Origin of the sequence: Polaribacter sp. Z014 (assembly GCF_023555435.1) — a bacterium.
Classification (GTDB): Bacteria; Bacteroidota; Bacteroidia; order Flavobacteriales; family Flavobacteriaceae; genus Polaribacter.
The window spans coordinates 57,672-115,342 of the sequence record NZ_JALCZP010000004.1 but is presented as its reverse complement, the minus strand read 5'-3'; the positions used below and the strand labels follow the sequence as shown (position 1 = coordinate 115,342).

Below are 57,671 nucleotides of genomic sequence, written 5' to 3'. Positions count from 1 at the left end.
ACACGTTATCCTAAAGACACGTTAGATATTATTGTTTTTGGTAATGATGCGTGGGCTATCAAAATTAAAGATTTACCGTATTTACAAGTAGGTCCTTATCATACCAATACGGTGGCAGGTTTACAATTAGCAATGGATTTACTCCGAAGAAAAAGAAATACCAATAAACAAATTTTTATGATTACCGACGGGAAACCAAGTTGTTTGCGTTTACCAGACGGTCAATATTATAAGAACAGTAATGGTTTAGACAAATACATTGTAAATAAATGCTATGCAATGGCACAACAAGCTAGAAAATTACACATTCCTATTACCACTTTTATGATTGCACAAGATCCGTATTTGATGCAGTTTGTAAGAGCATTTACACAAGCAAACCAAGGAAAAGCATTTTATACTGGTTTAAAAGGTTTGGGAGAAATGATTTTTGAAGATTACGAAACAAATAGGAAAAAGAGAATTAGAGGGTAACAATTTAGCTATTAGCCTTTGGCTTTTAGCTGTTAGAAAACACAAGAGTAAGCGCTAAAGGCAAAAAGCTAATAGCAAAAATCGAATTACATGAATTTAGAAAATATAAAAACATTAGGAGATTTAGAAAAGTTAGGATACAAATCAAAATCAATTAAAGATGAGTTAAGAGAAAACCTGATAACTAAAATAAAAAATAAAGAATCTGCTTTTAAAGGGATTTATGGGTATGAAAATACCGTAATTCCAGAATTGGAACGAGCTATTTTAAGCAGGCATAATATTAATTTATTAGGTTTAAGAGGGCAAGCAAAAACACGTTTGGCTAGATTGATGTTAAATTTGTTGGATGAATATATACCTGTTGTAGAAGGATCTGAAATTAACGATGATCCATTAAACCCTATTTCTAGGTTTGCCATTGAGTTGATTAAAGAAAAAGGAGATAAGACACCAATTTATTGGTTGCATAGAAGTGAGCGTTATGCAGAGAAGTTAGCAACACCAGATGTTACTGTTGCTGATATTATTGGAGATGTAGATCCTATAAAAGCAGCAAACTTAAAATTGTCTTATGCAGATGATAGGGTAATTCATTACGGAATGATACCGAGAGCTAACAGATGTATTTTTGTAATTAATGAATTGCCAGATTTACAAGCTAGAATTCAGGTTGCGTTGTTTAATATTTTACAAGAAGGCGATATTCAAATTAGAGGATTTAAGTTACGGTTACCTTTAGATATGCAGTTTGTGTTTACAGCAAACCCAGAAGATTATACCAATAGAGGGAGTATTGTTACACCTTTAAAAGATAGAATTGGTTCACAGATTTTAACGCATTATCCAGAAGATATTGAAACAGCTAAAACCATTACACAACAAGAAGCAAACAAGGTAGGTTCTCAAAAAGAATTTATAACAGTACCAGAACTAGCAAAAGACTTGTTAGAACAAATTGTTTTTGAAGCGAGAGAAAGTGAGTATATAGATGCTAAAAGTGGTGTAAGTGCACGTTTAAGTATTTCTGCGTTTGAAAACTTATTAAGTACGGCAGAAAGAAGAGCATTGCTTTCTGGTGATGAAAAAACAATGATTCGCCTAAATGATTTCGACGGAATTATTCCTGCAATTACAGGAAAAGTAGAGTTGGTATATGAAGGCGAACAAGAAGGAGCGCAAGTAGTGGCAGAAACATTAATTAAAAATGCTATTAAAACGATGTTTCCAAGCTATTTTCCGGAGATTAAAAAATTAGAAAAACAAGAAGCAGAAACTCCTTATGACGATATTATTTCTTGGTTCTTTAATGCTGATGAAGATTTTGAATTGTTAGATGAATATACAGAAGCGCAATACAAAGCTGAATTAGATAAGGTAAAACCTTTAGATATTTTTATTAAAGAATACCAACCAAACTTAAATGAAACAGATACTTATTTTATGAAAGAATTTGTACTGTGGGCTTTGGTCGAATTTAAAAAACTAAGTAAGTATCGTTTTGCAGAAGGTACTCAGTTTAAAGATCCTTATGGCAATTTTATGAGTGGACTGTAATTTAATGACAGAGTTCCATGAGTTTTAATAGTATGATAACACAACCGAATTATTTCTATAATTCGGTTTTTTCTTGTCTTTTTTATACTTGCTTGATGAATCCAGTACAAGTATAGTTTTCTATAACTTAGTGTAAATTTTAAAAATTTTTAGATTTTCTAGAACAGAAATATAGTCTACGTTTTCCATCACCTAAATTTTTTACAGTAGCATCTATTTTACCTTAAGATAAAGCTACTTTTACAGCTTCTTTTCAACGTATTGCTCCATCTTCATTTTCTACTTTATAAAAAATAAGTTAAATACCGGTCAGTAAAGCAAGGTTTTTAGACCTTCAAATACCTCATTCTGCATCATTTTTTTGAAGTGAAATTATATAATTTCTTTCCTAATTTAGGAAACGAATAGCAACTTCTTAATTTTTTTTCATGTAATTGTTGATACTTATAATTTATAATTAAGAAGGTTTATTTTTATAGGAGGTAAATTAAGAAAATAATTTTTATCATTCTCTATTTACTATTTTTTGATAGCCATAATTATCACAATCATAAAAATGAGGCTACAAATAACGATAGGTCGCTTAAGTTTTGGTTGCTCTTTAATTTTTAATTAAATTCAGTGTTATTGATGATTCTCTCTTAAAAACACAATGAAATGACTGTAAAAAGCGTAAAAATTGAAAATAAAATAAAATTATTATCATTTGATATTGATAATACCTTAATAGATTTTCATACTTATAAAAGTAACTTTAAAAAAATATGGGAAAAATATGAAGGACAAAACGATGTACTTCTAACCTACAATACGGGTCGTTTAATAGATGATGTTTTAGATTTAATAGAAAAAAAGGTACTTCCAAAACCAGATTATATTATTTCTGGGGTAGGTACACATATCTATAATTATAAAAAAGGAGCAGTAGAAAAAGAATTTAATGATGTTTTAGATGATGGTTGGAATTTAGAATCTGTAGAAAGTATTATTCATAAAATAGAACATCCTATTAGTGACCAACCAAGTAAATTTCAACACTCCTATAAAAGAAGTTATTTTTTTCATGATGCAAGTAATGAACTTATAGAAAGTATAGAGCAAGATTTTGCAGATGCAGATATGGATGTTAATATTGTGTATTCTGGCAATAAATTTTTAGACGTATTACCAAAATGGGCTAATAAAGGAAATGCTTTACGTTGGCTATTAAGACGCTTGAAACTTAAATCTAATCAGGTTTTAGTTGCAGGAGATAGTGGTAATGATTCTGCCATGTTCGATTTAAAAGATGTATTCGGAATTGTGGTTGCAAATGCTCATGAAGAGTTGTACTTATACACAAAGCATAAAAAGGTATATCATACAGAAAAAGAAAAAGGAGATGGAGTTGTAGAGGGATTAATTTTCTACGGAATTTTACCAGAAAAGGCAATTAATGATGTTGTAATAGATCACTCAGAAGATTTTTTTATTAAAAAAGAGAAAGAGAATTTTACACAAGAAGATACCGATGAAAAAATAGCCTTGATTAAAGAAGGTTATGTAAAAGCAATCGAGGCATTAAAGAAAAATATTACTCCGCTTGGTTTTTCTGCATGTTCTATAAAGGATAATATTCCTAATGGTACCGATGAGAATTATCATAGTGTTTGGGCTAGAGATGGCGCAATTACTGTAATTGGTTCGCTGTCTTTAATTGATGATGAAGAAATTCACAAATGCCAAAGACAAACATTAGTCACCTTAATAGATAATATTTCTAGGAATGGACAAATACCTGCAAATGTTAGATTAAAAGATGGTGAGCCAGATTATTCTGGAGTTGGTGGAATTTGTTCTATAGATAGTGGTATTTGGGTTGTAATAGCTTTCTATGAATATGTAAATGTTACCAAAGATATTGAATTCTTAAGAAAATATATTGGAGATATTAAAGAAACCATGCGATGGTTAGGAGCACATGATAGTAATAATGATGCCCTTTTAGAAATTCCGGAAGCAGGAGACTGGACAGATTTATTTGGTAGAAGTTATAATATTTTATACGATGAAATTCTTTGGTATAGATCTAATGTGTGTTTCGGACGTATGTTAGAAATGTTAGGAAATCATGAGGATGCAGGGGAACATATTAGATGGTCTCAGGTAATTAAAAAAGAGATAGTACAAAATTTTTGGCCTTCAACTCAACAAAAATTATTTCAATCGGTTTCTTTTGCAGAGAAGCAATTTACATTAGGAGATACTTCTTATTTAATTGCACAAACTACTCCTTTCGATTTTAGTTGGCGTTGTGATGTTCTAGGAAACGTATTAGCCTTTTTACACGGAACTATAGATGCAGAAAAAGCGCATCAAACCTTTAAATTTATGTTGGGTGTTGGGGTAAATGATCCATTTCCGGTGGCAAATGTATACCCGGTGGTAAGTCCTGGAGATCCAGACTGGAAACCTTATTACACTGTAAATCTTCTGAATTTACCCAACCATTATCATAATGGAGGTATTTGGCCATTTGTAGGTGGTTTTTGGGTAAAGTTTGTAAATAAATTAGGGTTTAAAGACATCGCAATAGAAGAGTTACACAAACTGGCTTTAATCAATAAAGAAGGAATTACTGAAGAATGGGAGTTTACAGAATGGGCACATGGAACTACCGGAAAACCGATGGGAAAAGCATATCAAGCTTGGTCTGCTGCTCAATATATATCAGCTTGCAATGATTTAAAAATAATTAAAACTAAAACTAAAAAATAGAAATATGAAATCAATATTAATGATTTCTTTACATGGATATGTAGGGGCGCATGCAGAATTAGGAAAACCAGATACAGGAGGTCAAGTAGTATATGTATTAGAATTAGCAGATAGATTTAGTAGATTAGGCAAGCGTGTAGATTTGTTAACACGGCAGTTTGAAGAGCAACCAGAGTATGATGTTGTAGATGATAATTTTAGTGTTTGGAGAATTCCTTTTGGTGGAAAAAAATTCATCAGAAAAGAAGACATGCACGACCATTTAAAAAAGTTTGTGACCAATACATTGGCTGCTATAAAAAAAGAAAATAAAAAATACGATGTGGTGTATTCTCATTATTGGGATGCAGGTTGGGCAGGACAAAAAATTGCAGAAGAATTAGGAATTTGTCATGTACATACACCACATTCTTTAGGTTGGTGGAAACAACATTCTATGGGAAGTGATATGGACGAAAAAGAGATGGAAAAAACCTATCGATTTAAAGAACGTATTAGGAAAGAATATTTTGTGTATCAGATGTGTAATTTTGTAATTGCAACGACGCTTCCTCAAGTAGATTTATTGGTGCAGCAATATGATGTTTTGTCTAGAAATTGTAGCATGATTCCTCCCGGAATTGATGAAAATAGATTCTATCCCGTTCCATCTAAAGAGAATGATAAAATCCGATTAAAATATGATATCAAACCAACCGATATTTTAGCACTCGGTAGAATGGCACATAATAAAGGTTATGATTTGTTATTACATGCCTTACCAACTGTTTTTGAGTTGTGTCCGGAAGCTAGATTGGTAGCGGCAATTGGTGGAGATTCGCAACAGGATAGAGACGGAATAGAAACGTTAAAAGTACTAGCGAAGGAGCTTGGAGTGATGGACAAGATAAAGTGGAAAAACTATATTGCAGATGAAGATTTAGCAAACGTATATAGATCTGCAAGTATTTTTGTAATGCCTTCTAGATATGAGCCTTTTGGTATGGTTGCTATTGAAGCAATGGCTTGTGGAACACCAAGTGTAATAACTGTGCATGGTGGTTTATGCGATTTAATTGATTTTGGAAATCAAGCTTTATTTGCAGATCCACACAGACCAAAAGAGTTTGGTGCAATGATGGCAATGCCACTGTTGTATCCTAAATTAAGAAACGAAATGTCTGTTGAAGGAGCACGTTTTGCACGTAGAAATTTTGGTTGGACGGGAATCGCAAAAAGGATGTTAACCATTTTTAACAGTTCTATAAATCAAAACACTATGGAATCTAATATTTATTAGTTACCCTAAAAATGTAAGTGTATTATTAACAGATTAAGTTCTTTATAGTTGAATTAATTCCGGTTTTTATCGGAATCTAAACCCTTAATTAAATGATGTCTAAAATTGTATGTTTTGGTGAAGTTTTATGGGATGTTTTTCCTACACATAAAAAAATAGGAGGAGCACCATTAAATGTTGCTATTCGTTTAAAATCCTTTCATAATGACGTTGCCATGATAAGTGCTATTGGTAATGATGAATTAGGTAAAATAATTTTGAATTATATTAACGAATTAAATATAAATTCTAAGGCTGTAACAGTTTTAGAAGATTTTACAACGGGAGAAGTTGCAGTAACATTAAACGAAAAAGGAGCTGCTACATATGAGATTGTTTATCCTAGAGCTTGGGATAAAATTCCATTTACAAAAGAATCATCTGATTTGGTAAAACAAGCTGATGCTTTTGTTTTTGGGAGTTTAATAACCAGAGATGCTGTGTCTAAAAACACGTTGTATCAACTTTTAGAATTTGCTAAATATGCTATTTTTGATGTGAATTTAAGAGCGCCTTTTTATGCAAAAGAAGTTTTAGTTGAGTTGATGCATAAAGCAGATTTTATTAAGTTTAATGATGAAGAATTGTATGAAATTAGTGCTTTTTTAGGTTCTCCTTTTCATAATTTAGAACAGAACATACATTTTATAGCTCAGAAAACAAAAACAGCACATATTTGCGTTACTAAAGGTGAGCATGGTGCTGTTTTATTATATGACAATACATTGTTTTACAATAGTGGTTATCAAATTAAAGTTGCTGATACAGTAGGATCTGGAGACTCTTTTTTAGCCTCATTAATAAGTAAATTAATTAATGGTTCAGCTCCACAAAAAGCAATTGATTTTGCTTGTGCTGTTGGTGCTTTAGTTGCTCAAAATGAAGGAGCAAACCCTATTATTTCTGAAAGTGAAGTTGAGGAGTTTAGTTGTATCTAGTAATAGAAATGGATTTTTATAACGGCTGCTTTTTATAATTTTCTTACTAAGCTAATTTTATTTGAAGTTGTATTTAATTCTAGCACTTCTATTTTTTTAGAAATCTTGAAGGGGATGTTTTTTTGAGTTGAATTCAAAAAAAAAGAACTGAGTTTAAAAATACTCAGTTCTTTTTTAATTTTCTAAATCTTTTAGAACCTAGAGATTATTCATCAATACTTATATGAAAAAGCGCATCTCCTTTATTAACAATAGGTGTTTTGTTAATGCAAAAAACATGACCATTAAAAGGTGCGTAAACTTTCTTTTTAAATTCGCCAAAAGGATCTTGTATAATACCCAAAACCTCTTTCTTTTTTACAAAACTTCCGTTGATAGCGGTAATTTTAAACATTCCAGAATGCGCTGCACGTAACCATTTTGCTTTGTTTACAAAAATTGGAGTTGCTCTTACAGTAATTTCTCCTTCAATTAAACCTAAACGAATTAAAACATTTTTAGTTCCGTTTACGCCTTCATTTATAATCGTTGGATTTAGTTCATTTGATTTTCCACCTTCAAAAAGTAAAACAGTTTTACCCATTTTATGTAAAGTGTCTCGTAATGATTTTCTAATATTTTCAGAAAAAACAATCATTGGTGGGTTAAATACCTTTGCCAATTCTAGCGCTTTTTCATCATCTTTATTACATCTAATTTGCGCTATATTATCACGTTTACCACCTCCAGTATGAAAATCAATTACATAATCTACAAACGGCGCAATTTTTTCTGTAAACTGATAGGCAAATTGGCTGGCTAAAGATCCATTTAAAGTACCTGGAAACATTCTATTTAAATCTCTACCGTCAGGAAATTCTCGGGTATGTATTAAATACCCAAAAATATTAAAAACAGGAATGCAAATAATAGTCCCTTTTTGAGGTTTGTTAATGCCTAAATCTATAATTTCTCTAACAATACCAACACCGTTAGTTTCGTCTCCATGAATACCGGCTAATAGTAAAACTACAGGTCCAGGATTATGAGAACGCTCTATAATTACCGGAACTTTTACCGTTGTTCTTGTATGTAATTTAGCTACTTCTAAATCTAAAATTGTACGTTTTCCTTCAGGAATTACTTTTCCTAGAAGGACAAAAGGTTTACTCGACATGTAATTCTAAATAACGGATAATTTCTTTCGCAATATTTTTTCCAGTTGCTTTTTCAATTCCTTCTAAACCTGGAGAAGAGTTTACTTCTAAAACCAATGGCCCTTTAGAGGATTGTAGCATATCTACACCAGCAATACCTAAGCCCATAGCTTTGGTTGCTTTTAAAGCTGTTCTTTCTTCTTCGTCTGTTAATTCAATAATATTTGCATTTCCTCCTCTATGTAAATTAGAACGGAATTCGCCTTCTTTTCCTTGACGTTTCATGGCTCCAATTACTTTACCATCTACCACAAAAGCTCTAATATCTGCACCACCAGCTTCCTTAATAAATTCTTGTGCAATTACTCTAGCACCTAATCCATTAAAGGCTTCTAAAACAGAAGTTGCAGCATTTGGTGTTTCAGCTAAAACAACACCTAAACCTTGTGTTCCTTCTAAAAGTTTTAAAACTAAAGGAGTTCCTCCAACAGAATTTATTACATGTTCTACATCTTTTGTGTAGTTTGTAAATACCGTTTTAGGTAAACCAACACCAGCTCTTGCTAAAATTTGTAAACTGCTTAATTTATCTCTAGATCTAGTTAATGCAATAGAAGAGACTGCAGAAAATACTTTCATCATTTCAAATTGACGGATAACTGCGGTTCCATAAAAAGTTACGGAAGCTCCAATTCTAGGAATAATAGCATCGATGTCTTCTAAATATTCTCCTTTATAAAATATTTTAGGAGCTTTTCTTTCGATCTCAATGTTACATTTTAAGTGATCTACAACAAATACTTCGTGCTTTCTTTTTGTGGCAGCTTCAACCAATCTTCTTGTAGAGTATAGGTTGGGGTTCCTAGACAGAATTACAATTCTCATTATATTTTGTTTTTTAATTTGTGTGATAAATTTTTCTTTATGGTGTCTATCACAAATATTTTATTTAAAAATTTTCTTCCCAATAATACAGGGTAGGTCATGTCTTTACGTTCACTTAATGTTAAATGAATCGGAAAAGTTTGGTTAAAAATTACAATTTCAGTTTCTACTAAATACCTTTTTTCAGAAATTCCATTAGAACTTTTTACCAATTTAGAAGCATAATTTTTAGTAGTAAACTCCTTATTGTTGTATAATGAATGTTCTGGATCTAATAATTTAAATCGGATAAAGTGTTCATTATTTAGAATAATTTCTTCAATATTAGAACAATGAATTGACGAGGTGTAAGCACCAGAATCAACTTTTACATCAATGTCTTCTAAATGTAGTTCCGGAAAATCTGCTTTATCAACACGACCAATAGTAATTTTCATTTATAAAATTTAAGATGTAAAATTACAGATACTTATCCATTAAAAAAGAAAAAGTTTTACAATTTTGCAATTGCAGCTTCCGCACAACGTTCTCCGTCCATGGCAGCAGAAACTATTCCGCCGGCATAACCACCACCTTCTCCACAAGGATATAAGCCTTCTATTTCTGTATGCTCTAAATTTTCTTTTCTAGGGATGTTTACTGGTGATGAAGTTCTAGATTCTACACCAATAATATTGGCTTCGTTGGTATAATAACCGTGCATTTTTTGTCCGAATGCAGCAAAACCTTTTCGCAATCTACTACCAATAATTTTAGGTAATAAAGAATGTAAAGGAGCCGATTTTAATCCAGGTTGATAAGAACAATCATTTAAATCGTTAGAAAGTCTACCATCCACAAAATCTACCAGCCTTTGTGCGGGTGCAGTTTGTGTTCTTCCACCAGCTAAAAAAGCTATTTTTTCTAAATCTTTTTGAAATTCTAAGCCTTTTAAAGGACCTAAATGTTCGTATTTCTTAAAATCTTTATCAATATCTAATTCAACTACAATACCCGAATTAGCAAAACGGTTATTTCTACGAGAGGGCGACATTCCGTTTACAACAACTTCTCCGTTCGCAGTAGCTGCAGGCACAATAAATCCACCGGGACACATGCAAAAAGAATATACGCCTCTGTTATTTACTTGATGCACTAAACTATAGGCAGCAGCAGGTAATAATTCATCTCTTTCTCCTTTGCAGTGATATTGAATTTGATCAATAATTTCTTGCGGATGTTCTACACGAACGCCCATAGCAAAAGACTTTGCTTTTAAAGCAATTTCTTTTTTATGTAACAATTCGTAAATATCTCTTGCCGAATGTCCGGTTGCTAAAATAACTGAATTCACAGCCATTTCTGTTCCGTTTTTCAGCTGAATAGCTTGTAATTTATTGTTTTTTACAGTGAAATCTGTAACACGAGTTTCAAAATGAATTTCTCCACCATATTTTAAAATATTCTCACGAATATTCTCAATGATTTTTGGTAATTTATTAGTTCCGATGTGTGGATGTGCGTCTACCAAAATTTGTTCTGTAGCGCCATGAAAAACAAGGTTTTCAAAAATTCTTCTCACATCGCCACGTTTTAAAGAACGTGTGTACAATTTCCCGTCAGAATACGTTCCGGCTCCACCTTCACCAAAACAATAATTAGAATCTTCGTTTACAAAATGATCTTGGTTAATCGCTTTTAAATCTCTTCTTCTGTCTTGTACGTTTTTTCCACGTTCTAAAACTACAGGTTTGTACCCTAATTCTATGCAGCGCAAAGCAGCGTACATTCCTGCGGGTCCAAAACCAATAATATGTATTTCTTTGGCATTAGAAACATCTTTATATTCAAAAATATAATCAGATTTTTCAGGAATATTCTCGTTGATATAAACGGCTACCTTGTAATTAAAGATGATGTCTTTTTTACGTGCATCGATAGATTTACGCAATACTTTTACGGCAGAAATTTCACTTTTATCAAGGCTTAATTGCTTAGAAGCTTTGTATAATAAGATGTTTTCTTTACGTTCTTCTATTAAATTTACTCGAAGTTGAATTTCTTTTACCATGTGGCAAAAATAATGAAATTTAAAGGTTATTAAATAAATAACTTTGTGCTAAAATTAAGATTTAGATATTTAATTTTTTATAATTTTAAATGATGACTAAATTGTGAATATAATTATTATAAAATGCGATGAAAACCAAAGGTGAAATCACTATTTTTTCTATCTTTAAAAAATATTTAAAATGAAAATGCATAAAGAGGAGTATAAAGTAGAAAGCACAATTCAATTAGCTAATTTTAATACAAAAGAAGTAATTGAAAAGGCCGAGAAAAAGCTAAAGAAAATCAGAAAAAAACTGAGTAAAATTCAGGATACGATGTATGCAGAAGGCAAATATAGTATGTTAATTTGCTTACAAGGAATGGATACGTCTGGTAAAGATAGCTTAATTAGAGAAGTTTTTAAAGATGTAAACGCACGTGGAGTTGAGGTGCATAGTTTTAAAGTACCAACAGAATTAGAATTAAAGCACGATTTTTTATGGCGCCATTATATTGCGCTTCCTGCAAAAGGGAAAATTGGTGTTTTTAATAGAACGCATTACGAAAACGTGTTGGTAACAAGAGTGCATCCTGGTTATGTTTTTGGAGAAAATATTCCGACAATTCATACGTTAGAAGATATCAATGATGCTTTTTTCCACGAAAGAATGGAAAGAATCAATAATTTTGAAAAACATATTGTTGATAGTGGAACCATTGTTTTAAAATTCTTTTTAAACTTGTCTAAAGACGAACAAAAAAATAGATTATTACGTAGATTGAATTTACCTGCAAAGAATTGGAAGTTTTCTGCAGGCGATTTAAAAGAACGCAAATTGTGGGATAAATACCAATTTTGTTATGAAGATTTATTAAATAGAACTTCTAAAGAAAACGCACCTTGGTTTGTAATTCCTGCGGATGATAAACCTACAGCAAGGTTTATTTTAGCAGATATTGTATTAAAAGAACTAGAAAAATATAATTTTAAAGAACCTACGCTTCCTGCAAAAATTCAGGATCAGGTAGAAGAATTTAAAACACAATTAAATAACGAATAGATAAAAAATGTTCAAAGTTTTGAATTGAAAATTCAAAGTTGAGCAATAAACTTAAAAAATAAATTTTGGAATTAAAACTTATTAAACCAATCGTATTTTTCGATTTAGAAACAACAGGTGTAAATATTGCAACGGATAAAATTGTAGAAATAGCAATTTTAAAAGTGTTTCCGAACGGAAATAAAGAAAGTAAAACTTGGTTGGTAAACCCGGAAATGGAAATTCCACAAGGATCTATAGATGTACACGGAATTACCAATGAAAAAATAGCTTCAGAACCAACTTTTAAAGAATTGGCACCAAAAATTAATGAGATGATTGGTGATGCTGATTTGGCTGGTTTTAATTCTAACCGTTTCGATATTCCACTTTTAGCGGAAGAATTAATGCGAGCAGGTATCGACTTTGATATGAAAAATAGAAAAGCCATTGATGTACAAGTCATTTTTCATAAAAAGGAACAAAGAACTTTAAGTGCAGGTTATCAATTTTACTGTGGTAAAGAATTAGAAGGTGCACACGGAGCAGAAGCAGATACCAATGCAACCTATGAAATTTTGTTGGCTCAGTTAGATAAATATGAGGATATAGAGAATTCTGTAGATGCTTTAAGTGAATATTCTACACACGGAGAAAGAGCTGATTTTGCTGGCTTTATTTTGATGAATGATCAAAAACAAGAGATTTTCTCTTTCGGGAAATACAAAGGTAGAACCGTAGAAGAGGTGTTTAAAGAAAACCCTGGGTATAATAATTGGATGCAAAATGCAGACTTTCCTTTATACACCAAAAAGGTGTTGAAAGAAATTAAAGAAAGAATGACGGCTCCAAAAAAGCAAATGTCTGACGCAGAAAAGTTACAAGCTTTGCAACAGAAATTTAATTTAAGATAGTAAAGTAAGGGAGCACAATCACTTGTTGAATCTTTTGGTTTTGTCATTTCGAAATGAGTCTTTTTAGGCATTTCGGCGTCGCTCAATATTAACTAATGAGAAATCTCATAGTTAACTAAGAACTTAATTTTAAGTCTTATAATTTAGATTGGTTAAACCAATCTGATAATTACACAGTTAAACAATTACACAACAAACAATGTTTACAGAATATAAAAATTTACCAAATAATTCTCGCGTTTGGATTTATCAATCCGACAGAGAATTTACTGCAAAAGAAGTTGAATTTATTACTGAAAAAGCAATAGATTTCATCAATCAATGGACGCGTCATGGAGACGATTTAAAAGGTTCTTTTACTATAAAATACAATCAGTTTTTAGTGTTAGCAGTAGATGAAAGTTTTAATAATGTGTCTGGTTGTTCTATAGATAGTTCGGTTCGTTTTATTAAAGAAATAGAAAATGAATTGAAATTAGATTTAATGGATAAAATGAATGTTACTTTTAAAGATAACGACAATGTTAATTTAGTAAAATTGTTCGATTTTCAGCAGTTTGCAAAAGAACAGAAGGTAACTGGAGAAACTATTGTGTTTAATAATATGGTAAATACAAAAGCAGATTTTGAAAGCAATTGGGAGATTCCAGCAAAAGATAGTTGGCACAAACGTTTTTTGGTATAAAAATTGTTTTAAGTTATTAAATTGAGCTTGCAAATTGGTTGCGTTAAGGATTGAACGGTTTGTTTGAGCTCTTTTTTAGGTGTAGTTCGAGTGATTACGCTTTTTTAGCGTAATTGTATCGAGAACAAACCTAAAAAAAGCGAGTAGTGAAAGCCTGTTAAAACGCCCAAAAAAATAGGGTAAAAAAAATATGAAGAAAGAGTTACTATTAATCGTTTTTATAAGTTTTGTTTTTAATTTATCTGCACAAAGTGTAGATCCTTTAATTACAAAAGATGCAGAAGCGCAAAATATTTGGGTGGATAGTATTGTGAAAAATATGACTTTAGATGAAAAAATAGGTCAGTTATTTATGATACAAGCCTATTCTAATAAAGACAAAAAGCACGAAGATTATATTACTAGCATGATTACAAAATATCATGTGGGTAATTTAATTTTTATGCAAGGTACGCCAGAAAAGCAAGCAAGGCTTACAAATAAATATCAAGATTCTGCAAAAGTTCCTTTATTAATTGGTTTTGATGGTGAATGGGGTTTAGACATGCGTTTAAAAGATACCTATCGTTTTCCTTGGAACATGACATTGGGAGCTATTAGAAACGATTCTTTAATTAAAGAATTTGGAGAGCACTTAGGGAAACACTGCAAAAGATTAGGAATTAATATTAATTTTGCTCCAGTTGTAGATATCAATACAAATCCGGATAACCCAATTATTGGTAATCGTTCTTTTGGAGAAAACAAAGAAAATGTAACTCAAAAAGCCATCGCTTTTACACAGGGTATGCAAAGTAAAGGGGTTTTGGCAAATGCCAAACATTTTCCGGGTCATGGAGATACGGCAACAGATTCTCACCAAACATTACCTGTTTTAAATTTTGATATGGCGCGTTTAGATTCTATTGAGTTGTATCCGTATAAAAAAGTATTTGATGCAGGTATAACAAGTGTTATGACAGCGCATTTAAGCATACCCAGTTTAGAATCTGATAGCAGATTGCCAACTTCTTTATCTAAAAACGTAGTGACTAATTTACTGCAACAAAAATTAGGTTTTTTAGGATTGGTAATTACCGACGGTTTAAACATGAAAGGTGCTGCTAATTATGCCACATCAGCAGAAATTAATTTGGCAGCAATTCAGGCAGGGAATGATTTATTGTTAATTCCGCAAGAGATTCCGGCAACCATCAATTTAATTAAAAAAGCGGTTGAATTAAAAACGCTAACAGAAGAAAGAATAGATGTTTCTGTTTGTAAAATTTTAAAAGCTAAGTATTGGGCGGGTTTAAATAAGTACAAACCGATATCATTAAAAAATCTTCATGAAGATTTAAATTCAATTCAAGATGAATTATTGCATAGAGAATTGGTGAAAAGTTCCTTAACTGTTGTTAAGGATGTTGGAGAAAATATACCTGTTAGAAATTTAGAAAAAAAGAAAATTGCATACGTAAAATTAGGGGATGATTCTGGGTATGATTTTGTAAATATGCTAAAAAACTACGGCAAGGTAGATATGATTTCTGATAATAATCTAGATGGACTTATTAAAAAACTGAAACCGTATAATTTGGTAGTAGTTGGTTTTCATAAATCGAATACAAACCCATGGAAAAGCTATAAATTCACTAATAAAGAGTTGGTTTGGTTGCAAGAAATTGCTAGAGATAATACCGTGATTTTAGATGTATTTGCAAGTCCTTATAGTTTATTGCAGGTAAAAACTTTTACAAATATAGAAAGTGTTATTGTTTCTTATCAGAATAGTAAACTGTCGCAACAATTATCTGCTCAATTAATTTTTGGTGCTTTTGGAGCTAAGGGAAAATTACCTGTTTCTATTAGAGGTGAGTTTTTTGAAGGTAGAGGTTTTCTTACATCAAACCTTAATAGGTTTGAGTACACCATACCAGAAGCAGCTAATTTATCATCCATAAAATTAAAAAAGATAGATTCTTTAGCAAGTATTATTTTAAAGAAAAAAATGGCACCCGGTTTTCAAGTTTTAGTGGCAAGAAATGGTAAAATTGTGTTAGAGAAAAGTTATGGACATCACACGGATGATAAGAGTGAAAAAGTAAAAAATTCTGATGTGTATGATTTGGCATCGCTTACTAAAATTTTAGCCTCTTTACCTTTAATAATGAAGGCAGAAGAAGAACATAAAATTACATTAAATGAAAAGCTACAAGATCTCTTACCTAGTTTTAAAGGTTCTAATAAAGCGGCTGTTTCTGTTAGAGAAATACTTTCTCATTATGGTAGATTAAAAGCATGGATTCCTTTTTATGTGGCAACTCAAGATAGTGTGACTCATAAAAACTTACCTAGTTTTTATAGTAGTAAAAAATCAGCAAAATTTGCTATAAAAGTTGCAAAAAACTTATATATAAACAAGAGTTATAAGGATAGTATTTATAAATATATTAGAGATGCAGACCAAAGAGAAAAAGCGGGCTATAAATATAGCGATTTAGGTTATTATCTATTTAAGGAAGCATTGGAGAAAACATACGATAAACCTTTAAATAAATTAGTGGATGAAGATTTTTATCAATCTTTAGGGGCTAATAGAACTAGTTATTTACCACTACAAAAGTTTGCTAAGAATGAAATTATTCCTACCGAAAAAGACAATTATTATCGCAACCAATTAATACAAGGTTATGTACATGATCAGGGGGCTGCAATGTTAGGTGGAGTAGGTGGTCATGCTGGTTTATTTGCCAATGCAAATGATGTTGCTAAGATTATGCAGATGTATTTGCAAAAAGGATATTATGGAGGTAAACGTTATTTAAAAATGGAAACAGTAAATAAATTTAACCATCGTTATTTTTCAGGTAAAAATGTACGTAGAGGGCTAGGTTTCGATAAACCCCAATTAAATCCTAGAGTTAAGGCTACCTGTGGTTGCGTTTCCGATGAAAGTTTTGGGCATTCTGGTTTTACAGGGACTTATACTTGGGCAGATCCACAAAGCGGAATTGTGTATGTGTTTTTGTCTAATAGAGTGTATCCAACGGCAGCAAACAGAAGTTTGGTAAATAGCAATATGCGTACAGAAATTCAGCAAATTATTCAGGACGCCATTATTGATTAGAAGCTATTTCCTGCTTTCCGCACTGGTTTTTTTTATTCAGAAAAAGAATAAAAAAGAGCTCAAACAATTGCTACAAATGCAAAGCATTCAACGACTCAATAAAATATTAAAGCAGAGTTAATTAGGGCTAAACTTGCTTGCCAACTTTTTATATATTAAGAGCTAAGCTTCCGTATTTGTTGGCGAAAATTTACTGTATATAAATATTATAAAACAGCTAAAAGTAAAATAAAATAGAGCTATTTGGCTTCCAAATAAATACCATACAATAAAGGCTTGCAGTGCATAAAAAAGAGGTAAAACAAAGAGGTTATACGTATATCTAAAAGTATCTACAAAATCTATATCAGGATTCTTTTTGGCTTGTTTTTTATAAATGAAATAGTGTATCATACTATTTAAAATAATTAAGTAATAAAGCGGTTTTAAATAGTTAGTAGTACCTTCTTTTTTAGGCGGAAAGGTATTTGTTTTAATCATTTCTTGCACCTTTTTAACTTCTGTAAAATCTACTTGTGCTTCGTTTAACTTTGTTAAAGTTATGTTGTAGTTTTCATCTTTTTCTATATAAACAGAGAGTTCTTTTAATTGCTTTACAACTTCGTTTTTTAGAATGTTTATAGATTTACTAGGTATATTATTGGCGTAAATCTCGCTAGCATCAATAGGTGTTCCATAATGCAAAGCAACTTTACTAGGAAACTGGGAAGCATTTTGGTAGGTAAGTCCAACAGGTACCACTTGTATCTGTAAATCAGGATATTTTTCAATAGCTCCATACACAATTCTGGTAAAGCCTTTACTTAAAGGTCTTACCGTTCTGTCTCTACAATCACTCCCTTCCGGAAAAATCATTAAAGATTTACCTCTATTAAAAATATCGTAACATTTATTAAAAACTTCTTCGTTTTTTGCCAATTGATCGATGCCGTCGCGCATTCTGTAAATAGCAATTAGGTTTAAAGAATTAAGTATTTTTTCTATGATAGGATTTTTAAAAGCAGCTGCTTTTACTAAAAAGTAACTTGCTCTTGGGTTATTAGTGGTAACAATTAACGGGTCTATCAATCCGTTTGGATGATTTATGGCAAAAAGTACTGCACCTTTTTTAGGAACGTTTTTTAAACCAACAACTTTTATTTTTTTTGTGTAAAATACTAGTCCGAGTTTAACGTACTTACGTACTAAACGAAACCAAATCTGAGAAACTTCCATTTTATTTAATAATTTTTAAAGATGATTTTCTACCCCAATAAGTTGCTAATGCCATGCCAGAAAAAACATCCCAAACTCCCCAAAAAGCAGCTAATAAAGCCATTCCTCCTAAACCTTCAAAGAAACCGAAAATAAGTAATAAACCCAAGCCTCCATTTTGTATGCCTGTTTCCATTGCAATTGTTTTACAATCTTTTTTATTCAATTTAAAACTTTTTGCTGTATAAAACCCTAAAATGTAGGCAAATATATTATGAAAAATTACTAAGAACAGTACATGGTGAATATGATGAATAAAAATATTTAAATTTTGATAAAAAGCAATAAAAATTAAAGCAATAAAAACCAACATAGATAGCGGTTTTAATACTTTTTCTATCTTGTTCGCCACTTCCGAATGGTAATGTTTAATAACCATTCCAAGTATTAAAGGAATTCCTAAAATTATAGAAACCAGTTTAAATAAATCATAAGGATTTAAAGAAACAGTTTTTAAAATTTTATTGGTAGGTTCGTATAAGCTTCCCCAAAACTGTAAATTTAGAGGTGTCATTACTATACATATTAAAGTGGCAAAAGCTGTTAAGCTAACGGATAAAGCTGCATTTCCACCAGCCATCTTACTAAAAAAGTTAGAGACATTTCCGCCAGGACATGCGGCAATCATCATCATTCCTAAAGCAAAACTAGGATGAGGTTCTATAATTAAAATAGCTAAAAAAGTAGCAGCAGGCAATAAGATAAATTGCGATAAAACACCCACAAATACTATTTTAGGATTTTTAAAAAGTCTTTTAAAATCTTCTATAGAAATACCCAAAGCAACTCCAAACATAATAATGGCAATAGCAATGTTTAAAACCCATAAACCACTTTCATCAAAGTTTATTTTAATATCGTCTATATCTATGTTGTTTTGCATTTATTTAAAAAAGTTTCAAGGTTTCTGGTTTTCTTGCTTCAAAAAAATCTTGGTTCAAATTTTATTTTTTTCACGTAAAGTTGCAAAGCGTATCGTTTTTTATTTTTGCTAACAGCTAACAGCTAACTCAATTCTTAAAAGCAAACTCAATTATGTTCGCACCCATTTTTAAGGATTTTTCACGGATATTTTTAGGATCGTTGTGTATAATTTCGTCTTCCCAACCATCACTTAAATCTGTTTCATAGTCGTAAAAAACCACCAACCTTCCTTCGTAAAATAGACCAAAACCCTGTGCAGGCTTTTTATTATGCTCATGAATTTTAGGAACACCGTTTGGGAATTTAAAAGTCTGACTGTAGATAGGGTGATTATTTGGAATTTCTTTGAATTCCAATTTAGGAAAGACTTTTTTTAGTTCTCTTCTGATGTATTTATCTAAACCATAATTGTCTGAAACATGCAGGAATCCGCCGGAAATTAAATAATTTCTTAAATTATTAGCATCGTCATCAGAAAACAAAACATTTCCGTGTCCGGTCATAAAGAGGATAGGGAAATTAAAAATGTCTTCGCTACCAATCGTTACTGATTGTGGATTTTTAGAAATATGAGTTCCAATATTGGTGTTTGCAAAGTCTATTAAATTAGGAATTGCAGTTGGGTTTGCATACCAATCTCCACCACCATTATATTTTAAAATGGCAACATCTTGTGCGTTGGTATAGAAATTAAGAAATATAAATAATAGAATTAAAGTTTGCTTCATTAATTATTTTAGTGAGAATTAAAAGCAAGATAGTAAAAATTACTGATTGATAAACGAAATAGTGTTTACAGCAACTAAAGCAGCTGTTTCTGTGCGCAATCTACTTTCGCCTAAAGAAATAGGAATCATGTTTTTTGCTAAACATTTTTTTATTTCTTCTACAGAAAAATCACCTTCAGGACCAATTAAAATAGTTGTTTTTTCGGATGGTTTTATAACAGATTGTAACAAGTTTTTGTCTTGTTCTTCGCAATGTGCAATACAGACCTTGCCTTCAAAATCTTGTTTAATAAAATCATTTAATTTTACAGGTGCATTTAATTTTGGTAGCGTAAATTTTAAAGATTGCTTCATTGCAGACTGAATGATTTTTTCGAAACGTTCTAGTTTTACAATTCTACGTTCTGAATTAGAACAAATAATTGGCGTAATTTCATCAATACCAATTTCTGTGGCTTTTTCTAAAAACCATTCAATTCGATCATTTAACTTGGTAGGAGCAATGGCAATATGCAGGTAATAATTCCACGGTTTTGGTTTTTCTTCAAAACGAATCACTTCTGCCAAACACTTTTTATCACTAGCAAGAATAATTTGCACATCAAACAAAAAACCTTTTCCGTTGGTAATTTTTAGAACATCATTTGTTTTTTTGCGTAAAACGCGTACAATATGTTTGCTTTCAATTTTATCAAACGTAATTTGTGTGGTTTCTGTAGAAATTTCTGAATTATAAAATAGTTGCACGTTTAGTTAAAAGATTAAAGTTAGGTGTTTTTGATGTTTTTTTTGATTTAGTTTCAAAGTAGCAAAGAAGTATCGTTGCAAAGAACCAGTGATTTTTTAATTTTGCTACTGCTACTGCTACTGCTACTGCTACTGCTACTGCTACTGCTACTGCTTACTGAATACTCTTTCTATACGTTCTACGTCTTTTATGTGTTACAGGATGAAAATTTTCCCATAATTTTTTTATTGCTTCGTTGTCTTCTAATTCAGGAGTTCTAATGCAATTTTCTATACCTAAAGGCGCAAATGTCTTGGTGTATTGATCAAAAATAATAGCATGTACTCCTTTGTTTTGATAAGCTGGATGCACACCAATTAAGTAAAAAGTAACGTCTTTAGAGTGCTTTCTTGCTTTTAATAAATGGAACAATCCAAACGGGAATAATTTACCGTTAGCTTTTTGTAAAGCTTCAGAAAAAGAAGGCATTACAATGGCAAATGCTACTAGTTTATTGTTCTCATCTACCACAAATTTTATATATTCTGGGTTGATAAAAGAAATATATTTTTTCTTAAAAAAAGCAATCTGAGAGTCAGAGATTGGTACAAAGGAAGATAGTTTAGAGTACGAAGCGCTAAAAACCTCAAACATTTCATCTACATAAGGCATAATGTCTTTAGTCTTGGTAAAATCTAATGCTTTAAGTTTTAATCGTTTTTTTAAAATGTTACTTATTCTATCAAAATAAACACCATCTACATTTTTAAACTTGAATTTGTTTTCTAAATATTCTTTCTCTTTAACAAAACCTAATTGCTCTAAATGTTCTTTATAATATGGATGATTATACCAGGTAATCATGGTTCCTATATGATCAAAACCTTCCACTAAAACTCCAGTTTTATCTAAATTATTAAAACCAATTGGTCCTTCTATGTATTCTAATTTATTTTCTAGACCTATTTCTTTAACTTTTTCTAAAAGTACTTTACTAACTTCAATATCATCAATGACATCAAACCAACCAAAACGCATTTTTTTAATTTGTTGTTTTTCAACTTCAAACCAATTGATTATAGCAATAACTCTTCCCACAATTTCACCATCTCTTAGGGCAACAAAAAATTGTGCATCTGCATTCTCAAAAACGGGGTTTTTTGCTGGGTCAAAATTGTCAACTTCATCTTTAATAATTGGCGGAACCCAATACTTATTATTCTTGTATAGTGAAAAAGGAAATGTTACAAATTGTTTCATTTCCTTTCTGGTAGTCATTTTTTTGATTGTAATCATTTTACAAAAATAGTTTTTCTAATTGTTATTCTAATCATCTTCTACTTCTTTCTCTAACTCTTTAATTTCTCTTTCTAATTTTTCTATTTCTGATTCTTCTTTTTTCTTTTTCTTACCAAACAAACCTAAAAAACCACCTTTTTTCTCTTTTGTAGAAATTCTTTTACGACTTCTTTTTCTAATGGGTTTCTTCTTATCTTTTTTCTTAAAGACACTAAAAATTCTAGAGAAAAAATTATTTTGTTTTTTGTTGTATCTGCTTATTGGCGTGTCTTTTATTTGTTGTCCGTTGTCATTTAAATCGGTATAAGAATCATAATGACTATCTATTCTATAAGAAATCCCTAAACCTGCGTAAATACCCTGAGACTTTCCTTCTTTAATAAATCTAGCAGAGGTGTTCATTTGAAAATCTTTGTTAAAAAGATAAGCGAATCCTGCGCCAATATTTAGATTATTTTGATGTTTTAAGAAAATGCCTTGATGCTCAATAAAACCAGACCAATTATCGCTAAAATTTTGGGTAGCTGTTACTATATAAGAAATTTCAGAAAAATCGGTACCTATTTTATCGTAGTAAAGATTGTAAATAACATTAAATTGATTGGTAAGATTTTGTTGAAGTAAAACGCCTAATTTTGGCGATACACTTTCTGTTTTATAAAGGTCATTTACAACATCTGTATTTATACCCAAATAAACAGCAACAGAAGGGATAAAACGTTTTTTATCAAAAGCATGTCGCCTTCTCCAACTTCTTACTTCTTTCGTTTTATCGGTATATTCTGGTTGAAATAATAAATATTTTGCACCGATTGTAAATTTACTCAATCCAGAAGTTGAATATTGTGATGTAAAAATGTTATTAAACGTTACTTCGTCTTTTTGGTAAGTGAACTGCGCATTTAATTCTAATTTTTCAAGAAAAAAACTTGTTCTAAAAAGTAAATCTGCTCCAAAAGATTCTGGTATAGAAAAAGTGGGCTCTATACTTGTTTTTTTGTAGAAAAAATTAGTTTCAAATTGATAAACACCTGTACCAACACTATAAGGGCTTTCTGAAAAACCAGGTTTGTTAGAATTTATTACATCTGTATATTGTGCTTGTGTATAGTTAGATACAAGTATTGTAAATGTAATAAAAAGTTTAAGTAAAAGGTTTTTCATAAATTTTGGATACGATTTTATAGGTAATAATATCTGCTACACAAACATAGGATAAAAATGCTATTTTTTAAAAGCAAACGATACTTTTTTGAGTTTAAGAAAGTTTTATAGTTTGTAAACGCTTCAATTGTATTCAAATTGTTATTTTTGATTGATTTTTTATAAATATATATTTGAATGGGATTATTAAAAACTATTTTTTTTATTGTTCTTTTTTATTATGGTTTTAAGTTTTTAGCAAAATTGTTCGCTCCTTTTTTAATTAAAAAAGCGGCAGAAACAATTAAAAAGAAAGCAGAACAACAATATGGAGGAGGGCAAGAACAAAAAAGTACGGTTTCTGAAGGAGAAACAGTAATTGACAAAAAACCAAGTAATCAGCAACAAAGTAGAAACTCTGTTGGAGAATATGTAGATTTTGAGGAAATAGATTAATTTATGAAGTTTACTAAAATTTTACCATATATAGTTGCGGTGGCAATTTTTGCTTTGGCATCTATTATATATTTTCATCCGCTTTTAAAAGGGCAAAAACTGAATCAGTCTGATATTACTCAGTTTACCGGAATGGTAAAAGAGATTAATGATTTTAGGGCAGATAAAAATGCAGAACCTTATTGGACAGGTGCTTCTTTTAGTGGAATGCCAGCGTATCAAGTAAGTGCCTATTATCCGAATGATTTTGTAAGAGTTTTAGACATAACTTTACGTTTTTTACCAAGACCTGCAGACTATACTTTTTTGTACTTTTTAAGTTTTTTTGTATTAATGATGGCGTTGAAAGTCAATTGGAGACTGGCAATTTTTGGTTCTCTAGCCTTTGGGTTTTCAACCTATTTAATCATTATTTTTGGAGCAGGACATAATGCAAAAGCGCATGCAATTGCTTACATGCCATTGGTTTTAGCCGGATTGTTGTGGGTTTTTCAGAAACGATATATTTTAGGGTTTTTGGTAACTGGTGTAGCGATGGCTTTAGAAATTTATACCAATCATCCTCAGATGACCTATTATCTTGGGTTTTCACTATTAATTTTAGGAATGGTAGAACTTATAAACGCCATTAAAGAAAAAATTATTCCAACATTTATAAAACAAGTTATTGTAATTCTTGCAGCTGTTTTATTAGGTGTTGGCGCAAATTCTTCGCGTTTAATGGCTATGAAAGAATATGCAGACCATAGTACAAGAGGTAAGTCTGAATTAACCATCAATCCTGATGGAACCAAAAAAGCAGTGACTAAAGGTTTAGATAAAGCCTATATAACAGAATATAGTTACGCGAAATTAGAGACTTTTAATTTGTTTATTCCGCGTTTTATGGGCGGAGGAACGATGGAGAAATTAGGAGGTGATTCAAATTTTTATCAACTTTTAGAAGCGAAAGCAGGCAAAAAAGCAGCAAAGGAATATTCTGAACAAGCATTAACGTATTGGGGAGATCAAAACATTGTAGAAGCACCAGCATATATAGGAGCAGTAATATTTTTTCTGTTTTTCTTAGGGATGTTCTTAGTAAAAGGAAGACTAAAACAATGGTTAGTAGCTGCAACGGTATTTTCAATTTTAATGAGTTGGGGAAGAAATTTTGATGTTTTAACCAACTTTTTTATTGATTATTTTCCGTTATACAATAAGTTTAGAGCAGTTTCATCGATACAAATCATCGCTGAATTATCTGTGCCTATTTTAGGTGTTTTGGCTTTAAAAGAATTCTTTTCTTCTAAAATTTCTTCGGATGAAAAACGAGATGCTCTAAAAAAAGCAGTGTATGTTTTTGGAGGATTAATTATTGTAGGTTTTTTACTAGCACATGGTTTTTCAACCTTTGAAGGATTAAGAGATGCTCAATACAAGCAGTTACCTGGTTTAACAGATGCAATTATTTCTGATAGAAAATCGATGTTATTAACAGATACTTTGCGTTCATTATTTTTAATGATACTTTCTGCAGGTGTTTTATGGATGTTGTTAAAAGAGAAATTAAAACAAGGTGTAGCTATTTTAGTACTGACACTTTTTATACTGTTCGATTTAATTTCTGTTGATAAAAAGTATGTGAATGAAACCGATTTTAAATCTGCAAGAAAAATTGATAAACCATTTATAGCTTCAACAGCAGATAAAATTATATTACAAGATAAAAGTCATTATAGAGTTGGTAATTTTACGGTAAATCCAATGAATGATGGAAGTACCTCTTATTTTCATCAATCTATTGGTGGATATCATGCAGCTAAATTAGGACGTTATCAAGAATTATTCGATTTTCAAATAGCCAAAAATAACATGCAAGTTTTAAACATGTTAAACACCAAGTATTTTATTATTGGCAATGATAAAGGAGAAAAACAATCGCAATTAAACCCAGATGCCAACGGAAATGCATGGTTTGTAGAACATGTAAAAATTGTAAACTCTGCGAATCAGGAAATACAAGCGTTAGATTCTTTAAATACAAAGACGGTTGCCGTTTATCAATCCGACCCTTCTGTAAAAGATAGAATTATATTTCCTAAAGAAATTGACTCAACAGCTTCTATAAAACTTTTAAATTACGATGTTACAACGTTAACATATCAATCTAAAACAAACAAAGAACAATTTGCTGTATTTTCTGAAATCTATTATAAAGATGGTTGGAACGCTTATGTAGACGGAAAATTAACGCCATACGTACGTGTAGATTATGTGTTAAGAGGAATGACGATTCCTGCAGGAGAACATACGATAGAGTTTAAGTTTGAGCCAAAAGTAATTCAGCAAGGGAAAATCATTTCTTTATCTTCTTATGCTTTGCTACTATTGATAACCGTTGGTTGGTTCTTTTATGAAAAGAAGAGATTAAAGAAATGAAAATAGGAATGATTTTGGATGCTCCGTTTCCACCAGATCCGAGAGTAGAAAACGAAGCCGTTTCTTTGGTAAAAGCAGGACATGATGTTTTTCTATTTTGTTTAAAATATGCCGATGAAAAATCGTCTGAAGTTATAAACGGAATTCAGGTTAAAAGATATGCTTCTAATAAACTAGAGTATAAATTATCCGCTTTAGCATATACCTTTTCTTTGTATCATTTTTTGATGGGAAAAAAAATTCATCAGTTTGTAAAAGAAACAAAAATTGATGCTTTTCATATTCATGATATCAGAATTGCACAGGCTGTTTTTAATGTGAATAATGGATTTCATTTACCTGTAGTTTTAGATTTGCATGATAATATGCCTGAAGTAATGAAGTTGTATCCACATCTTCAAAAGTTTCCGGGAAAGTATTTGATTTCACCATTAAAATGGAAAAAGAAAGAAAAGGAATTTATAGGAAAAGCAACTAAGGTAATTGCTGTTTCTCCAGAATTTTTAGAGAATTTAGCACAAAGAATTCCATCAGCAAAAGATAAGTTAGTACTAGTTCCGAATACGATTAGAGAATCATTTTACACCAATTATACGATTGATAAAACGATTGTAGAGAGATACAAAGACAATTTTGTACTCTTATATTTAGGCGATACACATTTAAGAAGAGGCTTACAAACAGCCATTGAATCGCTAATTTCTTTAAAGGAATCGATTCCAAATATTAAGTTGGTAATTGTAGGTAAGAATACTACAGATGTTGTTTTAAAACAACAAGTTGCCGATTTAAAATTAGAAGAATTTGTCGATTTTGAAGGTTGGCAAAATGTTTCTTTATTTCAGTCTTATATTTTATCGAGTGCTATTTGTATTTCGCCTTTGCATAGAAATTTACAACACGATGTTGCGTATGCAAATAAGATTTTTCAGTATATGAGTCTCGCAAAACCTCTTTTGGTAAGTGATGCTACCGCTCAAAAAAGAGTTGTTGAAAAACATAATACAGGCTTAATTCATAAAGATAGAGATGTTAAACATTTTTCTGATAAAATTTTAATGCTCTACAAGGATGAAAAATTAAGAAATGAATTAGGACAAAATGGAAAAGAGTTTATAGAAAATGAATTTTCTTGGGAACAAACTTCTAAAAAACTACTACATTTATACGATAACTTACAATAGTGAAAGTATTAATAATTACATATTATTGGCCACCAGCAGGAGGTTCTGGAGTGCAACGTTGGTTGAAGTTTGTAAAATATTTACAAGAATTCGGAATAGAACCTGTGGTGTATACCGTTGATGATGTCAATTATCCGAAGGAAGATTTAAGCTTAATAAATGAGGTTCCAAAAAATATAGAAGTTTTAAAACAACCTATTTGGGAACCGGCGGATGTACTTTTTTGGAAAAAAAAGAAACCTAAAAAAAGCGGAATTTCTAACGTTAGTAACAGCGGTATTTTATCTTTTATTAGAGGGAATTTTTTTATTCCAGATCCTAAAGTGTTTTGGGTAAAAGCATCTGTAAAATACCTTCAGAAGTATTTAGATTCTCATAAAATTGATACTATTATTTCTACGGGGCCGCCACACAGTATGCATTTAATTGCTCAGAAATTACAGAAGAAAAATAATATAAAATGGCTTGCAGATTTTAGAGATCCTTGGTCAGATTTGTATTATAATAAAGATTTTAAGCAATTATCATTTGCTAAAAATAGAAATAGAAAATTAGAAGAAACTGTTTTAAAAAATGCAGATTGTGTGTTGACAGTTAGTAATTCTTTAAAAATTGAATTTGCTAAAAAAGCTAGTAGAGTAGAGGTTATCAGCAATGGTTTTGATGATGAAGTTTTAACCAAAAGTGCAATTAATTTAGATGCTAAATTTTCCATTTCGTACATCGGGTTGTTGCCAAAACAAAGTAACCCAAAAGTGTTTTTTAAAGTTTTAAGCCAACTTACTTTAAAAAATAAAGACTTTAAGAACGATTTAAAACTGAATTTTATTGGTGATATTTCTGATGAAGTTAAAGAAGTAATATCAAAAAATAATTTACTAGATAATTCTGATTTTAAAGGATATGTTTCTCATGAGACTGCTATAGAATATCAGAAAAAAGCACAAGTATTGTTGTTGTTAATTCCGAATGTAGAAAAATCTAAAGGAATATTAACTGGAAAATTATTTGAGTATTTAACAGCAAAAAGACCCATTTTAGCGATTGGACCGGAAGATGGGGATTTATCAGAAATATTAAAAGAGACCAATGCAGGAGTTGTAATTGATTTTGAAAATGAAGAAAAAATTACCTTAGAAATAGAACGGTTATATCATCAATTTAAGCTAGGAACTTTAGAAGTGAAATCTAAAGGCATAGAAAGATATCATAGAAAAGAATTGACGAAAGAGTTAGCTTTGATTATTAAAAGTTTACATTCGTAAGTATGGGGATCATTTTAAAACAGTCATTTAAAAATACTCTTTTTATTTACCTTGGTTTTGCTTTTGGCGGAATTAATACCTTGTTTTTATATACTCGTTTTTTAGAAGATGAATATTATGGTTTGGTAACTTTTTTGTTGTCTACTTCTAACCTGCTAATGCCTTTAATTGCGTTAGGAATTCATCATACCATTGTGAAGTTTTTTTCGAGTTATTTTACAAAAGTAGAGAAAGATCGGTTTTTATCATCAGTCCTTTTTTTACCATTATTAATTGCAATTCCTATTGCTTTTTTAGGAAACCATTTTTATCAAGAAATAGGTGATTATTTATCTATAGAAAACCCAATTATAAAAGATTATACGTTTGTTATTTACCTGATTGCTGTAGCTTGTTCTTACTTTGAGATTTTTTATGCTTGGGCTAAAGTTCAGTTTCAGTCTGTTTTTGGTAATATTTTAAAAGAGTTGTATAATAGAGTAATGGTAATGATTTTACTATTTGCGGTCTACTTTGAATTGATTACAAAACCAGAATTTATATATTATTTAACGGGTGCCTATTTTCTAAGAATGTTTATAATGATGTTTTATGCATTTAGTTTATATATGCCAAAATTCACCTTTTCTAAACCAGATAATTTCAAAGAAGTAATTCGTTTTTCTGGTTATATTATTTTAGCAGGAAGTGCAGGTGCTATTATTTTAGATATAGATAAGTTTATGATACCAGGTAAAGAGTCTTTAGTTAAAGCAGCTTATTATTCTGTAGCTGTTTTTATAGGTTCTTTTATAGAAGCGCCAAGTAGGGCAATGTTAAATATTTTGCAGCCGTTAACTTCTAAGACATTAAATGAAGAAAATCATAAAGAAGTAGCTTCTTTGTATAAAAAGAGTTCTATTAATTTATTATTAATTAGCGGACTATTTTTTGTTTTGATTAATGCAAATGTAGGGCAGTTATTTAACTTGTTACCTAAAGAGTACGGAGAGGGTGCTTTGGTAGTGCTAATGATTTCTATACTGAAGCTATACAACGGATTTTTAGGTAATAATGGAGCTATCATAAATAATTCTAAGTTCTACCGAGTTACGTTACCTATTAGTGTCTTTATGGCTTTGTCTGTGTACTTTTTAAATAAATTGTTTTATTACCAATTAGATATGGGAACGGATGGTTTGGCCTTAGCAACTTTAATAGTTGTCTTTTTGGCAAACACTTTTAAATTATTTTTTGTAAAAAGTAAGTTTTCTATGACTCCTTTTACAGACAAGTCTTTAAAAATGATTTTGATTATTGCTCTATTATATTTAGCTTTTAACTTTTGGGATTTTCCAATATGTGATGTCTATTTGTGGAGGTTTCCTGTTCATCCTATTATAAATATAGCGTTAAAAAGTATTTTAATAACTGTGATTTATATTTTCTTGGTGCTTAAACTTCATGTTTCTAATGAGTTTGATCTACTCCTTAAAAAATACTATAAATAGCAATCTATGTAATCGGTTAGCATGTGAAATAGCAGTGCAATACAAAGTATTCTCGTTTTCTTAAAGAATAATCCTACTACATAAAAACCAATGGCAATATAAGAGTGTAAAGGATGAAAGTTAATACTGCATCGGTTCTCTTTAAAAATAGGAGTAGCTAATAAATGATCTAAATCTACTAGCATAGAAAACAAAAATATTAAGTACACCATTTTCCATTTATCTTTAAAAAAGAAATAAGCTATAAAAGCAGGTACTATAAAATGAAGAGCATAATGTATTATAAATTTTGACATAAAAAAAAGGTTTATTCTTTTTACAAAACAAACCTTTTTGAGTATAATTATTCTTTGGGGGACATTGAACTTTTACACTGCTAATTTAGGTATAATTTGTATTTTAATTCTTTACCTATGTTAATAGAATTATTTTGAGTTTAATTTTTTTCTTATTCTACTTAATTGTACAGCCGAAATATTTAAATATGATGCTATATGATACTGCGGAATAATATTTTCTATATTAGGTATTTCTTTTTTAACTGCTTTATATCTTTCTGTAGCATCTAAAACTGATAAATTATATATTTTTTTTTCAAATAATAAAAAAACACTCTCTAATGCATTTGCGTACATAACTGCAATGTCAATATCCGCTGAAGCAAGTTTTTTTAATTTTTTATAATTTATAGAATATAATTCACAGTCAGTTAAACATTGATAGGTTAATAATGAACTTTTATTAGAAACCAATGCCCCAAACGAACCCGTAGAACAATAAGGAACAAATAAACTTCTTATATATTCTTTTCCTTTTTCATCTTCGTAATAAGACCTAACAATTCCTCTTTTTAAAATATATAAATGTGTAGGTATATCACCTGTTTTAGTCAAAATATCGTTTTTATGAAACTTTTTTAATTCAGTAATAGCTAAAAATTTTTGATAGGATTTTGAGGGTAACTTGTGGATGTTATTAATAAAAACAGATAATATGTTCACAAATGAGAGATTTGAAGTTATAAGTCTTAATTTAATGCAATTAATTATAAAAAACTAATTGCATTTGGTCCTTCCATGAAGACTAAGTCTAAAATAGATAAATTAGAAATAAAACCATGCTTATCGTCAAACATTTGTATGTATTTTTCGACTAATTTTTTTGGTTGATGTTTTGCATTTACCAATTCTCTAAAGTCTTTTTCTGTAGTTTCTACAGTATATTCTTCGGTTTTAGAGTATTGCAATGGTATTTGTAAGACATCTGCAATAAACAAATGCGTGTCCATATTTACATCTTGTAAAAAAGTATATTTTTTGTTGAATATTTTAAGTAAATCGTCTTCGTAAAACTCGTAAAAAGGAGAAGTCCTATAAGCAGTTTGTAAAGATTTTAAATGATGATCTTGCCAATGCGCATCGTTATCAACCAATAAATCTTTTGTTTTTTTTCGTTGAGAACTTCCTTTATTTTTATCCTTAACAGGAATATTTAATAGCTGTTTTCCGTTTGCGTTATATATATAGCATCTATTTCTATAGCTCTGTTTTTGAAAGTTATCGTCCATTTCAAAAACAACTGAATCCGATTTTACAATCTCTGAATATTGAGAAATAGGTCCAAAGTAAGTAGGTATAAATAAGGACATTTTTTATTAGTTTTCAGGTTTAGTATTCAGTCTCGTTCTCAGTATGCAATCTCAGTATGCAATCTCAGTTTACAGTAACAGTTAGTTTCTTTGTAACTTTGCGTCTTCGTGAGAAAAACTGGAAACTGCCACTGTAAAATGAATACTATTTCTTACCTTTTTTTCCTTTATAAAAACTATATCCAAAATATAAAGCTATTAAAGCTAAAACATAATATCTGTAAGAAACAGGTTCACCATCTCCACCTACGGTTGTAAACATTCTGTCCCAGCGGATAGATTTTATTTTTTCACCAAAAGTAGGTGCATTTGCATCCCAACTAAACCAAATTAAAACGGGTTTACCTAAAACATGATCAAAAGGTACATATCCCCAATAACGAGCATCTAGAGAGTTGTGTCTGTTATCTCCCATTAACCAATAATAATCTTGTTTAAAAGTATAAGAATCTGCTTTTTTACCATTAATAAAAATATTATCTCCAACAATTTGTAAATCGTTGTTTTCATAATTTTTAATAATTTGTTCATAATATGGAATCGAAGTAGCATCTAACTTTACGGTTGCTCCTGCTTTAGGAATGTAAATTGGGCCAAAATTGTCTTGACTCCAATGATTCGATTCTACATGAGGAAAAATAGCATTATCTGCTCCATGATTTACCTTTTTTACAGATACTGTAGCAGGATATTTTTTAAGTTGATTAAACTCTTCTTCGGTTAAATTGATGTTTATTTTGTTTGCTACATTCGTCATTTTTAGACGACTTGCTAAATCTTGAGAAACGCCACCTGCAACTTCTGTATATAAAGAATCTGAGCCTATTTTAGATAAGTTAGCACTCTTTTTAAAAGCTTCTTGAACTTTTGGGTTGTTCCAATATTCATTTAAAATTTTGTAAACTCCTGTTCTTTCTTTATTGATTAAAAATTTTGGAAAGTTATTAATGTCAATAGCAGATTTAGCTTCGTACGTGTAATAAAATTGAATTTTAGCTCTGTATGGTAATATGTTCTTTTTTCCGTTGATGTACACATAACCATCCTTAATTTCTAAAGAATCTCCTGCAATACCTACGCAACGTTTTACATAGTTGGTTTTTTTATCAACCGGTTTATACGTGAATTTACCAGAAGTATCTCCCCACATCGTAGCCAAAGTATCTGCAGGCCAATTAAAACAAACAATATCATTATTTTTAATTTTTTGTAAGCCAGGTAAACGTGTATAAGGTAATTGAGGTGATTTTAAGTAGGATGCAGTTCCTACAATAGGTAAAGAATCATGGACCATTGGAGCAGCAATAACTGTAGATGGAACCCTAGCACCATAATGAAACTTGCTTACAAAAAGATAATCTCCTACTAATAAAGATTTTTCTAATGAGGATGTTGGTATAGTAAAAGGTTGCATAAAATAGGTATGTACTAAAGTTGCTGCAATAATTGCAAAAGCAATAGAACTTACCCATTCTCCCAATTCAGAGCGAGGTTTTAAACTTCTCTCTTTATTGTATTTTGTGTCAGTAGCATAATTGATGTAAAAAATATAGAGTCCTAAAGTAATAATGACTAAAAAGGAATCTAATTTTTTATAAAAACCAAAAGTTCTAATGGTTTCTATCCAAATAACAGGAAACATTAATAGGTTTACAATAGGAATGAATAATAAGAAAATCCACCATTTTGGGCGTTTAATAATGCTCATTAATACAACTCCGCTATATACTGGTATTGCAGCTTCCCAAGCTTTTCTACCTGCTTTTACATATAGTTTCCAGGTGCCTAAAAAATGAATTACTTGTATTGCTAAGAAAAAGATAAACCACTCTATATAAGTCATAATTGTACTGTTTAATGTCTGTTCGAGCGCAGTCGAGAACTTGTAATATCTATTTTATACCTCTCGACTGCGCTCGAGGAGATAAGTATATTTTATTAGAGTAAAAAAAAAGAATATGTTACAGTTTTTAACGGATGTTTAACACATCTTTCATAGAGAAAATTCCTTTTTTACCCAGAATCCATTCTGCTGCAACAACAGCGCCTAAAGCAAATCCTTTTCTACTATGAGCTGTATGTTTAATTTCTATAGAATCTACTTCAGAGTCGTACCAAACAGTGTGAGTACCTGGTACATCCGGAATTCTTTTAGCTACAATAGGAATATTTTCTTCGGATGTTTTTTCATCTAATTCCCAATTATTCTTAGAAGAATTTTCTATAATTCCTTCCGCCAAAGTAATAGCTGTTCCACTTGGTGCATCTAATTTTTTGGTGTGATGAATTTCTTCCATAGAAATATTATAATCTTCTAAAGAACTCATCATTTTTGCCAATTGCTTATTTAGCTCAAAGAAAATATTTACCCCTAAACTGTAATTAGAAGCATAAATAAAAGCACTGTTTTTTTCTTTACAAAGTGCAACAGCATCTTCATATTTATCTAGCCAACCTGTAGTTCCAGAAATTACAGGAACATTGTTGTTTATACAATTGGTAATATTATTATAAGCAGAAGAAGGCACGCTAAAATCGATGGCAACATCTGCCAACGTTATATCAATTACATCATCTACATCTTTTCTAATTACTATTTCATGTCCACGAGATAAAGCAATTTTTTCAATTTCTTTACCCATTCTTCCATAACCTAATAGTGCAATCTTCATTTTAAAAATTATATTTAATTGTTAGACCTACTTTTGGTGCTTCCACATAAATTGGATCAATTACAAAAGTGGGTTTAAATGATAAATTATCATCGGTGTTAAATTGAAGTAGATGTGCATTTACACTAGCTTCTACAATTTGTAAAACATACAAAATAACAGTTGTTAATAAAGACATGTCTCTATTTTCGCTTAGTTGTTCTTGAGCCGTTTCTAAAGTGGTTAATGAAATTATTTCAGTACCATCATCTAGAGTAAATTCATCTTGTAATCCGTTTTTTCTTAACTTATAAGCGGTCCTATACCTTTTGTATTCTTTGTTGTTGTCTAAATAATAATATATACTAGTACCCATAGCTGCCCAAACAATTGGAGCTTTCCAATATTTTTTATTATAAATTTGCCCCATTCCTGGAAATATAGCTGAATAAAATGCCGCTTTAGATGGGGCTAAGGCATCATAAACACCACCTTTTTCTATTTTTATATCTCCTTTAATTTTTAGACCTTTTACATTTACAGAATCTTTCTGCCCAAAAATGGACGCAGAAAGAAGCGTTAGTAATAAAACAAATATGATTTTTTTTAAAAGCACTTATTTTAATAAGTTTTTTATTCGGTTAAAATCTTCTTCAGAATGAAAAGGAATTGAAATTTTACCTTTACCATTACTACTAACAGAAACGTCTATTTTATGACCAAAGTATTCGCTAATATCTTTAACACTGCTTTTAATGTAGTTAGGTACAGGTTTTTTCTTTGGTTTTGCAATGGTACCAGATTTTAAACTTTTTACTAAGTCTTCAGTTTGTCTTACAGATAACTTATCTCTTAATATTTTCTCGTAAATAGCTAATTGATCTTCTGTGTTTTCTACATTAATCATAGCACGACCATGCCCCATAGAAATAAAACCATCTCGCATACCCGTTTGTAAAATTGGATCTAATTTTAACAAACGTAGATAATTGGTAACCGTAGAACGTTTTTTACCAACTCTTGTACTTAAATCTTCTTGTGTTAACTGAATTTCATCAATTAAACGTTGGTAAGATAAAGCAACCTCAATAGGGTCTAAGTTTTTACGTTGTATGTTTTCTACCAATGCCATTTCTAGCATTTCTTGGTCGTTGGCAAGTCTTATATATGCGGGTACAGTTTTGTTTCCAATTAATTTTGATGCTCTAAAACGACGCTCACCAGAAACTAATTGAAATTTATTACCTTCTAGTTTTCTAACCGTAATTGGCTGAATAACGCCCAACTCTTTTATAGAACTAGCGAGTTCTCTTAATGCTTCTTCATCAAAATAAGTTCTTGGTTGAAATGGGTTTACATCAATCAAGTCTAATTCTATTTCAATAATACTTCCAACAACTTTATCTGCATTCTTATCGGATGCAGAAATTACGTTAGAAGATTCTTGCAATAAAGCAGATAATCCTCGTCCTAAAGCTTGTTTCTTGGTTGCTTTTGCCATGTTACGAATTCTTTTTTAATAATTCTTGTGCCAAATTTAAGTAATTTACAGCACCTTTACTTGTTGCATCGTATGCAATAATACTTTCTCCGTAACTTGGTGCTTCACCTAAACGTGTATTTCTTCTAATAATGGTATCAAAAACCATGCTAGAGAAATGTTTTCTAACTTCGTCAACTACTTGATTAGAAAGGCGTAAACGAGAATCAAACATTGTTAAAAGTAATCCTTCTATGTCTAAATCTGAATTATGAATATTCTGTACGCTTTTAATCGTATTTAATAGTTTTCCTAATCCTTCTAGTGCAAAATATTCACACTGAATAGGAATAATAACAGAATCTGCCGCTACTAAAGAGTTTAAAGTTATTAAACCTAAAGACGGTGCACAGTCAATTAAAATATAATCGTAATCGTCTTTTATGTCGACTAACGCTTTTTTTAACATATATTCTCTGTCTTCTTTGTCTACGAGTTCTATTTCAATAGCTACTAAATCTATATGTGCAGGTATAATATCTACATTAGGAGAAGCTGTTTTAACAATTGTGTCTTTTGCTAAAATTGAATGCTCTAAAACTTGATAGGTACCATATTCTACAGCCTCTACATCAATACCTAAGCCAGATGAAGCATTTGCTTGTGGATCTGCATCAATTAACAAAACTTTTTTCTCCAAAACACCTAAGGAAGCAGCTAAATTAATGCTTGTTGTTGTTTTACCAACACCTCCTTTTTGATTTGCAATAGCAATTATTTTCCCCATTATAAAAGTTTAGTTTAAAGTTAGTAAAATTACGTTTTTTTATGTTTTTAGAAAATGAAAGATGTTAACAAAAAGATAAAAATATAAAATACTGACATTTAGTTTGTTATGATGGTTTTTGTCGAATTTTTAAACAAATTTCATCAAAAAAAAACCGAAGCGTAAACTTCGGTTTCTAACAAGTAATATTGTTCTATTTCTTTGGAATGTTCTTTAGGATGGCTACTAAAAATTTCCAGAATTTTTGTGTTGATGAAATAGAGGCTCTTTCATCTGGTGAATGTGCCCCTGTTATGGTTGGCCCAAAAGAAACCATATCCATGTCTGGGTAATTCTGACCTAAAATACCACATTCTAAACCAGCATGACAAGCTGCAACATGTGCTTTTTCACCATGTAAGGTTTCATATAAGTTAGAAATGATGTCTAAAATTGCTGAATTTACATTGGGTTGCCAACCAGGATATTCTCCTGATAAATCAACATCAAAACCAGAGAGTTCAAAAGCAGATTTTAATGAATTTGCCAAATCTAATTTATTGCTTTCTGATGATGAGCGCGTTAAACAACCTACTTTTATCTGTCCGTCTTTTACAATTACTCTGGCAATATTATTAGAGGTTTCTACCAAATCTTTAATATCCGGACTCATTCTATACACGCCATTAATTGCTGCATAAATAGATTTTAAAAACCCTTCTTGAACGCCTATTTCCATCACTTTTACAGGTAAGGCAACTTTTTGAATATCAACGGTTAAGTTTGGCTCTAATGTTAAGAACTCTTCTTTTATATTGTTAATAAGCAGGTTGGTTTCTAATACAAATGCTTCTTTAGATATTTTATCTACAGTTATTAGAGCAGTGCTTTCACGGGGAATTGCATTACGTAAACTACCTCCATTTATTTCAGAAATTCGCAATCCAAAATTAGTGAAACCGTCAAATAATAAACGGTTCATAATTTTATTGGCATTTCCTAGTCCTTTATGAATATCCATTCCAGAATGTCCACCATTTAATCCTTTTACGGTAATAGAAAAAGCTGTTGAGTATTTAGAAGTTTCTTCTTCCTTATAAGTTCTAGTGGCTGTAACGTCTATACCACCAGCGCAACCCATGCCTATTTCATCATCTTCTTCTGTGTCTAAGTTTAAAAGAATCTCTCCTTCTAAAATTCCACCTTCAAGTCCCATTGCACCAGTCATACCAGTTTCTTCATCAATAGTAAATAGCGCTTCTAGGTTTGGGTGTTCAATATCATCAGAAGAAAAAATGGCCATAATTGCAGCAACTCCTAAACCATTATCTGCTCCTAAGGTGGTTCCATGGGCAGTAACCCAATCACCATCAATTAGCATTTTGATGCCTTCTTTGTCAAAATCGAAAACGGTATCCGAGTTTTTTTGATGAACCATATCTAAATGGCCTTGTAAAACAACAGTTTTTCTGTTTTCTAAACCTTTTGTAGCTGGTTTTTTAATAATTACATTACCTACTTTATCTACAAAAGTTTCAAGGTTTAAGTGCTTACCAAAATCTACCATAAATTGAATTACACGTTCTTCTTTTTTAGAAGGACGAGGAACTGCATTTAAATCTGCAAAATGATTCCAAACAATTTTAGGTTCTAAACTTCTTACTTCTTTACTCATTTTCTTGTTTTTTATTATAAATTTTTGAAGGCTAAAAAAAGCCTTAAAACTAAATTTCAGTCAGTAAATTTACACTATTTCTATAACAGTTTCTGTTAAGTTTTTTCTAACTTTAGTTAAATCTTTCATATAACAATCATCTGCTCTAAAGCCTACAGGTATAACCAAAACGGGTTTTAAATTTAGTGCATTCAGATTCAGAATTTCAATATATTTATCCGGAATAAAACCCTCCATAGGGCAAGCGTCTATTTTTTCTATGGCACAAACGGTCATTAAGTTACCTAATGCTATATACGCTTGGTTTTTATTCCATAGAAGTAATTCTTCTTGTGTTTTTTTCTGAACATCTTCCATCAAAAAATCTTTAAAGGGCTTTGTAATGGTTTCGGGTGTATTTCTAATTTCTTTAACTAATTTAAAATAATTTTGTATTTCTTCTGTAGTATAATTATCAATAACACAAATAACTAAAACATGAGACGCTTCTAATAGTTGATTTTGGTTAAAAGAATGTGCAACTAGTTCCTTTTGTATCTCTTTATTTTTAATTACAACTAATTTTAAAGGTTGTAAGCCGTAAGAAGTTGCTGTTAAGTTAAAAGCTTCTTTTAAAGTGTTTATTTGTGTTTCAGAAAGCTGTTTTTCTGAATCAAACTTTTTAACAGCATAACGCCATTTTAAACTATCTATAATATTCATTTATCTTAATTAGGTTACAAAAATAAGTCATTCTTTTAGATGAGTTCTATTCATGTGATTATAAATATTGATAAAGGTATAAATCATTTTTTGTATCTTGATAACAAAAAAACTATGAATGAGGATTTTCTTCATTATGTATGGAAGTATCAATTATTTTCTATTCATGATTTAAAAACAACTACTAAAGAAAGTTTAAATATTTTAAAAGCTGGAAATCACAACCATAATTCTGGACCAGATTTTTTGAATGCTCAAATTAAAATTGAAAACCAACTTTGGATTGGTAATGTAGAAATTCATTTAAAATCGTCTGATTGGTATGCGCATCATCATGAAATTGATAAAAATTATGATGCAGTTATTTTGCATGTGGTTTTGGAAGATGATGCAACTGTTTTTATGAAGAATAATATACCTTTACCTGTTTTAGTTTTAAAAGATTTTGTGTTTAAATCGGCTTTAGATAATTATCGTAATTTATTTTCAACCAATCAACGTTGGATTCCTTGTGAAACAGAAATTAGTTCTGTTGATGATTTTACACTTGAAAATTGGAAAGAACGATTATTTTTTGAGCGTTTAGAACGAAAATCTATCGAAATGAATCAGGTTTTGGTAGATAATCAAAATGACTATGAGGCGGTTTTATTTAAGTTATTAGCAAAGAATTTTGGGTTGAAAGTTAATGGTGATGCCTTTTTTAGTTTGGCAACATCTTTTGACTTTTCTATGCTAAGAAAAGTAAGGTTTAATGAAAATCAATTAGCTGCCTTGTTATTTGGACAAGCAGGATTTTTAGAGGAAGTTCTTGAAGATGCGTATTCTCAACAATTAAAAACCGAGTATAATTATTTAGAACATAAATATAATTTGAAGTCAATTTCTAAAAATCAGTTTTCTTTTTTTAGAATGAGACCACCTAATTTTCCAACGATACGTATTGCGCAATTAATAGCTTTGTATCATTTACATCAGAATTTATTTTCTAAAATGATGCAAATAGAAACCTTAAAAGAATTTTATGATTTGTTTGAAATTGATGTACATCCGTTCTGGAAAACACATTATACATTTGATAAAACTTCAAAATTAACACCAAAAAAACTATCTAAATCGTTTGTAGATTTATTACTGATAAACACTATTATTCCTCTGAAATTTTTATATCAAAAAAATAAAGGAGAAGTAAATGAAGTAGCGTTTTTAGAGATTCTTCAAAAAATAAAATCAGAAAAAAATAGTATTATTTCTAAGTTCGATGAAATTGGAGTAAAAGTAAAAAATGCTTATGAAACTCAGGCTTTAATAGAACTTAAAAATAATTATTGTAATAAAAAAAGGTGCTTACAGTGTGCGGTAGGAGTAAAGTTGTTGCGTTAAATTATTGAATGTAGGTAATCATTGAATTCAGTTTACTCATGTGAATCTTTATTTTTTTTAAATGAATGACCCAATTGTAATTGCAGTACAAATAGCTAATGAAACAAAACTAATTATTGTCCAGAAATTCCGACTGTTTTTAATTAAATATTTTACTCCAATGACTAAGAAAAATAATTGTGCAATAAGAAATGGGATTGTTAATAATTCTCGAAGTACTCCAATTAAGACAAAATCTATTTCATAAAAATTAATTATGTAGATTAAAATAAAGAAGGATACAATTGTGAAATTTATAATTGTCAGATTTCGATTTGTGATTAATTTATTCATTGTTTTTAGTTTTTCTAAATTATTGGAATGTAAAGTTCAGAAAAGTTCATGAGATAACAATGAGCCCAAGTTAAGTAATACGTTTTCTTATTCTACTTAATGCTTGTGGTGTAACACCCATGTATGAGGCAATATGTTTTAAAGGTATTTGTTGAAATAATTCTGGTCTGTCAGAGAATAAATCTAAAAACCTTTCTTCTGCTGTTTTACTTAAAAATGAAAGCTCTCTTTTCGATTTTATTAAAAACATGTTTTCCGCCATTTTTCTACCAATAATATTTCCACTACTTGTTTTTTGATAAGCTTCTTGCAGGTCTTTGTTTGAAATTTTCCACAAGATTGTTTCTGTTAAGGTTTCAATTTGATGTTTAGACAGCTTTGTGTTAAAAAAGAATCATAGCCCGTAACAAATTAATTGTCAAGTAAAAAGCCAAAAGTTAAATCATTTTCAATTCTAGGAATATAAAGTCGGATTATTACTTTGGCAATGAATTATAAATAATTTGCAACCTTGCCAATCTTTAATAAGGTGGTGTTTTTTTTTTTTTGAACTTTACTTTTTTTTAATTTACAAGAAAAAAGGTCCAATCAGAATCATTCATTGGAGAAGTATTGTCAATAAACTTTCTAATTAATGGCAACGTGTTTGTACAAGATTAGTTGCGTTGTTTAAACACTTAATTTAGTAAATAATTACCGAATAGAAAATCCCAAAGAATTTTCGTAAATGTGCCAAAACCAAGCAATTAATTTTGTACGGTGTTGTAATTTGTTATATTGTTCAACTCAAAATTCGAATATTATTAACTGGGATTATTTCTATCTTATTCAAAATAGTATCTCTAATAATTAGTCTAAAATCAAATTTCTTATATCTATCCAATAAATCAAAATCATTTTTTACTCGATAATTTATTCCATTATGAAATCTTTTTAGTAACTCATCTTTTGATAGAATTTTATAATTATCTATTTTACTCAGATTAGTTATTATTGATTTCTTTTCTTGATTTTTTTTGAAATATATAAATTTTGAATGATTACAAATTAAGTAAGAATCTTTTATGCTTCCGTGCCATATTATTTTTTGATTACAAGCATTCAAATCTTTGTCATAAATAAAATAGATTCTTTCTGGATTTCTCGGAATAAAAATTAAAATCATTAATATAATCAAAAGTACTGACGCTATTAAGTATTTGTATTTTTTCATTTTCAAGATTAGTTATTTTATACTCAACTCGTAATTTTTCATTCGTAATAAATTACAACATCTATTAATACAAACTTTTATATTTACTAGGGTTTGCTTCATTCATCATTTCATAAATTTTCTCATAAATATCTTCTGCAGATGGTTTGGAAAAATAATCTCCATCTGTACCATACGCTGTTCTATGTTCTTTAGCGGTTAAAGTTGCGGGTTTGCTATCTAAAAACATGTAACCATTTTGGTTTTCTACTATTTTTTGCAGAAGGTAAGCAGAAGCTCCACCGGGTAAGTCTTCATCAACTATTAATAACTTATTCGTTTTTTCTAAGCTTTTTACACAATCATGATTTATGTCAAAAGGCAATAAACTTTGTGCATCTATAATTTCTATATTAATATCTGCTTGTAGTAATTCTTTTGCAGCTTGCTCAACAATTCTTAATGTAGATCCGTAAGAAACAACTGTTAAATCGGTACCTTGTTTAATTGTTTCTACAACGCCAATTTGTGTTTTGTAATCACCTAAATTTATGGGTAATTCTTCTTTTAATCGGTAACCATTTAGGCATTCTATAACTAAGGCAGGTTCGTCTCCTTCTAGTAATGTATTGTAAAACCCTGCTGCTTTTGTCATGTTTCTTGGTACTAATACATGAATTCCTCTAACATTATTTATAATTCCTGCCATTGGCGAACCAGCATGCCAAATACCTTCTAGTCTATGGCCACGAGTTCTAATAATTAATGGCGCTTTTTGTTTACCAAAAGTTCTATAGTGTAAAGTTGCTAAATCATCACTCATAATTTGTAGAGCGTAAAGTAGGTAATCTAAATATTGAATTTCTGCAATTGGTCTTAAACCACGCAGTGCTAAACCAATACCTTGGCCTATAATCGTTGCTTCTCTAATACCTGTATCTGCAACTCTAGTTTCGCCATATTTCTCTTGAAGCCCCTCTAATCCTTGATTTACATCACCAATAAAACCAGCATCTTCACCAAAAATAATTACTTCAGGGTATTTTTTTAGAATGGCATCAAAATTATCTCTCATGATTATTCGTGCATCAACTAAAGTTTTATTTTTAGCGTAAACAGGTAGCTTTTTAGGCACGTTTAAAGCGTTAAAACTAGATTCGCTATGCAGGTGTGATGAGAATTTTTCTTCAGCAACTTTTAATGAGTTTTTTATGAAATTTTGAAGCAGTATTTTTTCTGCAAAACTTTCATCTTTTAAGTAACGAAGTGTTTTTCTTGCAGTAGATAAAACATCTTTTCTAGTTGGTTCTACAATAGAAATTAAATCTTTTATATGTTTATTGATAAAACTGCTATTTTTACTTTTGTTAGCAACTTTTTCTAATAATTGAGTGGCAGTATTTACTTCTGATTTTATTTCATTAATAAATGCGTTCCAGGCATTTCTTTTGGCGCTAACAACCTCTTTTTTAGCTTTTTTTTCTAGAATAATAATCTCTTCTTCAGATTCTACAAAGCGTAAAACTTCTCCTGTTTCTGTTTCTAGTTCAAAATTTAAAATCCAGTGTCGCATTTTAGTAATGCAATCATGTTCTTTTTCCCATGCAAGTCTTTCTTTTCCTTTGTATCTTTCATGAGAACCCGAGGTAGAGTGACCTTGTGGTTGTGTAAGTTCTTTTACATGTATTAAAATAGGCACATGTTCTTCTCGTGCAATTTTCGCTGCTTTGTTATAAACATCAACTAATTGAACGTAGTCCCATCCGTTTACAACAAAGATTTCTAAACCATTTTTGGTGTGGTCTCTCTCAAAGCCTTTTAAAACTTCAGAAATACTTTCTTTTGTTGTTTGGTGTTTTGCGTGAACAGAAATTCCATATTCATCATCCCAAACACTCATTAACATTGGTACTTGTAAAACTCCAGCTGCATTTATAGTTTCAAAAAATACACCTTCACTGGTACTTGCGTTTCCAATGGTTCCCCATGCAACTTCATTTCCGTTTGTAGAAAATTTAGATTTATGTTGTACACTTTTTTCTGTTCTGTATATTTTAGACGCTTGTGCTAAGCCTAGTAAACGAGGCATTTGACCTGCTGTAGGTGAAATGTCTGCGCTAGAATTATATTGTTTTGTTAAGTCTTTCCAACTACCATCATCATTTAAACTGTGTGTGGTAAAATGCCCACCCATTTGTCTACCAGCAGACATTGGTTCTGCTTTAATATCTGTATGTGCGTATAAGCCAGCAAAAAATTGTTGTGGAGTTAATTCTCCAATAGCCATCATAAAAGTTTGATCTCTATAGTAACCAGATCTAAAATCGCCCAGTTTAAAAGCTTTAGCCATTGCTAGTTGTGGAACCTCTTTTCCGTCTCCAAAAATTCCAAATTTTGCTTTACCTGTTAAAACTTCTCTACGGCCTAATAAACTGCATTCTCTACTAATTTTAGCAATTCTATAATCATTTAAAACTTCAGTTTTAAAATCTTGAAATGAAAGTTTTTGTTTATTCTCTATAGGTGTTTCCTGCAACATTTTTATGAGATTTTTAAGGTCTTACAAAGATAGTTTTTTTAGTTGATATTGAAAAATATAAATATTTATTAAGAATTATGTAAAATTTATATGAATTATATTGTTTTTGTTGAAAATATTTCAAATAAAAACAAAACTAATTGTTGTTAATTTAATAAAATCCACGTTTAAAAAAGTTATAAATAGATTTTAAATCTGCAGATAATGAAAATCTTATTTTTTGTGGGTAGGCTGCTTGAGATACTTCCCAACCATTGTTGGAGTAGAAGGGAAAGTAAATTTCGAAAATCTCATGTACAAAGTTAAAACGAACTCCGTTTTCATAAGCAAAATATAACGGGTGGTTTTTGTTTTTTAAGAAAGCTACATCATTATAAACCTCTATCCATCTCCATAATCCAATGCTAGAATTATTAGAAACCATAAATTGATTTGCAAATCGTGTAGGAAGCACAGATTTAAATCCTCCTTCGGTTATGATATATTGCTGACTAAAAAAACCAGAACTTTCTGATCTCCCCAAGTAATTTAATTGAAACAAATAATCATTACTTCTATCTAAGCCAAAATTAAAATAATCCCCTTCAGTTTTATTTTTAAAAAATAGACCTGCAAAAAACCTAAAATCTAATTGGGTATCTGAAGTTGTTAAAGTTCTAAATCTAAGATCTAAGGAAGCTTTAGAGAAATTTTTAGCAAATTCTGTGCTAAAATTGTATCTAAATTCTTTAATGATGTCTGGGTTAGAATAATTATAACTTAGACTAAGAATGCTATATTTATCTTGATCTGTTTTAATAGCATCTGGGGCAATCTCTTTTTCTATATGAATTAATTTTGCTCTAAGGGACTTTGAAGAAACATCTCTTAAGGTTTTTCTTTTAAAAGTAATATCTACAAACGGAGTAAAAGATTTGTAAGAGAGGTTTGCTGCATAGTCTGATGTGCCACCAGATAGCCCATAAGCGACTCTGTAAATTTTTGTTTTTTCGAAATATTGATTATAAAGTAAAGAAAAACTACCTATAACTGTATTGCTTTTTGTTGCGTAATAAGGAGATACTTTAAATTCGAAGTTTCTTTTTATTAGGGGTCTATTGTGTAATTTAACACCCAGAATTAAACCGTTATAAAAATTGTAATTCGCATCTGGTTGGTAAAAAATTTGATTGTAATTTGGGCTACTTACATCTTTTAAAAAAGAAAGCTTAATTGGTTTGTTAAGTATTTTTTTGTCAATTTTTTTCCAGTTATTTAAAGTGTTTAACTCTGGATACAAATTTTCATAATTTAAAACAAAAGTATCGTAATTACCTTTTTTAAATTTAACAATTTTAGAACTGTCAACATTAGAAATCCATTTTTTTAATTTTATTTCTTTGTCTTTGATAGCATAAATAGCTAAGGGAGTTGTTAGGTTTCTTTTGTTTTTTATAGTTACAGAAATACTGTCCTTTCCAATTTTTATTTTTTCAATTTTATGATCTATTTTTTTATTTGTTTTTACAAAATCGTTAAAAAACCAATCTAAATTTTTAGTAGTTTTAGAAGAAAGTAATTGATTAAATTTATTACTTGAAATTATTTTTAATTGGTTGTTTTGGTAGAACTCTTGAATTGTATTGTTTAAAATACTATCACCTAAATAACCTTTTAAAAAGCGAAGCCCTAAACCTGCTTTGTATTTACTAACAATTTTTCTATTAAAATTAGAAAGAGAATCTGCAGAAGTATTTAATGCTTGGTCTAAAAATTTACGAGCCGTAAACTGGTATACAAAAGGATATTTATCATTAAAATCTAATTTAGAAATATTAAATCTTTTTGCAAACCAAGAATTAGAAACTTTACCTAAAAGTTTTACTTCGGGGTAATATTCTTCTACATATTCGATCATTAAATAGTTTTGTATTCCGTCTATTAGCCAGTAATCTTTTCTTTTGTTTAAGAGTAAGGTATTTTCTATATACCTTTTTGTTAGTGCCTTAAACATCGTAATATCCCATTTAAAAGTATCGGAAAATGGGCGTAAGAAACTAGGTAATTGATTTAAACCATAGATAGGGTTTTTACTTTGAGTTGCTTTATCAATAAAAATTTCTACATGAGGGTATTTTCCTAAGTATTTTTGAATAAAAAGTAGTTCTCTATTTAAGATGCTTGTTGTTAAATTAAAGTCTAATTCTTTAGAGAAAACATCTGTATGTACAGTAACTGTTTTTGTAGTGTAGGTTTTTAGTTGCTTTGTTTTGTTAATTCCAATAATAACATCTGTTTTGTTTTTTCCAACTAAATAGTAACTGTTTGTTTTTTCTTTTTTAGTTTTATATTGGTATAAATTAGATTCTACAATAAATGCATTAGGAACATCTATTTCAATTTTAAAATCAGTGCCTTTTTCGTATAAATCATCTAAATTTAAATTACTCATTAATTGCCAACCTTTGTTATAAATTGCTGGTGTTAAATACCAATTTCTAAGATGATACCCTGTTTTTGTTTTACCATATTTTGTAAAACGAGCATTGGGCATTTTTATAATATAGGTAATAGATATGGTTATTTTAGAATTAGGATATAGAGGTCTGTCAAGTTGAATTTCTAGTATGTCTGCTTGTTTGTCAAGTTCTTTATAAAAAACGTTTTCAAAATCTACATAAAGACTTTTTATGGTTGATGAACCTAATTCTTCTTCTTTAGCAAAGTATAAATCTTTTCTAAAATCTTTAATAAAACGTTTAGATAAAGGTGTTTTTCTATCTCTGTAGCTATTTGCCCAATTATGCAGGTAAACTTTTGTTAATATAGAATCTGAAGGGTTGTAAAAAATAATTTCTTGTTGAATTTTTAACTCGTCTTTTTCTGTATCTAATTTAGATTTTATGCTGATAGAGTTCTGTTGCGAAAACACAAAAGAGGTTGCTAGTAAGCATATTAGTAATATGTAATAACGATTTTTCAAATAAATCTTTATTGTTTATAAGTGGTTCATTTTACAAAGCCTATCTTGTGAAAGAAGACGGGCTTTATAAAAGTTGAAATTATTTTAATTCTCTAGAAATTAGGTTTAAAGTGGTATTTATCGTAGAAGTTATTTAGATGTTCTATAGCTTCTTCAGCAGTATCTACCAATCTAAAAAGGTTCAAATCCTTTTCACTAATATTTCCTTCTTCAAGAAGTGTGTTTTTTATCCAATCGAATAAACCACCCCAAAACTTTTTATCAACCAAAATAATTGGGAAACGACCAATTTTATGTGTTTGAATTAAGGTAATGGCTTCAAAAAGTTCATCCATCGTTCCAAAACCACCAGGCATTACTACAAAACCTTGCGAGTATTTTACAAACATTACTTTTCTAACAAAAAAGTAATCGAAATCTAAACTTTTTCCTGGGTCTATCCACGGGTTGTCATGTTGCTCAAAAGGGAGTTCAATATTTAAACCAACTGAGCTTCCTTTTCCTCTATGGGCACCTTTGTTTCCTGCTTCCATAATTCCAGGTCCTCCACCAGTTATAACACCATATCCATTTTGTGTAAGTTGGTATGCAATCTCTTCTGCTAAGATATAATGTGGATTATCTGGTTTTGTTCTTGCGGAACCAAAAATGGATACAGAAGGTCCTACTTTACTTAATTTTTCATAACCTTCTACAAACTCTGCCATTATTTTAAAAATAGCCCAAGAATCATTTGTTTTTATTTCATTCCAGGTTTTTGTTTGTAATTTTTCTTTTATTTTTCTATCGTCATTTGTCATGCTCTATAATTTTTTAAATTTTATATAGTTCCTTTTTTTCAAAAAAGAAATGCTTGCTAAAATAGTTCTTTTTCAACATTACAACTATTTCCTTATAGTTAATTTTTAGTTTAATTCCTTTTTAAGGAATTTAGCAGTGTAACTCGTTTTGTGTTTTGCTACTTCTTCTGGGGTTCCAGTACATAGAATTTTTCCACCTTTTTTTCCACCTTCCATACCAACATCAATAATATAATCGGCTAATTTTACTACATCTAAATTGTGTTCTATTATTAAAATGGTGTTTCCTTTATCTGCTAGTTTGTTTAGAACATCCATTAAAACTCTAATGTCTTCAAAATGAAGTCCGGTTGTAGGTTCATCTAAAATATAAAAAGTGTTACCAGTATCTCTTTTAGATAATTCAGATGCCAATTTAATACGTTGTGCTTCTCCTCCAGAAAGAGTGGTAGATTGTTGTCCGAGGGTTATATACCCTAATCCAACATCTTTAATGGTTTTTAGTTTTCGGTGTATTTTAGGGATTAGTTCAAAGAAATTAGTGGCATCTTCAATAGTCATATCCAAAATATCAGAAATAGATTTTCCTTTGTATCTAATTTCTAGAGTTTCTCTGTTAAATCTTTTTCCATGGCAAGTTTCACATTCTACTTGTACGTCTGGCAAAAAGTTCATTTCAATAACTCTAACTCCACCTCCTTGGCAAGTTTCACAACGTCCGCCTTTTACATTAAACGAAAAACGACCAGGTTTGTAACCACGTATTGCTGCTTCTGGTGTTTTTGCAAACAGACTTCTAATTTCTCCAAAAGTTCCTGTATAGGTTGCAGGGTTAGAACGTGGAGTTCTTCCAATAGGAGATTGATCAATAGCAATTACTTTATCTATATGCTCTAGGCCTTCAATTTTCTTGTAAGGCATCGGTTTTTTTACACCTCTATATATATGAGCGTTTAAAATAGGGTATAAAGTTTCGTTTATTAAGGTAGATTTTCCACTACCCGATACTCCGGTTACACAAATCATTTTTCCCAAAGGAAACTCAACCGAAACATTTTTTAAGTTGTTTCCTGTAGCTCCTTTTAGTTTGATGAATTTTCCATTTCCTTCTCTACGAACTTTAGGAACCGCAATTTCTCTTCTTCCTGTTAAATAATCTGCTGTTAAGGTATTTTGTTTTTTTAATTCCTCAAAAGTTCCTGAACTGACTATTTCTCCACCATGTCTTCCTGCTCCAGGACCAATATCGAACACAAAATCTGCGTGTTCCATCATGTCTTTATCATGTTCTACCACTAAAACAGAATTACCAATATCTCTAAGTTTTACCAAAGAATCTATCAATTTTTGATTGTCTCTTTGGTGTAATCCAATACTTGGTTCATCTAAAATATACAAAACACCAACTAATTGAGATCCAATTTGAGTTGCCAAACGTATTCTTTGTGCTTCTCCACCCGAAAGAGATTTAGAGGTTCTGTCTAGTGTTAAATAATCTAAACCAACATCTAGAAGAAACTGAATTCTGGTTCTAATTTCTTTTAAAATTTCAGCAGCAATAATTAGTTGTTTTTTTGATAAACTTTTTTCAATATTTTTAAACCATTTTGCAAGTTCAGTAGCATCCATTTGCGCTAAATCACTAATGTTTTTATCGATAATTTTAAAATGAAGTGCTTCTTTTTTTAGTCTTTTTCCACCGCAGGTAGAACAAGAAACTTCATCCATAAAACCTTTTGCCCAACGTTTTATAGTAGTGCTTTCTGCACTTATGTATTGGTTTTCTATGAAAGAAATAATTCCTTCAAAATCTATTTTATAATTTCGGGTAACTCCGGCTGCTTTAGATTCAATTTCAAAAGATTCGTTTCCACCATTTAAAATTACGTCCAAGGCTTCTTTAGGGATGTTTTTTATAGGATCTGTTAATTTGAATTGATAACGCTCTGCAATATTTTCTAATTGTTTAAAAATCCAACTGCTTTTTTGTGCTCCTAACGGAATGATTCCTCCATTTTGAATGGAAATTGTATTGTCTGGAATTACTTTTTCTAAGTTAATTTCATTTGTAATTCCTAATCCATTACATTTATCACAAGCGCCTTTTGGTGAATTAAACGAAAACGTATTAGGCTCTGGGTTTGGATATGCAATACCCGATGTTGGGCACATTAATTCTCTACTAAAATAACGGGGATTATTGTCATCAATATCAATAACCATCATAATGTTATTCCCAGAATACAAGGCCGTTTTTATGGTTTCTTCTAAGCGTTTTTCTGCGGATTCATTAATTAAAAGCCTGTCTATAACAACTTCTATATCATGCGTTTTATATCGGTCTAAACGCATTCCTTTTTCTATTTCTTTAATTTCTCCATCAACCCGAACACGTAAAAAACCTTGTTTAGATATTTGCTCAAAAAGTTCGCGATAATGTCCTTTTCTAGATTTTACTAAAGGTGCTAAAACGGCAATTTTTTTATCAGCAAAATCGGTTAAAATAAGTTGTCTAATTTGTTCATCAGAATAACTGACCATTTTTTCTCCCGTATTATAAGAGTAAGCATCGGCAGCTCTAGCAAATAATAATCGCAAAAAATCGTAAATTTCTGTAATGGTACCCACGGTAGAACGCGGACTTTTGTTAGTCGTTTTTTGTTCTATGGATATTACGGGAGAAAGTCCGTCAATTTTATCAACATCAGGGCGTTCTAATCCACCTAAAAACTGACGGGCATATGCAGAAAAGGTTTCTATATAACGTCTTTGTCCTTCGGCATAAATAGTGTCAAAAGCTAAAGAAGATTTTCCACTTCCGCTTAAACCGGTAATAACAACTAGTTTTTCACGAGGAATTTTTACATCAATATTTTTTAAGTTATGCACTCTTGCTCCGTATACTTCTATATATTCTTGGTCTTTCAAATGAGATGTTTTTTGGAAAAGGCAAAGTTAAAGAAACCAATTTTAATTTAAGGAAGATTGGTAAACGCTTTTAGTCTTAAACTTTTTGTAAAGTTCTGGTTTTAATAAAAACAGTAAACTAAAAAGTGTTGTTATCAATTGATAAAATACTATCTTGCATTTAAATATTACAACCTAAATGATAGATAATATTCGACACTTTTTTGAAAGAAATGGATTTCATGTTTCATCAAGATTAGCTGATAGAATAGGTATGAGAGCATTAAATGTGCGATTGTTTTTTATTTATGTTACCTTTTTTACAGTAGGTTTGTCTTTTGGTTTTTATTTAACGATGGCGTTTTTATTAAAGTTAAAAGATATGTTGTATACCAAAAGAAGTTCAGTATTTGACTTATAGTATATGAAAATAAAGGTATTAGATTCTAAAATCAATAAAACATTATTTTTAGTTGTTACTATTATAGCAATAGGTACAATTGGGTATATGTTGCTTTCTCATTATACTTTTGTAGATGCACTGTATATGACCGTAATAACAGTTACAACTGTTGGTTTTGGAGAGTTAAGACCATTTTCTGCAGAAGAAAAGGTTTTTACTATATTTTTAATTTTAACTAGTATTACTGTTTTTGGGTATGCCGTTTCAGCCTTTTCAGAATATTTAGTGAGCGGTAGATTATTTGAACATTTTAAGCACAGAAAAGTGGAGAAAAAAATAGCCAATTTAAAAGGACATACCATTGTTTGTGGTTATGGTAGAAATGGAAAACAAGCAATTTTAAAATTAACTAATTATAATAAAGACTTTGTTGTAGTTGAAAAAAACAAGGAAAGAACTGAGATTTTAGATTCTTTAGAAATCTTAAATATTAATGGAGATGCTACTTTAGACGAAACTTTGCAAGCTGCGGGTATAGAAAAGGCATCTTATTTAATTACGGCTTTACCGTCAGATGCTAATAATCTATTTGTTGTTTTAACGGTAAGTCAGTTAAATAAAGATTGTAAAGTTATAAGTAGAGCATCAAATGAATCTTCTTACAGCAAGTTAAAGATAGCGGGGGCAAGCAATGTTATTATGCCAGATAAGTTAGGGGGAGATCATATGGCTTCTTTGGTAACTACGCCAGATGTTATTGAGTTTGTAGACAGATTAACCATTGAAGGAGAAACAACAGCAAATTTAGAAGAAGTAGCGGTTAATGATTTGCCAGGAGAATATTTGAATAAAACGCTCTTAGATTTAGATTTAAGAAAACAAACAGGTTGTACTGTTATTGGTTTTATAGGTCCTAATAAAGAGTATATTATAAATCCGGAAGCAGATTGTAAATTAATTGAAGGCTCTCATTTAATAGTTTTGGGTAGACGAAGTCAAATAATAAAATTAAGAAAACTATTTTAAGTTTTTTGTCGTTATATATTAAAACTTAAAATAAGACCATTTAAGTAAAAAATATAAAATTAAGAATCTATTTATTTATGCATAAAGTTGTTATTACTGGAAGTAATGGGTTGTTAGGTCAATCTTTATTAGAATTATTACTTCAAGAAAAAGACAAATATAAAGTTTTTGGCTTATCAAGAGGGGAGAATAGAAGTGGTAGAAATGATTTTTCTTATATTTCTATGGATGTAACAGACGAAGTCAATCTTAAAAAAACAATTTTAGAAATTCAACCAAACTTTATTATAAACACGGCAGCAATGACTCAAGTAGATTATTGTGAAAGAAATAAAGAAGCTTGTGATTTACTAAATGTTTCTGTTGTAAAATGGTTAGCAGAAGTTTCATTGTCAATAAATGCACATTTAATTCATCTTTCTACAGATTTTATTTTTGATGGAATAAAAGGAAATTATAAAGAAACAGACGCTCCAAATCCATTAAATTATTATGGACTTTCTAAATTGAAATCAGAAGAAATTTTAACCAAATCAAAAATAAATTACACTATTTTAAGAACTATTTTGGTGTATGGTAAAGTATTTGACATGAGTAGAAATAATATTGTGCTTTGGGTAAGAGAAATGTTAGATAAAGGTGAAGAAATTTTTATTGTTAATGATCAGTTTAGAACGCCAACCTGTGTAGAGGATTTGGCACTAGCGTGTAAGATTTCTATGGATAAAAAAGCGACTGGGATTTTTAATATTTCATCAAACGAATTATTAAGTGTTTTTGAAATAGCGCAACAAGTTGCAGTTGCTTTTGATTTAGATAAAAACTTGATTAAGCCTATTTCTACATCCACTTTAAATCAAACTGCACTAAGACCTAAAAAAACAGGTTTCGATTTATCTAAGGCAAATAAAGAGTTGGCGTTTTACCCAAAATCATTCAAAGAAAATTTACAGATATTTAAACAAGCATTGGTGTAAAATCACTTTTAATGCATAAAAAGTTGTTGAAAGGGCTTTTTTTTAAGATATTGCAAGCTACTATTTAAAAATTAATCAAAATAAATTATGAATAAAAAACTTCTTTCACTACTTTTATTAGCAATCCCAATGTTCTCATTTGCACAAGAGGCATCGATGGATGAAAAAATAGAAGCAAAATTTAAGCCTTTTGCAGATGCTGTTAGTTCCGTAGTTTTTTATCCAATTTCAATTGTAGGTATAGATGTTCCAATCGTAATTATTATTTTATTACTTGGAGCATTATTTTTTACATTGTATTTTAAATTTGCTAATATCACCTTATTAGGTGTCGCTTTTCATGCAACTAGAGGTAAATATGATAAGATAGATCATCACTCGGTTGATATAGCCGCAGGAGATGCAACTCCTGGTGGAGATGTTTTTGAAAGTATACAAGCAGAAGGAGTAATAGGTGAGGTTACACATTTTCAAGCCTTAACAGCGGCATTGTCTGCAACAGTAGGTTTGGGTAATATTGCAGGGGTGGCAGTTGCTATTGCAATTGGTGGTCCTGGTGCAACAATATGGATGATTGTTGCCGGTTTCTTAGGAATGTCGACAAAATTAGTAGAGGCTACTTTAGGTGTAAAATATAGAGAAGTGGGTGAGGACGGAAAAATATATGGAGGTCCAATGTATTACCTAAAAAAAGGATTAAAAGAAAAAAACTTAGGTGGATTTGGTAAAGTTTTAGCAGGGTTTTACGCAGTTTTTGTAATTGGAGGCTCATTTGGTGGAGGAAACATGTTTCAGTCTAATCAAGCAGCAGCACAATTTAAACAACTTTTTGGTTTAGATTCTGGGTTTTTCTTTGGGGTTTTAATGGCTGTTTTGGTTGGTATTGTAATTATAGGAGGAATTAAAAGAATAGGACAGGTAACTGAAAAAGTAGTTCCTTTTATGGGAATTATGTTTGTAGGTGCTTCTTTGGTAATTATCATCATGAATCTTTCCATACTGCCAGATGCAATAGCTCAAATTTGGAATGGAGCTTTTAGTCAAACTTCAGTTGTAGGTGGTTTAATAGGAGTAATGATTGTTGGGTTTCAAAGAGCAGCTTTTTCAAATGAAGCCGGTGTTGGATCTGCATCTATTGCGCATGCAGCAGTGAAAACTAAGTTTCCTGCGAGTGAGGGTATTGTGGCATCAATTGGGCCATTTGTAGATACAGTAATCATTTGTACAATGACAGCTGTGGTAATTGTGGTAACCAACTTAAAAAATAACTTATTTAATTACTCAAATTTAGATGAAGGAGGTAATGTAATTATGAATGCTACAGGCAAACATTTAGGAGGGGTAGATTTAACCTCTGTTGCTTTTGATTCTGCAATTCCTAATTTTTCTATTTTGTTAACCATTGCTGTAATTTTATTCGCTTTTTCTACAATGCTTTCTTGGTCTTATTACGGTATTCAAGGATGGAAATATTTATTTGGGAAAAGTAAAATAGTGGATATTACTTATAAAGCATTATTTTTAATCTTTGTGGTAATTGGTGCCTCTTCTAGTTTAGGTTCTGTAATAGAATTTTCTGATGCAATGATATTTGCTATGGTATTTCCTAATGTTATTGGGTTACTCTTATTGGCACCCAAAGTAAAAGTTGAGTTAAAAAAATATCTAACAGCAATTGGTCATAGAAGTAAAAAATAAATAATAACAAAATGAATTTTTTTAAATCCCATTTCTGGTACAACAAAAGCCAAAGAAATGGGGTTTTCTTTTTAGTAATACTTATCCTTATTGTACAAATTGTTATTGTTTTTAGTGATTTTTCTTCGGATGAAAGCACAACTGTAAATTCTAAAGAAGTTTTATCCTTTCATCAACAAATAGATAGTTTACAAGCTATTGAAATAGAGAAAAGAAAACCTAAAACGTATCCTTTTAACCCGAATTATATTACAGATAATAAAGGAGAACAATTGGGCATGTCTTTAGATGAAATAGATAGACTCTTAGCGTTTAGAAAAACGAATAAGTTTGTCAATTCTAAAATAGAGTTTCAAAAAGTAACCAAAATTTCAGATTCTTTATTAAATAAGATTTCACCGTATTTTAAATTTCCAGAATGGGTTGTAAAACAAAAATCTAATTCGTCATTTGAAGGTAGAGAGCAAACTTATTATAAAAAGCAAGAAAAGAAAGTTTCAACTATAGATATAAACAAAGCAACTGTCCAAGATTTTAAAACAATTAGTGGAATCGGAGAGGCGTTTTCAGAGCGAATTGTAAAATATCGTGCTAAATTACAAGGTTTCTCTTTCGAAAATCAACTAAATGAAGTTTGGGGTTTAGAAAAAGAAGTGGCAAACAAAGTCTTATCAAAGTTTAAAATAGTAGAGAAACCAATTATCAATAAAATAAATGTAAATACTGTAACATTTAAAGAGCTTCTAAAGAATCCTTATATCGATTATTCGCTGTGCAAAAAGATTTTTGAATACAGAGATGAAGTGGCTGAACTTCAAAATATTTCAGAATTAAAAAATATCAAGGATTTTCCCTTAGACAAATATGATAGAATAGTCTTATATTTGGTGGCTGAATAACAAAACAACAAACACATTTATTGGCTTATGAACAGTATGTATTTTACTGAAGAGCACGAAGCTTTCCGTACAAGTTTTAAAGAGTTTTTGAAAAAAGAAGTAATTCCTCATATAGATAAATGGGAAAAAGAAGGTAGCGTAGAACGTTTTATTTGGAAGAAATTCGGAGAAATGGGGTATTTTGGATTAAATACTCCAGAAGAATTCGGAGGATTAAATTTAGATTTATTTTATACCGTTATCTTTTTAGAAGAATTACAGAAAGTTAATTCAGGTGGTTTTGCGGCAGCAATGTGGGCACACGAATATTTGGCAATGACGCACCTTGCTGAAGAAGGAGATGATTTTATCAAAAATAAATATTTAGTACCAAGTGTAGAAGGAGATATGATAGGTTGTATGTGTATCACAGAACCATTTGGAGGTTCTGATGTTGCAGGCATGCGCTCTACAGCAATTAAACAAGGAGACAAGTATATTTTAAACGGCTCAAAAACGTTTATTACAAACGGATTCCTTTCAGATTATTTAATTGTTGCAGCAAAAACAGATCCTTCAGATAAATATAAAGGAATTAGTATTTTTGTGGTAGACAGAGCGTCAAAAGGACTCTCAGCAACCATGTTAGAAAAATTAGGTTGGAAAGCCTCAGATACTGCAGAAATTGCTTTTGACAATGTAGAAGTTCCGGTTACAAACTTATTAGGAGAAGAAGGAAAAGGGTTTCCTTATATAATGCAACATTTTGCCTTAGAACGCTTAGTGATGGGGGTAAATGCACATGCAAGAGCAGAATTTGCATTGGATTATGCCCTGAATTACATGAAAGAACGTGTAGCATTTGGTAAATCTTTAGATAAGTTTCAAGTATTAAGACACAAAATTGCAGAAATGGCAAGTAGAGTAGATATGTGTAAAGAATACAACTACTCAATTACAAAACGCTTAAACGACGGTCAATACGTGGTAAAAGAAGCAAGCATGTCTAAATTACTGTCAACAAAAATGGCAGACGAAGTTATAAACGATGCACTACAAATGTTAGGTGGTTATGGTTATATGGAAGAGTATCCGATGGCACGTTTACTAAGAGATAGTAGATTAGGTACAATAGGAGGTGGAACTTCAGAAATCTTAAAAGAGATCATCGCAAAAATGGTCATCGATAAGAAAGAATATAAACCAGCAACATAAAATTCACAATAGGTTTCCAAAACCTTGTAGGTATAAGTACTTCAAAATTTTTATTTTTGAACACTGAACACTGAACACTCTTTTAAGGGCGTTCCCTAAAGGTAGGGCTTTCATTACTCGCTTTTTGTTTTTATCAAAACAAAAGAGCTCAAACAGTCCATTCAATCCCTAACGCATATTGCTTGTTTAAAAAATAGTGTAATAACTAATTGTCAATTCATAATTTGTAATTACATTTGCAATCCAAAAAATAAAAATAATAGTTTAAATACTATTCTAAAATATAAAGAGACTATGAAGGGAGGTGCCAACTTATGTTAATTATACCAATTAAAGAAGGAGAGAATATAGATAGAGCTTTAAAACGTTACAAAAGAAAATTTGATCGTACAAAAACGATGAAAAACTTGCGTGCTAGAAAGAACTTCACAAAACCTTCTGTAGCAAACAGAGCTCAAAGAATTAAAGCTTCTTACGTTCAGAGATTAAGAACACAAGAAGAAGTAGGTTAATGAAACTCAATTTTAAGAAACCCTTAGGGTGCACTTAAAATTGTAAGTTGAATTAATTCCAGTTTTTATTGGGATCTCTACTTAATTCTAAGAAATAAAACCCGTATTGATTTTTCAATACGGGTTTTTTGTGTTCAATTTTTTGTAGTTTTACTAACCCTTAATAACTAATAATTTGATTGATGCTTT

Annotated in this window: 49 protein-coding genes and 1 pseudogene (2 of these 50 cut by a window edge); 23 read left to right on the top strand and 27 right to left on the bottom strand. The window is 30.4% G+C overall.

From position 1 onward, the window contains the following. Positions 1-474, top strand: partial view of a vWA domain-containing protein gene (locus MPF19_RS07415; RefSeq protein ID WP_203393972.1) — the 3' portion only. The gene continues 651 nt to the left of window position 1, outside the view; 474 of the gene's 1,125 nt are visible here — the last part of the coding sequence; its start codon lies beyond the left edge, outside the window; its stop codon occupies positions 472-474. Between the two features lie 90 nt (positions 475-564). Next, positions 565-2,031 carry a MoxR family ATPase gene (locus MPF19_RS07410; RefSeq protein WP_249987505.1) on the top strand — a complete coding sequence of 489 codons (1,467 nt, stop codon included), beginning with the start codon at positions 565-567 and terminating at the stop codon, positions 2,029-2,031. Here the strand turns inward: MPF19_RS07410 and MPF19_RS19480 are convergent. Then, positions 2,004-2,165, bottom strand: a pseudogene (locus tag MPF19_RS19480) (YdeI/OmpD-associated family protein); the annotation flags it as partial. The gene MPF19_RS07410 and the pseudogene MPF19_RS19480 overlap by 28 nt on opposite strands. Before the next feature lie 523 nt (positions 2,166-2,688). On the opposite strand from MPF19_RS19480, the gene MPF19_RS07405 reads away from it, so the two are divergent. The 3 genes from MPF19_RS07405 to MPF19_RS07395 all read left to right on the top strand — a co-directional run bounded on the left by MPF19_RS07405 (position 2,689) and on the right by MPF19_RS07395 (position 7,044). Beyond that, positions 2,689-4,788 carry an HAD-IIB family hydrolase gene (locus tag MPF19_RS07405; protein WP_249987503.1) on the top strand — a complete coding sequence of 700 codons (2,100 nt, stop codon included), beginning with the start codon at positions 2,689-2,691 and terminating at the stop codon, positions 4,786-4,788. Between the two features lie 4 nt (positions 4,789-4,792). Then, positions 4,793-6,067, top strand: coding sequence for a glycosyltransferase (locus tag MPF19_RS07400; RefSeq protein ID WP_203393975.1), 1,275 nt, complete (start codon positions 4,793-4,795; stop codon positions 6,065-6,067). 95 nt (positions 6,068-6,162) lie between these two features. After that, positions 6,163-7,044 carry a carbohydrate kinase family protein gene (locus MPF19_RS07395; RefSeq protein WP_249987706.1) on the top strand — a complete coding sequence of 294 codons (882 nt, stop codon included), beginning with the start codon at positions 6,163-6,165 and terminating at the stop codon, positions 7,042-7,044. A 205-nt stretch (positions 7,045-7,249) separates the two neighbouring features. Here the strand turns inward: MPF19_RS07395 and MPF19_RS07390 are convergent, their stop codons facing one another. From MPF19_RS07390 to MPF19_RS07375, 4 genes are read right to left on the bottom strand one after another with little or no spacing between them, the layout of a single operon-like run. Continuing rightward, positions 7,250-8,200 (bottom strand): succinylglutamate desuccinylase/aspartoacylase family protein, encoded by a 951-nt coding sequence (locus MPF19_RS07390; protein ID WP_203393976.1) that lies wholly within the window; start codon positions 8,198-8,200, stop codon positions 7,250-7,252. After that, complete coding sequence (gene rimK, locus MPF19_RS07385) at positions 8,190-9,065, bottom strand: 30S ribosomal protein S6--L-glutamate ligase (protein ID WP_203393977.1); 876 nt, start codon at positions 9,063-9,065, stop codon at positions 8,190-8,192. The genes MPF19_RS07390 and rimK overlap by 11 nt, the downstream gene beginning before the upstream one ends. Next, positions 9,065-9,502, bottom strand: coding sequence for an ATP-dependent zinc protease family protein (locus tag MPF19_RS07380; protein WP_249987501.1), 438 nt, complete (start codon positions 9,500-9,502; stop codon positions 9,065-9,067). The genes rimK and MPF19_RS07380 overlap by 1 nt, the downstream gene beginning before the upstream one ends. A gap of 56 nt (positions 9,503-9,558) precedes the next feature. Beyond that, the gene (locus tag MPF19_RS07375) at positions 9,559-11,115 is read right to left on the bottom strand and encodes an NAD(P)/FAD-dependent oxidoreductase (protein WP_249987499.1); all 1,557 of its coding nucleotides are present in this window, start codon (positions 11,113-11,115) and stop codon (positions 9,559-9,561) included. Positions 11,116-11,302: 187 nt separating this feature from the next. Here MPF19_RS07375 and MPF19_RS07370 point away from each other — a divergent pair, with 187 nt between their 5' ends. From MPF19_RS07370 to MPF19_RS07355, 4 genes are all read left to right on the top strand, one after another. Next, on the top strand, positions 11,303-12,157 hold the full coding sequence (locus tag MPF19_RS07370) for a PPK2 family polyphosphate kinase (RefSeq protein ID WP_502925113.1): 855 nt from the start codon (positions 11,303-11,305) through the stop codon (positions 12,155-12,157). A 65-nt stretch (positions 12,158-12,222) separates the two neighbouring features. Next, complete coding sequence (locus MPF19_RS07365) at positions 12,223-13,050, top strand: 3'-5' exonuclease (protein WP_249987495.1); 828 nt, start codon at positions 12,223-12,225, stop codon at positions 13,048-13,050. A 199-nt stretch (positions 13,051-13,249) separates the two neighbouring features. Further along, a complete protein-coding gene (locus MPF19_RS07360) occupies positions 13,250-13,735 on the top strand; it encodes an ABC transporter ATPase (RefSeq protein ID WP_203393984.1) in 486 nt (161 codons plus the stop codon). A gap of 190 nt (positions 13,736-13,925) precedes the next feature. Further along, positions 13,926-16,844: a serine hydrolase domain-containing protein gene (locus tag MPF19_RS07355; RefSeq protein ID WP_249987494.1), complete on the top strand. Its 2,919-nt coding sequence runs from the start codon at positions 13,926-13,928 to the stop codon at positions 16,842-16,844. Between the two features lie 162 nt (positions 16,845-17,006). On the opposite strand, the gene MPF19_RS07350 is transcribed toward MPF19_RS07355, so the two are convergent. The 6 genes from MPF19_RS07350 to MPF19_RS07325 form a co-directional block, all read right to left on the bottom strand. Next, positions 17,007-18,059: a 1-acyl-sn-glycerol-3-phosphate acyltransferase gene (locus MPF19_RS07350; RefSeq protein WP_203393986.1), complete on the bottom strand. Its 1,053-nt coding sequence runs from the start codon at positions 18,057-18,059 to the stop codon at positions 17,007-17,009. A 1-nt stretch (position 18,060) separates the two neighbouring features. After that, a complete protein-coding gene (locus MPF19_RS07345) occupies positions 18,061-18,981 on the bottom strand; it encodes a bile acid:sodium symporter family protein (RefSeq protein WP_203393987.1) in 921 nt (306 codons plus the stop codon). Between the two features lie 127 nt (positions 18,982-19,108). After that, complete coding sequence (locus MPF19_RS07340) at positions 19,109-19,750, bottom strand: DUF4159 domain-containing protein (protein ID WP_249987492.1); 642 nt, start codon at positions 19,748-19,750, stop codon at positions 19,109-19,111. 39 nt (positions 19,751-19,789) lie between these two features. Continuing rightward, the gene (locus MPF19_RS07335; protein WP_249987490.1) at positions 19,790-20,497 is read right to left on the bottom strand and encodes a 16S rRNA (uracil(1498)-N(3))-methyltransferase; all 708 of its coding nucleotides are present in this window, start codon (positions 20,495-20,497) and stop codon (positions 19,790-19,792) included. Between the two features lie 154 nt (positions 20,498-20,651). Continuing rightward, complete coding sequence (locus MPF19_RS07330) at positions 20,652-21,773, bottom strand: GTP cyclohydrolase (protein ID WP_249987489.1); 1,122 nt, start codon at positions 21,771-21,773, stop codon at positions 20,652-20,654. A gap of 30 nt (positions 21,774-21,803) precedes the next feature. After that, on the bottom strand, positions 21,804-22,940 hold the full coding sequence (locus MPF19_RS07325) for a transporter (protein WP_203393991.1): 1,137 nt from the start codon (positions 22,938-22,940) through the stop codon (positions 21,804-21,806). Positions 22,941-23,117: 177 nt separating this feature from the next. Between MPF19_RS07325 and MPF19_RS07320 the strand changes: the two genes are divergently transcribed. Genes MPF19_RS07320 through MPF19_RS07300 form a run of 5 tightly spaced genes read left to right on the top strand, consistent with a single transcriptional unit; the run spans position 23,118 to position 29,735 of the window. Next, positions 23,118-23,375 carry a DUF4834 family protein gene (locus MPF19_RS07320; protein WP_203393992.1) on the top strand — a complete coding sequence of 86 codons (258 nt, stop codon included), beginning with the start codon at positions 23,118-23,120 and terminating at the stop codon, positions 23,373-23,375. 3 nt (positions 23,376-23,378) lie between these two features. Further along, on the top strand, positions 23,379-25,796 hold the full coding sequence (locus MPF19_RS07315) for a YfhO family protein (protein WP_203393993.1): 2,418 nt from the start codon (positions 23,379-23,381) through the stop codon (positions 25,794-25,796). After that, positions 25,793-26,980 (top strand): glycosyltransferase family 4 protein, encoded by a 1,188-nt coding sequence (locus MPF19_RS07310; protein WP_203393994.1) that lies wholly within the window; start codon positions 25,793-25,795, stop codon positions 26,978-26,980. The genes MPF19_RS07315 and MPF19_RS07310 overlap by 4 nt, the downstream gene beginning before the upstream one ends. Continuing rightward, positions 26,980-28,245 (top strand): glycosyltransferase family 4 protein, encoded by a 1,266-nt coding sequence (locus tag MPF19_RS07305; RefSeq protein ID WP_249987487.1) that lies wholly within the window; start codon positions 26,980-26,982, stop codon positions 28,243-28,245. Before MPF19_RS07310 ends, MPF19_RS07305 begins: the two co-directional genes overlap by 1 nt. A gap of 2 nt (positions 28,246-28,247) precedes the next feature. Beyond that, positions 28,248-29,735 carry a lipopolysaccharide biosynthesis protein gene (locus tag MPF19_RS07300; RefSeq protein ID WP_249987485.1) on the top strand — a complete coding sequence of 496 codons (1,488 nt, stop codon included), beginning with the start codon at positions 28,248-28,250 and terminating at the stop codon, positions 29,733-29,735. Here the strand turns inward: MPF19_RS07300 and MPF19_RS07295 are convergent. The 10 genes from MPF19_RS07295 to MPF19_RS07250 all read right to left on the bottom strand — a co-directional run bounded on the left by MPF19_RS07295 (position 29,726) and on the right by MPF19_RS07250 (position 38,657). Beyond that, positions 29,726-30,031 carry a DUF6122 family protein gene (locus tag MPF19_RS07295; RefSeq protein ID WP_249987483.1) on the bottom strand — a complete coding sequence of 102 codons (306 nt, stop codon included), beginning with the start codon at positions 30,029-30,031 and terminating at the stop codon, positions 29,726-29,728. The genes MPF19_RS07300 and MPF19_RS07295 overlap by 10 nt on opposite strands. A 129-nt stretch (positions 30,032-30,160) precedes the next feature. Then, positions 30,161-30,736: a Crp/Fnr family transcriptional regulator gene (locus MPF19_RS07290; RefSeq protein ID WP_349666067.1), complete on the bottom strand. Its 576-nt coding sequence runs from the start codon at positions 30,734-30,736 to the stop codon at positions 30,161-30,163. Between the two features lie 44 nt (positions 30,737-30,780). After that, positions 30,781-31,383 carry a WbqC family protein gene (locus MPF19_RS07285; RefSeq protein WP_249987480.1) on the bottom strand — a complete coding sequence of 201 codons (603 nt, stop codon included), beginning with the start codon at positions 31,381-31,383 and terminating at the stop codon, positions 30,781-30,783. A gap of 145 nt (positions 31,384-31,528) precedes the next feature. Continuing rightward, positions 31,529-33,226, bottom strand: coding sequence for a signal peptidase I (gene lepB, locus MPF19_RS07280; protein ID WP_203394000.1), 1,698 nt, complete (start codon positions 33,224-33,226; stop codon positions 31,529-31,531). Positions 33,227-33,353: 127 nt separating this feature from the next. After that, positions 33,354-34,055, bottom strand: coding sequence for a 4-hydroxy-tetrahydrodipicolinate reductase (gene dapB / locus MPF19_RS07275; RefSeq protein WP_203394001.1), 702 nt, complete (start codon positions 34,053-34,055; stop codon positions 33,354-33,356). 1 nt (position 34,056) lies between these two features. Further along, the gene (locus tag MPF19_RS07270) at positions 34,057-34,650 is read right to left on the bottom strand and encodes a DUF5683 domain-containing protein (RefSeq protein WP_249987478.1); all 594 of its coding nucleotides are present in this window, start codon (positions 34,648-34,650) and stop codon (positions 34,057-34,059) included. After that, on the bottom strand, positions 34,651-35,535 hold the full coding sequence (locus tag MPF19_RS07265; RefSeq protein WP_203394003.1) for a ParB/RepB/Spo0J family partition protein: 885 nt from the start codon (positions 35,533-35,535) through the stop codon (positions 34,651-34,653). 1 nt (position 35,536) lies between these two features. Further along, complete coding sequence (locus MPF19_RS07260; RefSeq protein ID WP_203394004.1) at positions 35,537-36,301, bottom strand: ParA family protein; 765 nt, start codon at positions 36,299-36,301, stop codon at positions 35,537-35,539. Between the two features lie 193 nt (positions 36,302-36,494). Next, positions 36,495-37,955, bottom strand: a complete 1,461-nt coding sequence (locus MPF19_RS07255) for an aminoacyl-histidine dipeptidase (protein WP_249987476.1) — start codon at positions 37,953-37,955, stop codon at positions 36,495-36,497. A 69-nt stretch (positions 37,956-38,024) separates the two neighbouring features. Then, a complete protein-coding gene (locus MPF19_RS07250; protein WP_249987474.1) occupies positions 38,025-38,657 on the bottom strand; it encodes an NAD(P)H-dependent oxidoreductase in 633 nt (210 codons plus the stop codon). Between the two features lie 114 nt (positions 38,658-38,771). Between MPF19_RS07250 and MPF19_RS07245 the strand changes: the two genes are divergently transcribed. Further along, positions 38,772-40,040, top strand: coding sequence for a DUF2851 family protein (locus tag MPF19_RS07245; protein ID WP_249987472.1), 1,269 nt, complete (start codon positions 38,772-38,774; stop codon positions 40,038-40,040). A gap of 403 nt (positions 40,041-40,443) precedes the next feature. Here the strand turns inward: MPF19_RS07245 and MPF19_RS19415 are convergent, their stop codons facing one another. The 6 genes from MPF19_RS19415 to uvrA all read right to left on the bottom strand — a co-directional run bounded on the left by MPF19_RS19415 (position 40,444) and on the right by uvrA (position 50,794). Next, complete coding sequence (locus tag MPF19_RS19415; RefSeq protein ID WP_349666066.1) at positions 40,444-40,710, bottom strand: cyclic nucleotide-binding domain-containing protein; 267 nt, start codon at positions 40,708-40,710, stop codon at positions 40,444-40,446. A gap of 444 nt (positions 40,711-41,154) precedes the next feature. Further along, complete coding sequence (locus MPF19_RS07235) at positions 41,155-41,586, bottom strand: hypothetical protein (RefSeq protein ID WP_203394008.1); 432 nt, start codon at positions 41,584-41,586, stop codon at positions 41,155-41,157. Positions 41,587-41,650: 64 nt separating this feature from the next. Beyond that, positions 41,651-44,104: an alpha-ketoacid dehydrogenase subunit alpha/beta gene (locus MPF19_RS07230; protein WP_249987470.1), complete on the bottom strand. Its 2,454-nt coding sequence runs from the start codon at positions 44,102-44,104 to the stop codon at positions 41,651-41,653. Positions 44,105-44,255: 151 nt separating this feature from the next. Continuing rightward, the gene (locus tag MPF19_RS07225; RefSeq protein ID WP_249987468.1) at positions 44,256-47,015 is read right to left on the bottom strand and encodes a gluzincin family metallopeptidase; all 2,760 of its coding nucleotides are present in this window, start codon (positions 47,013-47,015) and stop codon (positions 44,256-44,258) included. Positions 47,016-47,158: 143 nt separating this feature from the next. Continuing rightward, entirely contained in the window at positions 47,159-47,866 is a 708-nt protein-coding gene (locus MPF19_RS07220) for an LOG family protein (protein ID WP_203394011.1), read from the bottom strand. A gap of 105 nt (positions 47,867-47,971) precedes the next feature. Beyond that, entirely contained in the window at positions 47,972-50,794 is a 2,823-nt protein-coding gene (gene uvrA / locus MPF19_RS07215; RefSeq protein WP_249987466.1) for an excinuclease ABC subunit UvrA, read from the bottom strand. A 178-nt stretch (positions 50,795-50,972) separates the two neighbouring features. On the opposite strand from uvrA, the gene MPF19_RS07210 reads away from it, so the two are divergent. From MPF19_RS07210 to MPF19_RS07175, 8 genes are all read left to right on the top strand, one after another. Further along, positions 50,973-51,194 (top strand): PspC domain-containing protein, encoded by a 222-nt coding sequence (locus MPF19_RS07210; protein WP_249987464.1) that lies wholly within the window; start codon positions 50,973-50,975, stop codon positions 51,192-51,194. A 3-nt stretch (positions 51,195-51,197) separates the two neighbouring features. After that, positions 51,198-52,202: a potassium channel family protein gene (locus tag MPF19_RS07205; protein ID WP_203394014.1), complete on the top strand. Its 1,005-nt coding sequence runs from the start codon at positions 51,198-51,200 to the stop codon at positions 52,200-52,202. Positions 52,203-52,279: 77 nt separating this feature from the next. After that, positions 52,280-53,179 (top strand): SDR family oxidoreductase, encoded by a 900-nt coding sequence (locus MPF19_RS07200; RefSeq protein WP_203394015.1) that lies wholly within the window; start codon positions 52,280-52,282, stop codon positions 53,177-53,179. A gap of 87 nt (positions 53,180-53,266) precedes the next feature. Beyond that, positions 53,267-54,877: an alanine/glycine:cation symporter family protein gene (locus MPF19_RS07195; protein ID WP_249987462.1), complete on the top strand. Its 1,611-nt coding sequence runs from the start codon at positions 53,267-53,269 to the stop codon at positions 54,875-54,877. A gap of 11 nt (positions 54,878-54,888) precedes the next feature. Then, positions 54,889-55,776 (top strand): ComEA family DNA-binding protein, encoded by an 888-nt coding sequence (locus tag MPF19_RS07190; protein WP_249987461.1) that lies wholly within the window; start codon positions 54,889-54,891, stop codon positions 55,774-55,776. A 27-nt stretch (positions 55,777-55,803) separates the two neighbouring features. Continuing rightward, positions 55,804-56,970, top strand: a complete 1,167-nt coding sequence (locus MPF19_RS07185; protein ID WP_203394018.1) for an acyl-CoA dehydrogenase family protein — start codon at positions 55,804-55,806, stop codon at positions 56,968-56,970. 314 nt (positions 56,971-57,284) lie between these two features. Next, positions 57,285-57,482 (top strand): 30S ribosomal protein S21, encoded by a 198-nt coding sequence (rpsU, locus tag MPF19_RS07180; RefSeq protein ID WP_036822200.1) that lies wholly within the window; start codon positions 57,285-57,287, stop codon positions 57,480-57,482. Positions 57,483-57,657: 175 nt separating this feature from the next. Next, positions 57,658-57,671: the 5' portion of a tyrosine-type recombinase/integrase gene (locus tag MPF19_RS07175; RefSeq protein ID WP_249987459.1), read on the top strand. It continues 880 nt past the right edge of the window; the window shows 14 of its 894 coding nt (coding positions 1-14); the start codon lies at positions 57,658-57,660; the stop codon falls past the right edge of the window.

Bases quoted from the DNA above. Each gene is read 5' to 3' on its own strand.
- MPF19_RS07410 (WP_249987505.1), top strand. From the start codon at position 565: ATGAATTTAGAAAATATAAAAACATTAGGAGATTTAGAAAAGTTAGGA.
- MPF19_RS07405 (WP_249987503.1), top strand. From the start codon at position 2,689: ATGACTGTAAAAAGCGTAAAAATTGAAAATAAAATAAAATTATTATCA.
- MPF19_RS07400 (WP_203393975.1), top strand. From the start codon at position 4,793: ATGAAATCAATATTAATGATTTCTTTACATGGATATGTAGGGGCGCAT.
- MPF19_RS07395 (WP_249987706.1), top strand. From the start codon at position 6,163: ATGTCTAAAATTGTATGTTTTGGTGAAGTTTTATGGGATGTTTTTCCT.
- MPF19_RS07390 (WP_203393976.1), bottom strand. From the start codon at position 8,200: ATGTCGAGTAAACCTTTTGTCCTTCTAGGAAAAGTAATTCCTGAAGGA.
- rimK (WP_203393977.1), bottom strand. From the start codon at position 9,065: ATGAGAATTGTAATTCTGTCTAGGAACCCCAACCTATACTCTACAAGA.
- MPF19_RS07380 (WP_249987501.1), bottom strand. From the start codon at position 9,502: ATGAAAATTACTATTGGTCGTGTTGATAAAGCAGATTTTCCGGAACTA.
- MPF19_RS07375 (WP_249987499.1), bottom strand. From the start codon at position 11,115: ATGGTAAAAGAAATTCAACTTCGAGTAAATTTAATAGAAGAACGTAAA.
- MPF19_RS07370 (WP_502925113.1), top strand. From the start codon at position 11,303: ATGCATAAAGAGGAGTATAAAGTAGAAAGCACAATTCAATTAGCTAAT.
- MPF19_RS07360 (WP_203393984.1), top strand. From the start codon at position 13,250: ATGTTTACAGAATATAAAAATTTACCAAATAATTCTCGCGTTTGGATT.
- MPF19_RS07355 (WP_249987494.1), top strand. From the start codon at position 13,926: ATGAAGAAAGAGTTACTATTAATCGTTTTTATAAGTTTTGTTTTTAAT.
- MPF19_RS07350 (WP_203393986.1), bottom strand. From the start codon at position 18,059: ATGGAAGTTTCTCAGATTTGGTTTCGTTTAGTACGTAAGTACGTTAAA.
- MPF19_RS07345 (WP_203393987.1), bottom strand. From the start codon at position 18,981: ATGCAAAACAACATAGATATAGACGATATTAAAATAAACTTTGATGAA.
- MPF19_RS07340 (WP_249987492.1), bottom strand. From the start codon at position 19,750: ATGAAGCAAACTTTAATTCTATTATTTATATTTCTTAATTTCTATACC.
- MPF19_RS07330 (WP_249987489.1), bottom strand. From the start codon at position 21,773: ATGATTACAATCAAAAAAATGACTACCAGAAAGGAAATGAAACAATTT.
- MPF19_RS07325 (WP_203393991.1), bottom strand. From the start codon at position 22,940: ATGAAAAACCTTTTACTTAAACTTTTTATTACATTTACAATACTTGTA.
- MPF19_RS07320 (WP_203393992.1), top strand. From the start codon at position 23,118: ATGGGATTATTAAAAACTATTTTTTTTATTGTTCTTTTTTATTATGGT.
- MPF19_RS07315 (WP_203393993.1), top strand. From the start codon at position 23,379: ATGAAGTTTACTAAAATTTTACCATATATAGTTGCGGTGGCAATTTTT.
- MPF19_RS07310 (WP_203393994.1), top strand. From the start codon at position 25,793: ATGAAAATAGGAATGATTTTGGATGCTCCGTTTCCACCAGATCCGAGA.
- MPF19_RS07300 (WP_249987485.1), top strand. From the start codon at position 28,248: ATGGGGATCATTTTAAAACAGTCATTTAAAAATACTCTTTTTATTTAC.
- MPF19_RS07295 (WP_249987483.1), bottom strand. From the start codon at position 30,031: ATGTCAAAATTTATAATACATTATGCTCTTCATTTTATAGTACCTGCT.
- MPF19_RS07285 (WP_249987480.1), bottom strand. From the start codon at position 31,383: ATGTCCTTATTTATACCTACTTACTTTGGACCTATTTCTCAATATTCA.
- lepB (WP_203394000.1), bottom strand. From the start codon at position 33,226: ATGACTTATATAGAGTGGTTTATCTTTTTCTTAGCAATACAAGTAATT.
- dapB (WP_203394001.1), bottom strand. From the start codon at position 34,055: ATGAAGATTGCACTATTAGGTTATGGAAGAATGGGTAAAGAAATTGAA.
- MPF19_RS07265 (WP_203394003.1), bottom strand. From the start codon at position 35,535: ATGGCAAAAGCAACCAAGAAACAAGCTTTAGGACGAGGATTATCTGCT.
- MPF19_RS07260 (WP_203394004.1), bottom strand. From the start codon at position 36,301: ATGGGGAAAATAATTGCTATTGCAAATCAAAAAGGAGGTGTTGGTAAA.
- MPF19_RS07255 (WP_249987476.1), bottom strand. From the start codon at position 37,955: ATGAGTAAAGAAGTAAGAAGTTTAGAACCTAAAATTGTTTGGAATCAT.
- MPF19_RS07250 (WP_249987474.1), bottom strand. From the start codon at position 38,657: ATGAATATTATAGATAGTTTAAAATGGCGTTATGCTGTTAAAAAGTTT.
- MPF19_RS07245 (WP_249987472.1), top strand. From the start codon at position 38,772: ATGAATGAGGATTTTCTTCATTATGTATGGAAGTATCAATTATTTTCT.
- MPF19_RS07235 (WP_203394008.1), bottom strand. From the start codon at position 41,586: ATGAAAAAATACAAATACTTAATAGCGTCAGTACTTTTGATTATATTA.
- MPF19_RS07230 (WP_249987470.1), bottom strand. From the start codon at position 44,104: ATGTTGCAGGAAACACCTATAGAGAATAAACAAAAACTTTCATTTCAA.
- MPF19_RS07220 (WP_203394011.1), bottom strand. From the start codon at position 47,866: ATGACAAATGACGATAGAAAAATAAAAGAAAAATTACAAACAAAAACC.
- MPF19_RS07210 (WP_249987464.1), top strand. From the start codon at position 50,973: ATGATAGATAATATTCGACACTTTTTTGAAAGAAATGGATTTCATGTT.
- MPF19_RS07205 (WP_203394014.1), top strand. From the start codon at position 51,198: ATGAAAATAAAGGTATTAGATTCTAAAATCAATAAAACATTATTTTTA.
- MPF19_RS07200 (WP_203394015.1), top strand. From the start codon at position 52,280: ATGCATAAAGTTGTTATTACTGGAAGTAATGGGTTGTTAGGTCAATCT.
- MPF19_RS07195 (WP_249987462.1), top strand. From the start codon at position 53,267: ATGAATAAAAAACTTCTTTCACTACTTTTATTAGCAATCCCAATGTTC.
- MPF19_RS07190 (WP_249987461.1), top strand. From the start codon at position 54,889: ATGAATTTTTTTAAATCCCATTTCTGGTACAACAAAAGCCAAAGAAAT.
- MPF19_RS07185 (WP_203394018.1), top strand. From the start codon at position 55,804: ATGAACAGTATGTATTTTACTGAAGAGCACGAAGCTTTCCGTACAAGT.
- rpsU (WP_036822200.1), top strand. From the start codon at position 57,285: ATGTTAATTATACCAATTAAAGAAGGAGAGAATATAGATAGAGCTTTA.